50 protein-coding genes and 1 pseudogene (2 of these 51 cut by a window edge) are annotated in these 57,671 nt (G+C 39.7%); 15 read left to right on the plus strand and 36 right to left on the minus strand.

Features of this window, described 5'->3' with window-relative positions:
- The 5 genes from ACLKML_RS11330 to ACLKML_RS11350 form a co-directional block, all read right to left on the minus strand.
- Window positions 1-1,443, minus strand: the 5' portion of a protein-coding gene (locus tag ACLKML_RS11330; RefSeq protein WP_413285411.1) for a heparinase II/III family protein. 792 nt of this gene lie to the left of the window's left edge; the window shows 1,443 of its 2,235 coding nt (coding positions 1-1,443); the start codon lies at window positions 1,441-1,443; the stop codon falls past the left edge of the window.
- Between the two features lie 3 nt (window positions 1,444-1,446).
- Window positions 1,447-1,995 (minus strand): acyltransferase, encoded by a 549-nt coding sequence (locus ACLKML_RS11335; RefSeq protein ID WP_413285412.1) that lies wholly within the window; start codon window positions 1,993-1,995, stop codon window positions 1,447-1,449.
- Window positions 1,996-2,152: 157 nt separating this feature from the next.
- A complete protein-coding gene (gene uxuA, locus ACLKML_RS11340; protein ID WP_413285413.1) occupies window positions 2,153-3,337 on the minus strand; it encodes a mannonate dehydratase in 1,185 nt (394 codons plus the stop codon).
- A gap of 91 nt (window positions 3,338-3,428) precedes the next feature.
- Window positions 3,429-5,201 carry a sodium:solute symporter family transporter gene (locus ACLKML_RS11345; protein WP_413285414.1) on the minus strand — a complete coding sequence of 591 codons (1,773 nt, stop codon included), beginning with the start codon at window positions 5,199-5,201 and terminating at the stop codon, window positions 3,429-3,431.
- A 585-nt stretch (window positions 5,202-5,786) separates the two neighbouring features.
- The gene (locus ACLKML_RS11350) at window positions 5,787-6,560 is read right to left on the minus strand and encodes an FCD domain-containing protein (RefSeq protein ID WP_413285415.1); all 774 of its coding nucleotides are present in this window, start codon (window positions 6,558-6,560) and stop codon (window positions 5,787-5,789) included.
- A gap of 281 nt (window positions 6,561-6,841) precedes the next feature.
- Here ACLKML_RS11350 and gmk point away from each other — a divergent pair, with 281 nt between their 5' ends.
- From gmk to trmH, 4 genes are all read left to right on the plus strand, one after another.
- On the plus strand, window positions 6,842-7,465 hold the full coding sequence (gene gmk, locus ACLKML_RS11355; RefSeq protein ID WP_413285416.1) for a guanylate kinase: 624 nt from the start codon (window positions 6,842-6,844) through the stop codon (window positions 7,463-7,465).
- Window positions 7,466-7,525: 60 nt separating this feature from the next.
- The gene (gene rpoZ / locus ACLKML_RS11360) at window positions 7,526-7,798 is read left to right on the plus strand and encodes a DNA-directed RNA polymerase subunit omega (RefSeq protein WP_317716520.1); all 273 of its coding nucleotides are present in this window, start codon (window positions 7,526-7,528) and stop codon (window positions 7,796-7,798) included.
- A gap of 40 nt (window positions 7,799-7,838) precedes the next feature.
- On the plus strand, window positions 7,839-9,959 hold the full coding sequence (spoT, locus tag ACLKML_RS11365; protein WP_413285417.1) for a bifunctional GTP diphosphokinase/guanosine-3',5'-bis pyrophosphate 3'-pyrophosphohydrolase: 2,121 nt from the start codon (window positions 7,839-7,841) through the stop codon (window positions 9,957-9,959).
- A 103-nt stretch (window positions 9,960-10,062) separates the two neighbouring features.
- A complete protein-coding gene (trmH, locus tag ACLKML_RS11370; protein WP_413285418.1) occupies window positions 10,063-10,749 on the plus strand; it encodes a tRNA (guanosine(18)-2'-O)-methyltransferase TrmH in 687 nt (228 codons plus the stop codon).
- Between the two features lie 14 nt (window positions 10,750-10,763).
- Here trmH and ACLKML_RS11375 read toward each other — a convergent pair whose 3' ends face one another.
- From ACLKML_RS11375 to ACLKML_RS11390, 4 genes are all read right to left on the minus strand, one after another.
- Window positions 10,764-11,000: a thioredoxin family protein gene (locus ACLKML_RS11375; protein ID WP_413285419.1), complete on the minus strand. Its 237-nt coding sequence runs from the start codon at window positions 10,998-11,000 to the stop codon at window positions 10,764-10,766.
- 72 nt (window positions 11,001-11,072) lie between these two features.
- Window positions 11,073-12,068, minus strand: a complete 996-nt coding sequence (locus ACLKML_RS11380) for a permease (protein WP_413285420.1) — start codon at window positions 12,066-12,068, stop codon at window positions 11,073-11,075.
- 78 nt (window positions 12,069-12,146) lie between these two features.
- Window positions 12,147-12,797: a sigma-70 family RNA polymerase sigma factor gene (locus ACLKML_RS11385; protein WP_413285421.1), complete on the minus strand. Its 651-nt coding sequence runs from the start codon at window positions 12,795-12,797 to the stop codon at window positions 12,147-12,149.
- 17 nt (window positions 12,798-12,814) lie between these two features.
- Entirely contained in the window at window positions 12,815-14,680 is a 1,866-nt protein-coding gene (locus tag ACLKML_RS11390) for an ATP-dependent zinc protease (protein WP_413285422.1), read from the minus strand.
- A 271-nt stretch (window positions 14,681-14,951) separates the two neighbouring features.
- Here ACLKML_RS11390 and ACLKML_RS11395 point away from each other — a divergent pair.
- A pseudogene (locus ACLKML_RS11395) lies at window positions 14,952-17,139 on the plus strand (Tex family protein); the annotation flags it as partial.
- A gap of 224 nt (window positions 17,140-17,363) precedes the next feature.
- On the opposite strand, the gene ACLKML_RS11400 reads toward ACLKML_RS11395, so the two are convergent.
- The gene (locus ACLKML_RS11400) at window positions 17,364-17,834 is read right to left on the minus strand and encodes an ATP-dependent Lon protease (protein WP_413285423.1); all 471 of its coding nucleotides are present in this window, start codon (window positions 17,832-17,834) and stop codon (window positions 17,364-17,366) included.
- A 278-nt stretch (window positions 17,835-18,112) separates the two neighbouring features.
- Window positions 18,113-18,910, minus strand: a complete 798-nt coding sequence (gene bioH / locus ACLKML_RS11405) for a pimeloyl-ACP methyl ester esterase BioH (RefSeq protein WP_413285424.1) — start codon at window positions 18,908-18,910, stop codon at window positions 18,113-18,115.
- Window positions 18,911-18,973: 63 nt separating this feature from the next.
- Between bioH and ACLKML_RS11410 the strand changes: the two genes are divergently transcribed.
- Together ACLKML_RS11410 and nfuA are read left to right on the plus strand one after the other, a co-directional pair.
- A complete protein-coding gene (locus ACLKML_RS11410) occupies window positions 18,974-19,735 on the plus strand; it encodes a ComF family protein (RefSeq protein ID WP_413285425.1) in 762 nt (253 codons plus the stop codon).
- Window positions 19,736-19,852: 117 nt separating this feature from the next.
- Window positions 19,853-20,440 (plus strand): Fe-S biogenesis protein NfuA, encoded by a 588-nt coding sequence (nfuA, locus tag ACLKML_RS11415; RefSeq protein WP_413285426.1) that lies wholly within the window; start codon window positions 19,853-19,855, stop codon window positions 20,438-20,440.
- A gap of 149 nt (window positions 20,441-20,589) precedes the next feature.
- On the opposite strand, the gene cysQ is transcribed toward nfuA, so the two are convergent.
- The 14 genes from cysQ to gspC form a co-directional block, all read right to left on the minus strand.
- The gene (cysQ, locus tag ACLKML_RS11420) at window positions 20,590-21,420 is read right to left on the minus strand and encodes a 3'(2'),5'-bisphosphate nucleotidase CysQ (RefSeq protein WP_413285427.1); all 831 of its coding nucleotides are present in this window, start codon (window positions 21,418-21,420) and stop codon (window positions 20,590-20,592) included.
- 8 nt (window positions 21,421-21,428) lie between these two features.
- Window positions 21,429-21,986 carry an ADP compounds hydrolase NudE gene (gene nudE, locus ACLKML_RS11425; RefSeq protein ID WP_413285428.1) on the minus strand — a complete coding sequence of 186 codons (558 nt, stop codon included), beginning with the start codon at window positions 21,984-21,986 and terminating at the stop codon, window positions 21,429-21,431.
- 124 nt (window positions 21,987-22,110) lie between these two features.
- Window positions 22,111-22,872, minus strand: a complete 762-nt coding sequence (locus tag ACLKML_RS11430; protein ID WP_413285429.1) for a type II secretion system protein N — start codon at window positions 22,870-22,872, stop codon at window positions 22,111-22,113.
- Between the two features lies 1 nt (window position 22,873).
- Window positions 22,874-23,368, minus strand: a complete 495-nt coding sequence (locus tag ACLKML_RS11435; protein ID WP_413285430.1) for a type II secretion system protein M — start codon at window positions 23,366-23,368, stop codon at window positions 22,874-22,876.
- The gene (gene gspL / locus ACLKML_RS11440; RefSeq protein ID WP_413285431.1) at window positions 23,365-24,579 is read right to left on the minus strand and encodes a type II secretion system protein GspL; all 1,215 of its coding nucleotides are present in this window, start codon (window positions 24,577-24,579) and stop codon (window positions 23,365-23,367) included. The genes ACLKML_RS11435 and gspL overlap by 4 nt, the downstream gene beginning before the upstream one ends.
- Window positions 24,548-25,582 (minus strand): type II secretion system minor pseudopilin GspK, encoded by a 1,035-nt coding sequence (gspK, locus tag ACLKML_RS11445; protein WP_413285432.1) that lies wholly within the window; start codon window positions 25,580-25,582, stop codon window positions 24,548-24,550. Before gspK ends, gspL begins: the two co-directional genes overlap by 32 nt.
- A complete protein-coding gene (gene gspJ, locus ACLKML_RS11450; RefSeq protein WP_413285433.1) occupies window positions 25,575-26,267 on the minus strand; it encodes a type II secretion system minor pseudopilin GspJ in 693 nt (230 codons plus the stop codon). Before gspJ ends, gspK begins: the two co-directional genes overlap by 8 nt.
- Window positions 26,254-26,613 (minus strand): type II secretion system minor pseudopilin GspI, encoded by a 360-nt coding sequence (gene gspI / locus ACLKML_RS11455; protein ID WP_413285434.1) that lies wholly within the window; start codon window positions 26,611-26,613, stop codon window positions 26,254-26,256. The genes gspJ and gspI overlap by 14 nt, the downstream gene beginning before the upstream one ends.
- Window positions 26,610-27,194 (minus strand): type II secretion system minor pseudopilin GspH, encoded by a 585-nt coding sequence (gene gspH / locus ACLKML_RS11460; protein ID WP_413285435.1) that lies wholly within the window; start codon window positions 27,192-27,194, stop codon window positions 26,610-26,612. Before gspH ends, gspI begins: the two co-directional genes overlap by 4 nt.
- Before the next feature lie 61 nt (window positions 27,195-27,255).
- A complete protein-coding gene (gene gspG, locus ACLKML_RS11465; protein ID WP_413285436.1) occupies window positions 27,256-27,693 on the minus strand; it encodes a type II secretion system major pseudopilin GspG in 438 nt (145 codons plus the stop codon).
- A gap of 55 nt (window positions 27,694-27,748) precedes the next feature.
- Window positions 27,749-28,966, minus strand: a complete 1,218-nt coding sequence (gene gspF / locus ACLKML_RS11470) for a type II secretion system inner membrane protein GspF (protein ID WP_413285437.1) — start codon at window positions 28,964-28,966, stop codon at window positions 27,749-27,751.
- Window positions 28,966-30,462 carry a type II secretion system ATPase GspE gene (gene gspE, locus ACLKML_RS11475; RefSeq protein ID WP_413285438.1) on the minus strand — a complete coding sequence of 499 codons (1,497 nt, stop codon included), beginning with the start codon at window positions 30,460-30,462 and terminating at the stop codon, window positions 28,966-28,968. Before gspE ends, gspF begins: the two co-directional genes overlap by 1 nt.
- Window positions 30,462-32,489 (minus strand): type II secretion system secretin GspD, encoded by a 2,028-nt coding sequence (gspD, locus tag ACLKML_RS11480; RefSeq protein WP_413285439.1) that lies wholly within the window; start codon window positions 32,487-32,489, stop codon window positions 30,462-30,464. The genes gspE and gspD overlap by 1 nt, the downstream gene beginning before the upstream one ends.
- Before the next feature lie 39 nt (window positions 32,490-32,528).
- Window positions 32,529-33,464 carry a type II secretion system protein GspC gene (gspC, locus tag ACLKML_RS11485; RefSeq protein ID WP_413285440.1) on the minus strand — a complete coding sequence of 312 codons (936 nt, stop codon included), beginning with the start codon at window positions 33,462-33,464 and terminating at the stop codon, window positions 32,529-32,531.
- Window positions 33,465-33,634: 170 nt separating this feature from the next.
- Here gspC and hslR point away from each other — a divergent pair, with 170 nt between their 5' ends.
- From hslR to ACLKML_RS11505, 4 genes are all read left to right on the plus strand, one after another.
- Window positions 33,635-34,042, plus strand: a complete 408-nt coding sequence (gene hslR, locus ACLKML_RS11490) for a ribosome-associated heat shock protein Hsp15 (RefSeq protein ID WP_413285441.1) — start codon at window positions 33,635-33,637, stop codon at window positions 34,040-34,042.
- Between the two features lie 15 nt (window positions 34,043-34,057).
- The gene (gene hslO / locus ACLKML_RS11495; protein WP_413285442.1) at window positions 34,058-34,933 is read left to right on the plus strand and encodes an Hsp33 family molecular chaperone HslO; all 876 of its coding nucleotides are present in this window, start codon (window positions 34,058-34,060) and stop codon (window positions 34,931-34,933) included.
- A gap of 332 nt (window positions 34,934-35,265) precedes the next feature.
- On the plus strand, window positions 35,266-36,894 hold the full coding sequence (gene pckA / locus ACLKML_RS11500; RefSeq protein WP_413285443.1) for a phosphoenolpyruvate carboxykinase (ATP): 1,629 nt from the start codon (window positions 35,266-35,268) through the stop codon (window positions 36,892-36,894).
- Window positions 36,895-37,011: 117 nt separating this feature from the next.
- Window positions 37,012-39,015: an AsmA family protein gene (locus ACLKML_RS11505; RefSeq protein WP_413285444.1), complete on the plus strand. Its 2,004-nt coding sequence runs from the start codon at window positions 37,012-37,014 to the stop codon at window positions 39,013-39,015.
- A gap of 80 nt (window positions 39,016-39,095) precedes the next feature.
- Here the strand turns inward: ACLKML_RS11505 and ACLKML_RS11510 are convergent, their stop codons facing one another.
- From ACLKML_RS11510 to typA, 5 genes are all read right to left on the minus strand, one after another.
- The gene (locus ACLKML_RS11510; protein WP_413285445.1) at window positions 39,096-39,998 is read right to left on the minus strand and encodes a YiiD C-terminal domain-containing protein; all 903 of its coding nucleotides are present in this window, start codon (window positions 39,996-39,998) and stop codon (window positions 39,096-39,098) included.
- Window positions 39,999-40,044: 46 nt separating this feature from the next.
- Complete coding sequence (gene dtd / locus ACLKML_RS11515) at window positions 40,045-40,479, minus strand: D-aminoacyl-tRNA deacylase (protein ID WP_413285446.1); 435 nt, start codon at window positions 40,477-40,479, stop codon at window positions 40,045-40,047.
- Window positions 40,451-41,353: a virulence factor BrkB family protein gene (locus ACLKML_RS11520; protein ID WP_413285447.1), complete on the minus strand. Its 903-nt coding sequence runs from the start codon at window positions 41,351-41,353 to the stop codon at window positions 40,451-40,453. Before ACLKML_RS11520 ends, dtd begins: the two co-directional genes overlap by 29 nt.
- 9 nt (window positions 41,354-41,362) lie before the next feature.
- Window positions 41,363-41,887 (minus strand): AAA family ATPase, encoded by a 525-nt coding sequence (locus ACLKML_RS11525; protein ID WP_413285448.1) that lies wholly within the window; start codon window positions 41,885-41,887, stop codon window positions 41,363-41,365.
- Window positions 41,888-41,989: 102 nt separating this feature from the next.
- The gene (gene typA, locus ACLKML_RS11530; RefSeq protein WP_413285449.1) at window positions 41,990-43,822 is read right to left on the minus strand and encodes a translational GTPase TypA; all 1,833 of its coding nucleotides are present in this window, start codon (window positions 43,820-43,822) and stop codon (window positions 41,990-41,992) included.
- A gap of 558 nt (window positions 43,823-44,380) precedes the next feature.
- On the opposite strand from typA, the gene glnA reads away from it, so the two are divergent.
- The 3 genes from glnA to glnG all read left to right on the plus strand — a co-directional run bounded on the left by glnA (window position 44,381) and on the right by glnG (window position 48,651).
- A complete protein-coding gene (gene glnA / locus ACLKML_RS11535; protein WP_413285450.1) occupies window positions 44,381-45,790 on the plus strand; it encodes a glutamate--ammonia ligase in 1,410 nt (469 codons plus the stop codon).
- Between the two features lie 369 nt (window positions 45,791-46,159).
- Entirely contained in the window at window positions 46,160-47,206 is a 1,047-nt protein-coding gene (gene glnL / locus ACLKML_RS11540; RefSeq protein WP_413285451.1) for a nitrogen regulation protein NR(II), read from the plus strand.
- A gap of 35 nt (window positions 47,207-47,241) precedes the next feature.
- On the plus strand, window positions 47,242-48,651 hold the full coding sequence (glnG, locus tag ACLKML_RS11545) for a nitrogen regulation protein NR(I) (RefSeq protein ID WP_413285452.1): 1,410 nt from the start codon (window positions 47,242-47,244) through the stop codon (window positions 48,649-48,651).
- Between the two features lie 111 nt (window positions 48,652-48,762).
- Here the strand turns inward: glnG and hemN are convergent, their stop codons facing one another.
- The 5 genes from hemN to ACLKML_RS11570 form a co-directional block, all read right to left on the minus strand.
- On the minus strand, window positions 48,763-50,136 hold the full coding sequence (gene hemN, locus ACLKML_RS11550) for an oxygen-independent coproporphyrinogen III oxidase (RefSeq protein WP_413285453.1): 1,374 nt from the start codon (window positions 50,134-50,136) through the stop codon (window positions 48,763-48,765).
- Between the two features lie 166 nt (window positions 50,137-50,302).
- Entirely contained in the window at window positions 50,303-50,800 is a 498-nt protein-coding gene (locus ACLKML_RS11555) for a DUF2489 domain-containing protein (RefSeq protein WP_413285454.1), read from the minus strand.
- 6 nt (window positions 50,801-50,806) lie between these two features.
- Window positions 50,807-51,385, minus strand: coding sequence for a Der GTPase-activating protein YihI (gene yihI, locus ACLKML_RS11560; RefSeq protein ID WP_413285455.1), 579 nt, complete (start codon window positions 51,383-51,385; stop codon window positions 50,807-50,809).
- A complete protein-coding gene (locus ACLKML_RS11565) occupies window positions 51,385-52,023 on the minus strand; it encodes a class I SAM-dependent methyltransferase (RefSeq protein WP_413285456.1) in 639 nt (212 codons plus the stop codon). Before ACLKML_RS11565 ends, yihI begins: the two co-directional genes overlap by 1 nt.
- Before the next feature lie 705 nt (window positions 52,024-52,728).
- Entirely contained in the window at window positions 52,729-53,346 is a 618-nt protein-coding gene (locus ACLKML_RS11570) for a c-type cytochrome (protein WP_317716479.1), read from the minus strand.
- A 201-nt stretch (window positions 53,347-53,547) separates the two neighbouring features.
- On the opposite strand from ACLKML_RS11570, the gene yihA reads away from it, so the two are divergent.
- The gene (gene yihA, locus ACLKML_RS11575; RefSeq protein WP_413285457.1) at window positions 53,548-54,237 is read left to right on the plus strand and encodes a ribosome biogenesis GTP-binding protein YihA/YsxC; all 690 of its coding nucleotides are present in this window, start codon (window positions 53,548-53,550) and stop codon (window positions 54,235-54,237) included.
- Between the two features lie 691 nt (window positions 54,238-54,928).
- Here the strand turns inward: yihA and polA are convergent.
- Window positions 54,929-57,671: the 3' portion of a DNA polymerase I gene (gene polA, locus ACLKML_RS11580; protein WP_413285458.1), read on the minus strand. 59 nt of this gene lie beyond the right edge of the window; 2,743 of the gene's 2,802 nt are visible here — the last part of the coding sequence; the start codon falls outside the window, past its right edge — the gene reads right to left on this strand; it ends in the stop codon at window positions 54,929-54,931.

Consider the following 57,671-nt stretch of genomic DNA (forward strand, 5'->3'; position numbering starts at 1 on the left):
TTTTCCCAGACCAGCATAGGAATAATAAATATTCTCTGGCCTACCTATTTTGTTTTGCTTAATATCATTTTGACGCTGTCTTTTTGCTACAAACTCTAATTGTGGGATAGTAGGAATAACATCGAGAAGATGTAACTTATAGCTCTCAATCTCCTCTTCAAGGGCTTTATCTAGTTCAATTGCTTGAGCATCACCGTAACGTTGTGCATAAATTCTTAATGGGTTTTGAGCAAAGAATCCCGGCCATTCTGTCCCTTCTCTTTGACACCAATAACCATCACCAAATGGATGAATACGTTCTTTTGTGGCAACAAAGTCCATCGCGAAGTTCACGTAATTTTTATAGAACGGATGTTCATAAAAAGAAAAACGACTGATCCTCTCAACGGAAAGGAAAAATGGATGATGCCATTTGCTATATGACGATGAGTAAAATGGTCCTTCAACCCAGCTGCCATCTTTCCCACCATAAAATGGTAGTACGCCACGATAAATCATTAGTGCGTAGTTCAACCAGCGTTCACATATATCACGGTCAAACTCTTTATGTAGTGCTAACGCAGCAATCCCTAAGTAAGCAGGTAGCCTTGATGTATGCGAATGTCCGGGAAATTGTTTGAACTGATCTTGCTCTAAACGTTGTTCCATTTGATAAGCGACGCGAATCAACATAGGTCGAACAAAAGATTGCTCTTCTTCAGTTAGAATAGGTCTTAACCAATGGTAGGCGAGATAAAGATTTCGAGCGATAGATAATCCGACTTCATCACCCCATGTACATGGACGCAACAATGAAGCTGGCCCTTCTGGGCTCCATTCACAGATGCGTAATAATATATCTCGAGCTCGATTACCGGCATCTACATCGCTCCAAATTTTATAAAGTAACGTCAATGCTATCAAATCACGATCTATCCAGTTTCGAACATTAGCAATAGCGGTACGCTTGCCTTCTTCTTGGCCTCGACGGTAATGAGTAGGATATTGAATAGAACCAATATCAATATTCGATACACTATTGATAAGCTTCTGCTTCGCTTGCTGGCTATTATCTTGAATATGTTGAATATCTTCATCAAAATACATCAAAAATTGATCTCTATTGGCACATTGGGCAAAGAGCGCTTGCGCTGTTGGTGCTAAATAGGAATCCGTATCTGATGTTATATCGAATTCAACCCATTCTGATACTTGCTGACTTTCTAGAGAGGTTACCCTCCAGCGATATTGACTTGGTTCTAACTCAAAATCGAGTAGAAGAGGCGACTGAACTGAATGCCAATCCCATTTTTTATCGGTGCCAACTTGTGTGAGTTCAACATTGTAGCAATGGGTATAGTCATCTTGAGGCCAATTGAAACAAGGTGGATTAACAATAGTGCTACCATTTTTAGGAGAGGTAAACACTTGAAAGTCATGTTCTCTTTGTAGTATCGATGTCAATTGTTAGTCCTCTTTATGCCAATGGTATTGACCCGTTTTCTCATCAATGTACCCAACCACTTTAGCTGGCGTCCCTGCAACAATACTAAAAGGCGCAACATCATGAGTTACGACAGTATTTGCACAAACTAAAGAACAACGTCCAATAGTGACTCCAGGTGTAACAACCACACCGGTTGTTAACCACACACCATTTTCGATGATGACTTTACCTTTATCTAAACTACTTCGACCACTGAAAGATTGCGTGATTGGGTCATAAACATGATTAGAAGCCACCATGGAAACATGCGGCCCAATCAAAACATCTTCTCCAATGCTTACATCACCGTTTATATAACTATATAAACCAACATAACTTCCACGACCGATTTGTTGATCACCAATTCGAATGATTACTCCAGGCGCGACTCTCACATTATCATTGGTGAAGCCTAATATTTTGGCTCGTGATTCATCGTCCTGTTTATTGTTGCTTTGATTGAGATATAAGGTGAATTTTCGAAACTCTTCGTCAGACAATTCACCGCCAAACTTTTTTTGCACCGACATACATTTACCTAAATCAATTTTAAAAGAGTGTTAACGCTCTTTGCTATATGAACTATTTCTGCATCTAAGCAATTTCTGCATCTAAACTTTTTCTGAATATAACTCATTACTACAGACAATCTATTGTTAGTATTGAAATAATTGCCACATGTCGAAATTATTGACTAAAAAACTGCTTCTTTAACGCATATTCAACACCACGGATTTCAGCTAAACCTTTCAATCGACCAATACAGGAATACCCCGGATTAGTGGTTTTATTTAGGTCGCTGACAATTTGATGACCATGATCAGGTCTCATTGGTATCAAATCTGGGGAGCCTTCAAGTTGCCGTTTATTTTCTTCTTGCAGAAGGGATAAAATAACTCCATACATATCAACATCACCGTCAAGATGAGCGGCTTCATGAAAACTGTTTTGCTCTTGCTCTCTTTTTGTAGAGCGTAAATGGGTGAAATAGACTCTATCTCCAAATGTGTTAATCATCTGAATTAAATCATTATCACCACGGACACCATAAGAACCTGTGCACATGGTAATCCCGTTCATTTTACTCGGGACTTGTTCAGTTAAATAGGTGATATCATCAATAGTTGATACGATTCTTGGCAATCCTAAAATAGCGCGCGGTGGATCATCGGGATGAATAGCAAGCTTAACGCCATACTGCTCACATATTGGCGTGATCTGTTTAAGGAAAAACACCAAATGTTCACGCAGCTTAGCTTTATCAATCTGGGCATATTTAGCCAGTTGACGACGAAATTCTTCTAAAGTGTACCCTTCTTCGGAGCCCGGTAGACCGGCAATAATATTGGCTGTCAATTGGTCAATATCGGACTGACACATAGATTCGAATCGAACCTTAGCTAGTTCAATATCCTGTTGAGAATATTCGTTTATTGCCTCTTCACGCTTTAATATACAAAGGTCAAAAGTAGCAAAATCAATATAGTCAAAACGCAATGCTTTTGACCCATCAGGTAATTCATACGCTAAATCAGTTCGAGTCCAATCTAAAACGGGCATAAAATTGTAGCAAACGGTATGTATTCCACACTTAGATAAATTAATGATGGATTGTTTATAGTTCTCAATCCATTGCATAAAGTTACCCGTTTGCGTTTTTATTTCTTCATGAACAGGTATGCTCTCGACAACGTCCCACGTTAAATCCTTACTTTCTATTAATCTTTTTCTCTCTAGAATGTCCGCTTCATTCCACACATCACCATTCTCTATTTGATGTAATGCGGTAACAATTCCAGTCGCACCTGCTTGGCGGATATCATTTAAAGTTACCGGATCGTTGGGACCATACCAGCGCCATGTTTGTTTCATGTTTTCTTCCCCAATAAAATAAATCAGTAATAAAATGACTAACCAATAGTCCCTATCAACTAAAGGTGAGCCACCGGCTCACCTTTAAAATTTAAAGGCTATAAGCTTTTAGTTCGGCATCTTTTAACTTACCTGCTCGCAATAGCAACCACGCAATAAAGCCGACCATCCCTGACATCAATACAAACAACATTCGACCCCACATAGGATTCGGTATGAATGTTAAAATAAGTAGTGCAGCACTAGTCGCCAATAACACACGTCCTAGCAGAACGTATTGTTGTCTATCGGCTTTGAAGCTATCTGGTGTTTCTTCAACAACAATAGGTGTAGATACATTGTTGAAGAACTCATTGATTTCTTTCGCTCGTTGACCTGTTGGCTCTTTATAGAACAGTTGAGTCAACAAGAAGAAACCACCAGTAATAATGATATGACCAGTAACACCCATGGTTATGGATTTCATCTCAGCAAATTCACGTTTTGATAGAGGCTCCGCTAAGTTGAACAAACTCTCGATCATAGGTGCATTGGTTGACGCGATAATCGCGGAAACACAAGCTCCAACGGCAATAGTGGCCCAACATGCCCAATCTGGTGTCTTTTTAATAAAGAAACAAAGTAGTGAAGGAATAAGCACTGGAAAGGCAACTAATGTACTTACCATCATCAATGCATCGAATAAACCAAAGTCTTTAAGCTTACTCATGAATAAGCCAGCAACAATGATTAGAAGACCAAACACAATTGTGGCAACTTTACTGGCAAACAAGATTGATTTATCTGATTTATCTTTTGCAAAATAAGGTTCGTAAACGTTCTTAATAAAAATACCCGCATTTCTATTAAGAGCCGAGTCCATTGATGACATTGTTGCTGCGAACATAGCTGACATCATAAGACCAACCATACCAACAGGCATTTCATTACGAACGAACACAAAATAAGTCGCATTAGAAATATCTTTGCCAAGAACATCCAGACCCCAAGTCGACATATCTGGGTAATAAGCCCCCACATACCAAGCAGGTAAGAACCAGATAAATGGACCAATTGCCATTAAGCAACAAGCAAGAATGGCGGCTTTACGTGCATTATTGGTATCTTTAGCCGCAATATATCGATAGGAATCAATCATATTGTTGGTACTAAAAAACTGTTTAACGAAAATACAGATAAACCAACCAACAAATAGGTAACCATAGCTATAACCGTCACCAACAAAACCTCGATCTGGTAAACCAGCTTCTAGAATTGGAGTAACCCCACCCGCTTTGGTAATTGCTACAATCGTTGCAATAAAGGTAACTACGGTAATAATGATCATTTGGATAAAATCTGAGGCAACAACTGCCCAGCTACCTCCAACTAACGACATAAATAACACTACGCCGCCCGCAGCAATAATGGTTGTTTCGATAGGGATATTGAAAACCGCACTGGCAAAAATAGCTAATGCGTTTAACCATAAAGAAGCTTGCAGTACGCTAGAAGGCACGGTTGCCCACGTAACCACTTGTTCACTCACACGTCCAAAACGTAAGCGAATCCCTTGGATTGGGCTAATTACTCGCATTTGTCGAGCTTTTGCCGCAAAGAATAGATAGTTACAGAAATAACCTAGAGCGTTAGCAAAAAAGATAACCACAATAGAAAGGCCAACATCGAGCGCTTTACCCATAACACCGGTAAATGTCATTGCACTCAACGCTTGTAGAAAAGCGGTTGAACCAACCATCCACCAGAGCATTTTACCGCCCCCACGAAAGTAATCACTGGTCGAAGAGGTCGCAGATCGAAACATCCACCCCACCACCATGAGGAACATGAAGTACCCCAACACTATATATATATCTATATTCATTATTTATCCCTTGTTTACGTAATTGTGCAAAAAGCAAACAGTTTGTACTCTGATATTTATATAGTGTCAAAATTGGCGAACCAATTGGTTGACCAGAATCACATAAATCAAACTATTGAGCATAAAATAGTTAAATAATACAAATTATAATTATTATTAATCCATAGTTAACAAATATTAAAAATCAATCACACATAGAATTAACATTATTAAAATCAATAAATAAGTGGCTTATTTAACGTTATAAGTCATTAGGTTAACTCGATTTAAAATAGTAATTTATACGACATATAAGCGACCATAAAATCAAACTTATTAAGGAGGGAATCTCAATTGGCGGGTTTAAATGTAGAAGGTATCGTGAATATTTTAAACAAGAAATACAGAGATGATAAAATTGGTCGGCCACCTATAAAAGTGTGACCGAATGAAAAAGTATAATACATTAAGACTATGGCCGATGATTCACCTAATCAAGCAAGTGAACATGCCAAGCACCGTAAATTGATACAGACATTGAAAATGACAACACTAAAACAAGCGCTGCTTTTTTAAAGACATAGAACGACTTGATCTTAAGTGGGCTTACCTTATTTTCTCTTTAGGTAGCAGTACGGCAGGCACAGAATCAAACAAATAGCCGTCAAAATGCGGATCGTTAAAATCAGATAACTCTAAAAGCGTCACTTTCACATTTTCTAAATGCTGCCACATAGCAAGTTTAGCCGCAGCGGGATCTTTACGTTTCAGAGCTAACAATATTTGTGCATGATCATTAAACCACTCTTTACGATAATCGCCATTATCAATGTGGCCATGTAGTTTATTCCACATTGGGCTCGACTCTCTTTTTTCCCACAACTGATTAAACATATCAACCAGAATTAAGTTTTGAGTCGCCTCTGCGATGCACAAATGAAAAGACCGATCTCCACTAGGATTAACACTGCCGCTTTTAACTTCACGCTTTTCAATATCAAGCGCTTCTTGCATTTTCGAAATATCAGAAGGGGTAACTTGTATTGCGGCAAATTCTGCAATGCTGCTTTCTAATAACTGTCTCGCTTGCAGCATTTCAAATGGGCCGACATCTCGATCGAAGTTTAAAGAGTGCGATTCATTAATCTCTTTAGGTAAATTAATAACATACACACCCGAGCCTTTTTTTACTTCAACCAGATTTTCGAGCTCAAGCATAATAATAGCTTCGCGTACAACAGTTCTTCCAACATTTAAACGTTCGGCAATATCGCGTTCTGGAGGTAAACGGCTACCTATTGGGTATAACCCATCAGAGAGCTCTTTTCTTAATATTAAGCCTAAAGTTTGATATGAACGTTTTGGTTCGAAGTTTATCATCTGCGCTACATTCAACTATTGATAGTAATTAGAGAACTAGCGGATGATTGTATGCTGCAACTGAAACCTATTCAACTCGAATACCCATCTAAGATAAAAACTCGATAACTTAGTTGAGAAATCTCTAGTAATTATGATACTCTTCGCGTCCATTTTTTCGGCTACTGGTTTAAGTTATCATAAGCCGTTATTATCTTGTTTTGCTTTGCAGATTCAGTGATTCACACACTGGTAAAATTGCATATCAGCACAACAATTTCAAATAAGTGTGGGATAAATAGATGGCTCAAGGAACGCTTTATATTGTGTCTGCTCCAAGCGGCGCAGGTAAATCAAGTTTAATTTCAGCATTATTGGAAACCAATCCAACCTATGCAATGAAAGTGTCAGTATCACACACGACTCGTGGCATGCGTCCAGGAGAAGAAGATGGGGTGCATTACCATTTTATCCAAAAAGACAAGTTTGAAGAGCTAATCGAGAAAGATGAATTTCTTGAGTATGCTGAAGTGTTTGGCAACTACTATGGAACTTCTCGTGTCTGGATTGAAGATAACCTAAAAAAAGGTATCGACGTTTTCCTAGACATAGATTGGCAAGGTGCTCGCCAAATTCGTCAACGTATGCCTCAAGCAAAAAGCATTTTCATCATTCCACCTTCAAATGGAGAGTTGGAGCGTCGTCTGAATGCTCGAGGACAAGATAGCGAAGCAGTAATAGCAAAACGCATGAGTGAAGCAAAAGCAGAAATGTCACACTTTAATGAATATGATTATTTAATCGTTAATGATGATTTTGATGCTTCTTTAATGGATTTTAAAGCCATTATTCGTGCGGAGCGCTTAAAAGAAGATAAACAAGCGACGAAATATAACGGTATGCTCACAGCACTATTGGCAGAATAAGCCTTTAAGTTGTATACTTTCTCGTCATTCAGAAAAATTAGTTAACATATTGGAGTCCACATGGCACGCGTAACTGTTCAAGATGCAGTTGAAAAAGTTGGTAACCGCTTCGACCTAGTTCTAATCGCGGCACGCCGCGCTCGTCAAATGCAAAATGGCGGCAAAGATTCACTAGTGCCTGAAGAAAACGATAAGCCTACTGTTATTGCACTTCGTGAAATCGAAGAAGGCTTGATCACAAAAGATGTTCTTGACGCACGTGAGCGCCAAGAACAACAAGAACAAGAGGCTGCAGAGCTAGCGGCAGTAAGTAGCATTACTCACGCTCGCTAACTCTAGTAGATAACGTTAAGTAACATTGTGGGCCTTTAATTTGTATTTATTCGATAGCCTAAAAAATGTTGCCCAAGAATACCTAACAGAGCCTCAACTAGAGGCTCTGCGTCAATCTTATGTGGTAGCAAAAGACGCCCACGAAGGGCAAACTCGCTCAAGCGGGGAACCTTATATTATCCATCCTGTTGCTGTAGCTCGGATCTTGGCAGAAATGCGCTTGGATCATGAAACGTTAATGGCCGCACTATTACATGATGTAATTGAGGATACGGAAACATCTAAAGAAGATTTAGCTGCACAATTTGGTGAAACCGTTGCTGAACTGGTTGACGGGGTATCGAAATTAGACAAACTTAAATTTCGGGACCGTAAAGAAGCGCAAGCAGAAAATTTTCGTAAAATGGTTCTTGCTATGGTGCAAGATATCCGCGTTATTCTTATCAAACTTTCGGACCGCACGCATAACATGCGAACTTTGGGCGCACTTCGTCCAGATAAACGTCGTCGAATCGCCCGCGAAACGTTAGAAATATACGCCCCACTAGCACACCGATTAGGTATTCATAATATTAAAACTGAGCTAGAAGAACTCGGTTTTGAAGCTCTTTATCCCAATCGCTATAAAGTTCTCAAACAAGTAGTCAAAACCGCTCGCGGCAATCGAAAAGAGATGATTCAACGTATTCACTCTGAAATTGAAGGTCGATTGGAAGAAGTTGGACTACAAGCTCGTGTGTTTGGTCGAGAAAAAAACCTATTTTCTATCTATAATAAAATGAAGACCAAAGAGCAAAGATTTCATACGATTATGGATATCTACGCTTTTCGCATTATTGTCGATAGCCCAGACACTTGTTACCGGGCATTAGGACAAGTACACAACCTTTATAAGCCTCGTCCTGCAAGAATGAAAGACTATATTGCCGTCCCTAAAGCGAATGGTTACCAGTCTTTGCATACTTCTATGGTTGGCCCTCACGGCGTACCAGTTGAAGTACAAATTCGAACAGAAGACATGGACCAAATGGCTGATAAAGGGGTGGCGGCTCACTGGTCATATAAAGCAGGTGGCGATCGTAAAGGCACTACCGCGCAAGTTAAGGCTCAGCGTTGGATGCAAAGTTTGCTTGAGCTTCAGCAAAGTGCTGGTAACTCATTTGAATTTATTGAGAACGTAAAATCTGATCTTTTCCCTGATGAAATATTCGTGTTCACACCAAAAGGTCGAATTGTCGAACTGCCCGCTGGTGCAACCGCGGTTGATTTTGCTTATGCAGTGCACACTGATGTCGGTAATACCTGTGTTGGCGCCAGAGTGGATCGCCAGCCATACCCACTAAGTAAAGCGCTTAAAAATGGTCAGGCAATTGAAATTATTGGTGCGCCAGGCGCTCGTCCAAACGCGGCATGGCTTAACTATGTGGTGACTTCTCGAGCCAGAACAAAAATACGCCAAGTATTAAAAACTATGCGTCGTGAAGAGTCCGTCGCGTTAGGTCGTCGGTTACTTAACCATGCTTTGGGTCGACACAATATTGACACCGTTTATCCAGAGAATATCGAGCACGTTTTATCTGAGCTTAAAATTAAATCTTTAGATGATATGCTTGCCGCAATTGGTTTAGGTGAACTTATGAGCATTGTTATTGCTCGTCGCCTACTTGGTGATGCCGATGCACTCACTGAAACCAGTTCAGTCACATCAACATCGAGTAAAAAATTGTCGATTAAAGGCGCTGACGGTATATTGCTAACCTATGCAAAATGTTGTCATCCGATTCCTGGCGATCACATTATTGCTCACGTATCTCCGGGTAGAGGTTTAGTTGTTCACCTTGAATCTTGTTCAAATATACGTGGATACCAGAAAGAGCCGGATAAATATATGTCGGTTGAATGGTCCGATGAACATGAGCAAGAATTTATTTCTGAATTGCAAATTGATATGTTAAATAGTCAAGGTGCTCTGGCTGAATTAACCAATGTTATTTCTAGGACTGGCTCCAATATTCACGGAATTTCGACCGAAGAAAAAGATGGCCGTTTATATGCTATCACTCTTGCACTAACAACGAAAAATCGTGTTCATTTGGCAGAAATAATCAAAAAAATCAAAGTAATACCTAATGCATTGCGAGTCAGACGCAGAAAAACCTAGCTAGCTATTACTAAACCGATAATCAAGAATTTGTAGGTAATTTTACCTACAAATTCTTGAGCGGTTAAAAATAAACGTGATACTCCGGACCTGTTGAACGACTATGAACTTAGAACGCTACAACCGTATTCAAACCGTACTTAAAGCTCGTCAACCTGATTTAACACTTTGTCTTGAAGAAGTACACAAACCCAATAATGTATCAGCAATAATTAGAACCGCAGACGCAGCAGGTGTGCATAAAATTCATGCGGTTTGGCCAAACGAAAATATGCGTACATTAGGCCACACTTCTGCTGGCGCACGTAACTGGGTAGAAGTAGACACCCACTCTACTATTGAAAGCGCTATTGACGTATTCAAAACGCAGAATATGCAGATAGTCGCAACCAACCTTTCCGACAATGCGGTTGATTTTAGACAAATAGATTACACTAAACCTACCGCCATTATTTTGGGAGGAGAAAAACACGGTATCTCTGGTAAAGCGTTAACGTTTGCCGATCAAGATATCGTCATTCCTATGGTAGGAATGGTTCAATCACTCAATGTCTCTGTCGCCAGTGCGCTTATATTATTTGAAGCACAAAGACAACGTCAGTTGGCTGGGTTTTACAACCGAGAAACGTCAGCACTTGAAGACGCTACCATTCATAAAATACTATTTGAACGTGGGCACCCAATCCTGGCTAGAGTCGCTAAACGCAAAGGCCTTGCTTACCCACCACTAGACAATCAAGGACAAATTGTTGCCGATCAAGATTGGTGGGAAAAAATGCAAAGCCGCTAGTAATGAAACTAAAATCAATCGCTAAACCATGCCGCTACTTGTTCTGCTTTTGGCACACTGCCTTTGTGCACTACTTTTTCATCAATCACTACCGCAGGCGTCTTCATCACGTTATAAGCCATAATCTCTTGTAAATCTTGCACTTTAACAAGCTGAATGGGTACATTATGAGAGTGTGCTGCATGTTCAATTAACGATGCGGTTACTTGGCAATTTTTGCAACCTGAACCTAATATTTTAATCACTTTCATCTAATTTTCCTTCTATAAAAAATATCATTTCTTCACTTAAATTTGCCCTTTTCCTACTCAGCTCTACCTACATTAAACCAGCGGAATAACATTGAATAACCAACCGACCAGAGTAAACGAGACCAATAACACAGCAAATAAAGCCGCCAGTAGTTTCCATTTCATCACTTGTTTAAGAAGAATAAATTCAGGAAAACTGGCTGCCACAGTACTCATACAAAAGGCCAATGTTGTTCCTATAGGCAAACCATTTATAATTAAGCTTTCCATAACAGGGATCACTCCTGTCGCATTAGAATAAAGCGGAATACCAAGCAATACAGCAATGGGCACAGACCACCATTGCCTGTCACCTAAATGCGCTTCTATCCAACCATCCGGTACATAACCATGCAACGCAGCACCTAATCCAACGCCGATAAATACCCACTTCCACACTCTTGCAAGAATTTCTAGAGTTTCATCTTTGGCAAATTGATGCCTTTGTTCCAAGGTTAATACTCTGCTTTGTTGTGCTTCTGTTGGATTCAATTTTTGCGCATCGGCTCCTTTCTTCAATGCCTCGGCTGCGAAAGAAACTAACCAACGATCAGCCTTTATTGCATCTAAAAAGAACCCACCTAGCATGCCAACACTAATACCAATCAAGATATACAGAATGGTAAATTTCCAGCCAAGCAGACTAATCAAGAGCAAAACCGCCACCTCGTTAATCAGTGGAGAGGTAATAAGAAAAGCCATAGTGATGCCCAACGGAATACCCGCCGAAGTAAAACCAAGGAAAACAGGAATACTCGAACAAGAACAAAAGGGGGTGATCGAACCGAACGTTGCTCCTAATAAATAACCAGTAAAACGATGTTTTCCAGCTAAATAGTCTCTAACTCGTTCAACGTCTAACGAGGCACGAATAACCGCAATGGCATATATCATGACAATAAGAAGTACGAATATCTTGGTAGTATCTTCTACAAAAAAATGCAGAGCATCACCAAGCTTGCTTTCTGCTGACAAACTCAGTAGGTCGAATACCAACCATGATGCTATATCTGTAAATACCTGAAACATAGAATCCCTATAAATTTAAAACTGCTTTACCTTAAAGACGAAGTAGTTTTAAAAAGGATTCATAAAAATATAATTAATTTATTTATCTCTAGCGGTAAAGCAGCAAATTTTTTGATTTTCATCTAGTTTTACTTGGCATTCAGTTTGTATCTTGTCCTTAAGTTTCTCTCTAGCTCGACGTATTCTAGATTTGGTCGCAGCTAACGTCAGGTCATGCGTGTCCGCAAATTCTTGTTGGCTCATGTCACCAAGGTCGCAAGCGATAAGAATGTCACGATCACGGCTTTCCAACTCAGAAATAACTCTGGGTAAACAGCTTAATGCTAAAAGATCGACCGGAGATAATAGGTTTTCTTGTTGGGCAATATCGGAGGAGACAAGGTCAAGATCCAGTAATTGAAACCGAGTATGCCGTATATGATCGATCAGCGCATTTTTCGCTACTCGAAACAACCAAGCTTTAGGGTTTTGTACAGTACAAAATTTCTCTTGTTGAACAATGACTTTAATAAAGACATCTTGTGAAATATCTTCAACCAATGCTTTATCGTGTGTTTGATTAAATAGCCATTGCAAGAGTACATGTTCATACTCTTGCCAAGCTCGCAATGCACAAGGCTGTATATTGCTATTTATTGACGTCAAGGTATCTGTTGACGTCGAGGTATCTGTCGACGTCAAAGTACCTGCTAACGTCAAGGTATCCGCTAAAGCCGAAGTATCCGCCATAGTTATTTCTCTACTTATCACTTATCGTTAAGCAAGAATCTCTTATCACTAGTTACGACCACACCATGACGCAAGAAGTTCTTACCAATAATCATGCTGTACTTAAAACGAGAACGATCTTGTAAATTGACCTTCACCTGCTCTTTGATATCACCTATTTGAACATCCATTTTTACTACAGGTCTAAAATTGGCTTTTTCGCCATCTTTGGCTTTTATCGTCATCATTCTTACAACTTTTCGAGTAAAAGACTGTTTATCACCTTGTTCATTTTCATACACAAAATCGACCATATCGACACCGTCTTTTTTATATAATTTAATATTTTGTGCATGCATAGAACTAACATCTGCACCAGTATCTAATTTAACAGGAAAACTCAATCCTTCTACTGTCGCATTTTCTATATAACCCGCTTTTATTAAGTCGTGAGATTCTAATAATAATGTAGTGCGAGTATTAATAATAACGCCACCTTTAGCTGTTTTTTGGCCAATCAAAAAAATCGGCTTTTCATTTTTATCCAATGTTTCTAAGGCAATGTTATATTCCGTATATTTACCGTTCGCTTCTAACCGAGCTTGCACCACAGGGCGAATCGAATCGCCAACTTTTATCTTTTTCAAAACTGGCTTAATAAATTTCTTCATTCCTTGATCATCTTCCAGAAAATAGGTCACTTGCGACCCTTGATCAGCACTCGACATTTCAAAACTGGCCACTTTCAGTAGCGGTGTTTTTACTCTTAAATCTGGAACCGCACTGATCTCTACTCCATCAATCATGATCTGTTCTTCTGGTGATATCACTAAGGGATTTTTATCTTTTACTCGCTGTGAAAACGACTCTTTTGGTTTATCTAATAGCTGTTTTTCACTCGCACTTATCACAAAATTTTTACTCAAAACCTCTGTACCCAAACGCAATTGGCTAGAGTAATTAGACCGATCTTTAAGGTAAACGTGTAGCATGATATCAAAATGCCCATCGACCTTGACCGGAACATAAACTTCCGGACGCTCTATATCGGCAAACTTAATCATTCCAACCAATGGTAATGTATAAGAATTGCTATTATCGGCATTATCTTGGGTATCAAAACTCACTTGTCTGTTGTCTTTATCAACTTTAATATTGGTCGCGTGTAATACCGATGATTTACTGGTTAGCGAAACACTGACATTCATAGGAATACCAGCAACATTCATGACCTCTTCTCGACCAATTAATGAGGCATTTGGTTGTTGTTGTAAAAAATCATAACCAGCGAAAACCCACGCATTATCCTTTAAAAAACTTTTTCCAATCAGTATTGGAGTGCTAAAATTGCTTCTATCGGTCAAACTCGCTTCTGTACTAACTTCCACATCACCAATTTTCATCTTCAATTCAATAACTGGTCGATACAGTGGTTCTTTACTGGTTCGACTACGAACAACACTTACTCTGGCTAATGGTTTCTCAAATTGTAAAACATCTCCGGTATAAGGGTTGGTAACATTAAATGTGACGATAAGTTTTAGATCGCGTTCTGATGTGTCAAATTCTTTCAACAGCCAATCACTTTTTGCACCACCAAATTCATCAACAATATGCTTAAGTAATTCATTATCAGTAAAATTCTTGTACTTTGGGTGAGTACTTTGAATATGGATATTCTCAGCATGTATTGACGTGGTATCTGCACCAGTATCTATTTTTCCATCGAAAGGAATATTCATATACTGTTGTTTTTCAGTAAAGTAGACATTCTCTACTCGACCAAAAACCGATTTACCCTCTAACATATAGGCAGGATTTTGTGTTGTATAGCTCACTTCACTAGCGAAGATAGTAAAACTAAACAGTGTGGTAACTAAAAACCATAATGTGCATTTTTTCATTTTTTGGAAATCCATAACATGCCGATATTGCGCTAATCTATTTATTTTAGTCAATGTAACCAATAACAACCATAATTGCTGTCAAAGTTACGCAAAAGGTAAGTAATCTCACTGCTTCATACTTGAGCCTAGTAATCTTACGTTTTGCCCCCATTTAGTAATAAATACACATGGTAGTACAACGAAATTAAAGAATGTAATAAACAACGATAGTAACGATTAATCACCGTAAACAAGTAATACATACAAATTTAATCAATGAGATCCACTAATGACCCAACAACTAAGCCAACAGATTGCAAATGAACTCAATATTCGACCGGAACAAGTCAGCGCAACCATTGCGTTAATAGATGAAGGAAGTACCATTCCTTTTATTGCTCGATACCGAAAAGAAGTCACTGGTGGCTTAGATGATACCCAACTTAGAAACTTAGATTCTCGCCTAAGCTATCTTCGTGAATTAGATGATCGCCGTAAAACCGTACTTAAATCCATTGATGATCAAGGTAAATTGACCTCACAACTGGAAACAGACATTCGTCAAGCTGACAGTAAAACTCGCCTTGAAGATCTATATTTACCGTATAAACCGAAAAGAAGAACCAAAGGACAAATAGCGAAAGAAGCCGGCTTAGAACCTTTGGCTAACGCGCTTTGGCAGCAAGCGTCATCTGATCCAGAAACCGAAGCTAAAAAGTATATTCACCCTGAAAAAGGCATTACTGATAGTAAAGCTGCTTTAGATGGTGCTCGCAGTATCGTAATGGAACAAATCGCTGAAAATGCCAACCTTATCAGCCAGCTAAGGCACTATTTAACCACACATGCAGAGATAGTATCTCGAGTAATTAAAGGCAAAGAACAGCAAGGACAGAAGTTCAAAGATTATTTCGAACACAGTGAAAAACTGAGTAAAACGCCTTCTCACCGAGCGCTAGCCATGCTCAGAGGACGCAATGAAGGTTTTTTACAACTATCTATGAATGCCGATCCAAATCAAGACGAAGGCGTTCGTCACTCTTATTGTGAGGAAATCATTACGAATCATTATGGGTTAAATCTCTCCGATTCACCGGCTAGTCAATGGCGAAAACAAACGATTAGTTGGGCATGGAAAGTCAAAATATCGACTCACATGGAAACAGAATTAATGGCGGCAATGAAAGAGCGCAGCGAAATGGATGCAATTGAAGTATTCGCATCCAATTTAAAAGATCTACTCATGGCTGCCCCTGCTGGACCTAAAGCCACACTTGGACTTGATCCAGGGTTAAGAACGGGCTCAAAAATAGCCGTAGTTGATTCAACCGGAAAAGTACTTGAGACCGAAACTATTTATCCACATCAACCGCATAACCAAATAGAAAAATCCGCGCATATTATTGAAAAACTGATACGAAAACATAATGTGGATTTAATCGCTATCGGTAACGGAACTGCATCTCGTGAAACCGATGAATTTGTAACGGACACATTAAAAAGAGCCAATCTATCAACGCAAAAAATCATTGTCAGTGAAGCAGGTGCATCGGTTTATTCTGCGTCTGAATTGGCAGCAAATGAATTTCCAGCTATGGACGTATCGTTAAGAGGCGCGGTCTCTATTGCTCGACGATTACAAGATCCATTAGCAGAGTTGGTTAAAATTGATCCTAAATCAATTGGTGTGGGTCAATATCAACATGATGTCAGCCAGAATGCATTAGCAAAACGACTGAATGCAGTAGTTGAGGATTGTGTGAACGCGGTTGGTGTGGATGTAAATACTGCCTCACCCGCGCTACTCACCAGAGTGGCAGGGCTTTCTAATACCATTGCGGAAAACATTGTAAAATATCGAGATGACAACGGTCGTTTTTTTGCAAGAACAGAGCTTAAAAAAGTTGCTCGTTTAGGCCCTAAAGCCTTTGAGCAGTGTGCTGGATTCTTACGTATTATGGATGGAAAAAATCCTTTAGATGCTTCTTCTGTTCACCCAGAAGCGTACCCAGTCGTCAAAGCGGTAGCGGATAAAAACAATAAGAAAATACAAGAACTTATTGGAAATACTGCTTTTTTACGTGCACTAAATGCGATTGATTATACTAACGATAACTTTGGTGTCCCTACCGTAACCGATATCATTAAAGAATTAGATAAACCGGGCCGCGATCCGAGACCTGAATTCAAAACCGCAACGTTTGCAGCAGGCATCAATACCATTTCGGATCTAGAACCAGGAATGGTTTTAGAAGGGGTCGTATCTAACGTAGCTAATTTTGGCGCTTTCGTTGATGTTGGTGTCCATCAAGATGGATTGGTGCATATATCTGCCTTGACCGACCGATATGTATCTGACCCAAGAGAAGTGGTAAAAGCCGGTGAGATTGTCAAAGTTAAAGTGATGGAAGTTGACGTACAACGCAAGCGTATCGCTCTGTCGATGCGACTCAGCGACGAACCGGGAGAGCAAAATCAATCTCAACCAAAGCATCGAGTGACTAGCGGAAATAAAAATGCAGCAAACAAGCGAGTCCCTCAAGATAGAGGAGCAAGTAATAGAGGCTCAAAAGCGTCACCAATAGCCAATAGCGCTTTTGCCGATGCCTTTAAGAAAGCGAAACGATAATCGACTGACGCTAAACCAATAAAAACAAGTTATAGATTCTGGATAAACCAGAATCTATAACTGTATCAGAGTTTATAACACTGCAATGACCTCTGAAGGGCAATTAGGTGCTATGGCATGACCGTAGTGATATTTGATCACTGTACGTCTACGCTCCATTTTTCCCGTAGTAATGGCTGCCTCAATAAGATGTTTAGGCAATCGAAAACGAATCGTATAACCCGTCCCTTGTTTTTCTGAATAGCTTTGAAGAGCAAGCAACTCAAATAAACGACTCAAGGTATCTTGTGGTTGTTCCGTTTCACTTGACTGTGTATTTATCTCATTGTCCAGATCATAATCCGGGTGGTCTGACGCATCCCATGCAGGACGTTTACGACGCTTGTCATCAGACTTTATACGCCTTTCCGCATTGGATTTTGCCAATTCTACTGGTGGCGTAACAGGTTCACGAACCTTATTATCTTTCGCCGCTTGTTCAGTTTGAATATTGACCGAAGGAGCTATCAGTGGCACGTTCACATTGGTCGGTGACACAATCATAACCCATCTCCTTTTACTGCGATCAGCAAGTAAATAGTGCTACTCGTCCTCAAAATATCACGAGAAAAAGTACCACGTAAAAAAGTACCACGCGACTTTTCTTATTGATCAAATAGTGTATCGGCCAGTTTGTCTTATTGTTTACTACCAACCTAATATTAACTATTAATCTATTATTTTAATAACTAGTTTATTACTGATAGATTGCTTGCTGATAAATCGCCTGCTGCGACATTTTTACAACTAAGCTGGTTAATACTCATGTATTCAATACCGACTTATTCATTGCCACTAAATTGGATAATTTGGTGGCAGAATGCATCCAACTCAGTCATAAATGGAGCGTGAGAAGATTGAGTGAAAATGTAAGATTTAGAATTGACTAATAATGTTTCTAAATCATGTGCTACCTTAATTGGTACAAGCCCATCTAACCGGCCATATAAGCGTAAAAAAGGTTTATCTATTGCGATCAAATCAGAGCGTAGATCAACACTAGCCAACATATTCAAGCCCACTAAAAGCGCATCAGGACTAGGCAAGGGCCTGGAAAAGATCGCCTTTTTAAGCGCTTTTACATCCTTCCTTGCGGTTGGGCTTCCCATTGCTTGCAACCCCATAAATCTTTCAACTGTTAATTGAAAATCTTCGACTAATTGTTCGGTAAAGGCGTTCAATACGCTCGGCTTTATGCCTCTCCAACGACTTTCTGCTGAGAATTTAGGTGAGCTAGCAACCGTGACTAATTTATTCACTCGTTCAGGAAAATCTAACGCAATTTGAGTCGCAATCAACCCACCTAATGACCAGCCAACCCATATGGCATTGTCTGGTGCAGTTTCGACTACCATTTCCGCCATCATTTTTATATCCTGAGCATGAAAACCTCGACTGTAACCATAACCCGGCAAATCCACTACATGGACAGTAAAATAAGCAGATAAACGCTCAACGGTTTGTTGCCACACTGCACCATTCATTCCCCAACCATGGAGAAGCACTAGATCTTCCCCCTGTCCTTCGGTTTGCCAAAATAAAGATGCGGTCGATGTGGCGTTCTCTTCTACTTGAATCATGCTCACTCTCTTTAATCAAATTCTATCATTTACAACTACTATCACTCTATTGAGGATAAAGCGATGTGGTATAAAAACACACGTTTATTCATTGCTCGCCATTCTACCCCAGTTTGTCATTTGTGTGGCCTACACATCGAGAAACCGATTAGCGACACTATTTGGTGCTTGAATTGCATGGCATTTTTTAGCCCAAAACCGCGTTGCCAACGGTGCGGATTAACCACCTTAATCTCCGTACCTGAATGTGGTTCTTGCTTATCCAACCCTCCTTTGTGGAATAAACTGTATTGTGTCGGTGATTATCAATTGCCACTTTCTAGCTACATTCATAAATTAAAATACGCTGGCCATCTACAGAATGCTTATGACCTTACTTATTTATTATCACAACGAATTATCAATCCCGCTCCTCTTATCGTCAGTATGCCTCTACATTGGAGTCGGTTTATACGACGAGGTTATAATCAAAGTGATGTTCTGGGCTATTATCTCACTTCTCACCTCAATGCTTATCATGTGTTAAATAATGACCTATTTGATGAAAAAGCATTGAATAACAAGGTATTTGATGACACGGTATTTGATGGAAAAATGTTTAAACGCATCAAGGTAACACCTAGCCAACAAGGACTTGATAAACAACAAAGAGTCAAAAATTTAAGGCATGCTTTTGCTCTTAATTATCGGCCGGAACAATCACATGTCGCTATTATCGATGATGTTGTAACGACTGGTAGCTCGGTACGACAATTATGTAAATTGTTGCTTGATATCGGCGTAGAAAAAATTGATATTTACTGTATTTGTCGAACGGGTATATAGATCGATCTATGTCACCTTGCCAAATTGAGCAATAAAGTATCAATTTTCATTTGGCATCTCTAAAACGCAGTAGTAGAATAGAATCAAATAACCTACAAAAATAGTCAGGTATTAATTGTGTCAATTATCATTACCATCACTGAAAGTGCCCAAGCACACTTTGCAAAATTATTAGAGCAACAACCAGAAAATACTAATATTCGTGTGTTTGTTGTTAATCCAGGAACCCCGAATGCTGAGTGCGGCGTATCTTATTGCCCACCAGAAGCGGTTGAAGCAAGCGATACAGAAATCAAATTTGAACCGTTTTCTGCCTATGTTGATGAGCTAAGCTTGCCTTTTCTTGACGATGCTGAAATCGACTATGTGACCGATAAAATGGGCTCTCAGCTTACTTTAAAAGCACCAAACGCTAAAATGCGTAAAGTGTCTGACGATGCACCGTTGATGGAGCGTCTTGAATATGCCATTCAGACACAGGTTAACCCTCAATTAGCGGGCCATGGTGGCCATGTAAGCCTAGTTGATATTACTGACGATGGCATTGCATTAGTTCAATTTGGTGGTGGCTGCAATGGTTGCTCTATGGTTGATGTAACGCTTAAAGAAGGTATCGAAAAAGAATTAGTACAGCAGTTTGAAGGTGAATTAATTGCCGTTCGTGACGCCACAGAACATGCTCGTGGCGAGCATTCGTACTATTAGTAAATCATCAAGTTATTAGTAATTTAATACTATTGAGTAGTACATAGACTAAAAAATTCCCGTTAAGACGGGAATTTTTTTAACCTGCGATCACTGCGATAACCTATTTAATCTTTAATCTTTAATCTTTAATCTTTAATCTTTAATCTTTAATCTTTAATCTTTAAAAGCTTATCCCATGGTAACGCTTCATCGCCTAATACAATAAAGTTAGGATTTTCTAAGGTTTCTCTTTCATTGTATGACAGTGGTTCTAATTGAGTACTGAGTATTCTGCCTCCCGCTTCTTGAACAATACATTGTGTCGCAGCGGTATCCCATTCACCTGTTGGTCCAAGCCTTAAATAACAATCTACCGCACCTTCAGCCACTAGACAGGCTTTTAACGCCGCAGAGCCTAAAGGAACAAGATCATAGTTCCATGCTGGTGACATTCGGTCGGTAATGTTATTGATATTCTGTCGACGGCTTATAGCAATAGAAATAGTTTGATGCTCGACCTCATGCGTGAGGGTTTTTATTCGAACACTTTCTGTCATTTCTGGTATCTTCCAAGCACCTTTGCCTCGGTAAGCATAATAGGTCACACCAGAAACTGGCGCATACACAACCCCCATCACTGGGACGTTGTTTTCAATAAGTGCAATGATTGTGGCAAAATCACCGCTACGGGCAATAAATTCTTGAGTGCCATCTAAAGGGTCAACAAGCCAATAACGATTCCATTGGCTGCGCTGTTCTAATGAAATGTCAGCAGCTTCTTCAGATAAAACCGGAATATCTGGTGTTAAATCAGACAGTTTTTCAGTTATGAATTTATGTGCGGCTAAATCGGCACTGGTTACCGGTGTGGAATCCTGCTTGGTAAATTCTTCATACTCTTTTTTTTCATAAATATCTAAAATGAGTTGTCCTGCTGCTCGCGCAATATCGATAACCGCAGGGAGTAGATGGGATAAATCTTTGCTCAATGTTGGCATAATTTCTCCTAATTAGATCGATTCGATAAATGACGCAAGGTTAACATAAGAGCAGAAATACATCTGGCTTCGCTAAAATCCATATGAGATAACAACTCATCAGCTTGAACAAGTGGCCAACGAATCACTTCTAATGGCTCTGGTTCATCTCCTTCTAACTTTTCTTTATAAAGCCCTTCTGCTAAATAAAGCGTCATTTCACTAGAAAAGTAAGAAGGAGCTAATACCACTTTTTTTAATACGGTGAAATCCGAGGCCCCAAAGCCTATTTCTTCTTTTAATTCTCTATTTGCAGCCTCTTGAGGTTGCTCACCTAGATCGACCAACCCTTTCGGAAAACCGAGTTCATATTCACCAGTGCCCGCGGCGTATTCGCGCACCAATAATAAATCGCCACTATCGGTAATAGGCACCATCATTACCGCTTCTCGGCCGCTTGGACGCATTCTTTCATAAGTCCGTTTTGCGCCATTAGAAAATTCCAGATCGAGAGATTCGATAGTAAACAACTGAGATTTTGCAGCTGTCGTTACAGCTAAAATTTTTGGCTTTTGTGCTTTGGCCATCCGTGGATCCCTCGCTCCTAGTTTATTTCTATAACTTAATCTTAACGGTAATCTTAAATCTCGCAATCATAACCTAAGTTATCAAGTACATTTCTTTATTAAACTGATCGGTAAAATAGCCGAATTAGTTCACTCTACCTGCATAGGTAAAAGTATATTGCCCTTTATTATTCGGATCACCCAGCCACTTTAATTGCGATTTCATTTTTTCTGGAAAATAAGCATTAGGCTTAAACCATGCATTCGCCTTATAGCGCAAGTTATTTTCTAACACCATATCGACTGCTGCAGAGATTTGCTGGTTATCATGTTCACCGGTAAGCATGATCTTGCTATCTTCACAGGTTAAATCGGTGATTAAGCTGCCAAGATCTAATTCACCGACTGGCGAGGCTATTTTACTGCTGTTCCATACCAATGTACCCGATGCGGACTGACACCATGGTTGTGCGTAGTGGTAATCGGAAATAGATAACTCAACCAGGCCTTCAACGTTCATTGGTAATGGCAAATTCAGTTGTTGCAGTACATTTTCTGCTGGCATAGAAAGCACGATATTATCAGCAAATAATCCCGAAAGACCATAACCTACATTGCCTTTACCCATCGCTTTGAAATCACTTCCTTTGCCAAAGCGAACATGATAATTAGCTTTCCCTTCCAACAGTTTTTTAGGCGAAAACTGCCATCTAACCTGCCCTATATTATTCCCTTTCCAACGCACATTTTTCGCTTCACCGTGCCAAATAGTACCACTTGGTGATTCAATCATTAGCCCTCTAATAACAGGCATATATTTCAATGCAAAGGACGCTGGAGCATGTGCAATAACACTTATCGTCATCACCAATATAAACAACAAAATGAACAGTATGAGTCGTTTCAAACTACGCCCCTCTTTTTAATTGCAGACGCTTCACTTCGATAATACCTGACGAACCACTGTTTGAAATTTCCATAAATTCGACTTGTATTCCTTGCTGTTGGCGTAAATAAGCAAGCCAATGAATAAACTGATCAAATGCTACTGGTTTAAGCCAGACTTGAAGCATGTCATCACGAGGCTGGATACGGATCAGTTCAATTTTATAGGTTTTTGCCGATGTTGAAATAACTTGATTAAATGGTTGGCTAGACGCGCGAATACCGTTGGAGCCTCTGAGTTCGACGATTCGATCTGCAGATTCAGAAACCCAGTTCAATAATTGTCGTTCGGTGCTAATTCTAACTTGCGCCGCTTCGGCCCGTTCTGATATTGGTTGAATAACTCCCCAATAGATCGCCCCTAACACGACTAAGATTGAGCAAAGAATAAGCATGCGCTGCTCTCTTTGAGAAATATTTCGCCACCAAGAAGTAAGCAATACGGTCATTGCATTCATGATTTACTCCTTAACACAAAACTACCAAAGACTTTATTGTCTTTTTTATCCAGTGGCCCTTGAGTAACTTGAAAATTTTCAGACAGTTTTGTTCTTACTAATTCAAACGTTTGAAAATCTTGCATCGAAACATCAAGGCGAATTTCACCACGATTGGCATCATAGCGAATATTACTGATCTGAACAGAAGGCTGATCTTGTAAAGCGTCAGGCAAAAGTGCTAACCAATCTAAAATCGAGCGGCCACTTGTGCCACCAGACAGTCGATGTTCCTCATCGCTCATCAGCCGTTTTAAGTAGCTCACCGTTGGAATACGTTGTTTGTCGGGAAATATCTCTCTAAAAATACGTTCGCTTTCAGCGTGATAGCTTTTAGCTTGGGTTTCATAACGGTTAACCTCAACACCTCGTTGTACGGTTAACACCACTAAAAACAAGCAAGCAGCAATAACGACTTTTCTCCATACCGTTATATTTTTTAAGATAGAGGATTGTGGTTTCAATGAACCCGTTAATAGATTAACCGATGAGCTGAGCGCACCTTTAGTTAAAAGCGCCATAACCAGTTCCGGCTCTGCTGAGCGCCAACGTTGATTATGTACTTGCGATGCTGGTGTGGGAGTATAACTCACAATATTATATTGATGCGCTTCAGAGCGACACCAATCCGACTCCACGAAAAAATCTAGCCATTGTTCTTCGATAGTCACGGATTGATACAGTGACTTTCTGAACAACCATTGAGAATCAATTTTTAAAGTAGCAATGCCATCGTCCAATAAAGGCAACGCTTGTGTATCTGGCATGGCTTGTTTGAATATAATGCCAACACTAGCAAAGGCATCAAGCCAACCTATTAAATACTTTTTATCGACTGCAGCAACTTGAATATTTTTTGCACTTTTCGCCAAAATAGAAAAATGCAGTTCTTCTACATCTTGAGCAATATCATCTTCAAGCAGATAAGGAAGCATGGCTTCTATTCTACGCCCTGCTCCTGTAGGCAGCTCGGTGTCAACTAAAAGAACATCGCGGCTATCTAACAATAAGATTGCTGTTCGTTGATAGGCATAAGTTGCTAGCTCTGGTAGCTGTTCTCTACTGCTAAGCTCTCCACTTGCTATAATTTCGTTTTGACTGGTAGACCATACTAACCATTGAATCGGGGTTTGTTGATTTCTACTCAGTCGAACGGTCAGAAACTCGCTCAATGACGCCTCCAAAACGTCGTCGTATTACCGAGACATTCTTTCTATCTTTACTAAAGAGCAAGCTTCTAATTCTTACTCTCGATTCATTTACCATTACTTGAGCATCAAGCTCGAAGTATCGACTATCGGTGGTGAGATAACCTTTTGCGTTATCTTTAATACTATCTTCAATGGATGCTAATTGCGCTTCTGCAACAAAATCATCTACTGTTGCCCATCCATCATAAGGCCTATCTTCTATCAGTGTTAAGGCATTATTTAAGTCTAGATATGGAGAGAACATGGCAACCAGTATTACCGCCCCTTCACTACTCACCGTATTAACATTTAAACGCCAATCATCCCATGGAAGTGCACACACTACCGGCCTGATTTTTTCCATTACGGAACTGTCCATTTGATATACGGCTCTAAGCTCGGAATTGTCCGCTAGCACTACATTTGGAGAGAGGTACGCTGGGCTTAGCCCTTCATAGGTACTGTCTTCAACGCCGTAATTAGTGGTCGTTCTGGTGTCTGGATCTAAAAATTCCCACGTCGAATCACTGATCACTTCAGCTTGATAATTATCCACCTCAAGCGCCTCAAGTATTCGTTGCCAAACACTCACTAAATAAGGCTTAACGGTTGCCGTACTGTTCTGCCTTTCTTTACCCAATACATTGATATTAAAGCATGCCTGCATATCGATAATTTTTCCCGACGCAGAACCATAATCAAGAGGATAAACCTGTTCTTCTAATGCCCAATACTGACTGGTATTAATACTATCAGCATCTTCATAACTCTGTTGTATCGCATATTTAGCTAACGCTTCGACACCGATACTATACCAATAAGCTTGTTGATGATTTAAGCGATTTTCTGCTCGAGTAAAATTCACAAATAATCTTTCTGTCATCGTTGCAGCAATAGACACCATTATAGATAAAATAAGTAGCACCACTATAAGCGCAGCGCCTGAGTTTTTTTTTCTTTGCTTACTGCTTAATGTGCTACTCATTGGTATTGCTACCATTTTCATTGGTATCTGTTGCGATGTATAAACGATCACCTGCGGTTAAATACACACGTTCTATGCGACCATAATCTTGCAATGTGAATGTAATTGACACGGCTTCGGGCAGTGTCAAAGGCTCATCCCAATCATTACTCCAACTTCCTTGGTTATAAAAACGCAGGGTAAAATCATCTACATCATTAAGAAGAGGGGTTACTAATGGATCTTGGCCTACTGGTGTATCTGGGTAACGCCACCATATTCGCTCTAATTGATGCTCAACAATTCGGTATCCTACTTTAGCTACCTCACCACGGGGAAACATTTGCTGCGGGTTTTGCCAACCTAAGCGAGTAAAAAGAACCGCATTGTTGTCTGATTGCAGTAAACCATTTCCCCAAACAATTAGCTTATCTGAAGCCTCTTCGCCATCGGTGCGAAATTGCCTTAAAGCAATTTGTCTAAAATCATTATCAATAATGATCATTGCTCTTTGCAGTTGTTTCAGTCTGTCCGTTTTTATAAGCGATAATTGATTACTGCGTTGGATTTGATTCAATACCATATAAGCTGAGAGACTTAATGACGCAAATATAGCGATGGCAACTAATACCTCAATCAGCGTAAAACCTCCTTGCGCAGAAGAAGTCGATTGGCGTACTCGGCTCAGAGGTCTATTTATCAACATAACTTCTTACCGTGACGAGTGGTTTTTTAACCCCTTTATCTAATGCGACACTGACGTCGAAGGCGGTGATAAAGCCAACCGACGTATCAACAGGATCTACCTTCCAATACCATTCTCGCCCAGCCATTTCCACCTTGCCAATTTTAGCACTGGTGGGTGCGCCTGCTAACATAATCAAGCTCATTTGATTATCAGCGATAAGCGAAGCAAATGTCTTTTGTTCTAAATAAGAGAGTGTATTAATGTGCTGAGTAACCGATCTCATAACACTGATCGCTGCGGTAGCAAATATCGCTAAGGCAACTAAAACCTCTAATAATGTCATTCCTCTATTACGTTGAATCATTGAATATCTATCTCATTTTCAAGTTCAGAGGTATGAACTAATGCTATCAAACCGGATTCTTTTACATCCACTAACCAGCCAGTATCTCTATCTTCATTGGCAGAAATTAAAAGTTGAAATGGGGTGACCTCTCCACTTGATAGTACAAATAGTTGTGGTGGTTCGATCTTTTGCTTCTCTTCTGCTTCAGAGAACATTTCTTCAAATAAGCTTTGTTGCTTAAATAAATTTTCATTATTGGTCCAAGCATCAGTGCCTATTTTTAGCGACAGAGAAATGCCATCAGGCATTACCGTTTGTGCATAAGTTTTGTTTTCTAGTACTTGCCAACCGGCCTCTTCTAGTTGTAAATAAGAGTAGCTCGCTTTATTTTCTTCTACTCTTATGCCTAAATCTCTGCCATTTAAAATTGCATATTCATTTAAAAGTTGTAGTCGATAGTAAAAACGTTCAGCCTGTTGTTTCGTTATATCTTGTTTGCTGTCAGGCAAATTAATAATAACCGCAACTGCACTTATCGATAACAACACCATGACTAACATGATTTCGATAAGCGTAAATCCTGCTTGTTTTTTATTCATTTCGACCACAGATCACTACGTTCACATTGCTAGATTCACATTGGTAAAGCGAGTGAAATAACTAAAAATCTTGCAGATTCCAGTTACCAATATCAGCTGCACTGTCTTCTCCACCTTCTTGGCCATCCGATCCAAGACTGAAAATATCTATCGTGCCATTATCACCTGGACTTAAATATTGATAATCGTATCCCCAAGGGTCTTGAGGCAAACGACGAATATATCCGCCGTCTAGGTAATTTCTAGGTTCAGGAGAGCCACTTGGCTTATTCACTAGAGCTTCTAGCCCTTGGTCAGTGGTTGGGTAAACACTGTTATCCAATTTGTACATATCCAATGCTTGCTCTAAAGCAGTAATATCTGATACGGCTTTTTGCTGATCTGCCTTCTCTTTATTACCGAGTAAATTAGGCACAACAAAACTGGCTAAAATTCCCAAAATTACAATCACAACCATTACTTCAAGTAAGGTAAAGCCATTCTGTTTTCTTTTGTTCACAACTTTCTCCTAGCAAATTGATTTTTATTTTCATCGATAAATTCTTACGCATTTATCACGCTGAAATTAAATTATTCATCTCTAAAATTGGCATTAATGTTGCCATTACAATAAATAACACCACACCAGCCATCACCGCGATAAGTGCAGGGGTAAACAAACCTAATGCAATATTAACCGTAGATTCAAAATCTCGATCTTGGTTATCGGCAGCTCTAGTCAGCATTTGTTCTAATTCACCACTTTGTTCACCACTGGCTATCATATGCAGCATCATTGGTGGAAAAAGCTTTGTCTGGTCTAACGCGAGTCTTAAACTACCACCTTCACGTACTTTTTCTGACGCGATCAGCACATGTTGTTTGATATAACGGTTTGTCATCACATCGGTGGCGACTTTCATTCCATCTAGTAAGGGAATAGCACTAGAGGTACAGATAGATAATGTACGGGCAAATCTGGACGTATTAATGCCTCGAATAATTTTGCCTATTAATGGAGCACTAAGTAACTTTTTATCCCATTTCAAGCGGGTTTGCGGTTTCTTTAACGCCATTTTACTGACAATGTACAAACACAAAAACGCCAAAACAAGTTGCAGTCCCCAGCTTTGCACAAAATGACTTGCATCCAATAAAAATTGTGTGGATGCAGGTAATTCTTGTCTCATTTGCACAAATTGATCAACTATTTTAGGTACAACACTGGCAAGCAGAAATGAAATTACCCCGAGTGCGAATACAGTTAACACAATAGGATAAATCATAGCTTGTTGTAACTTTGAGCGCATTTGTTGCCGATTTTCTGCGTAATCTGCTAGACGATTAAGCACATTATCTAATTGGCCAGAACGTTCTCCTGCCGAAACCATAGAACAAAATAGATCATCAAATACATGTGGGTAATCGGCTAAACTGTCTGCTAAGGTATAGCCCTCAACCACTCTTGAGCGAACCCCCATCAGCATATTGGTAATACGGGGTTTTTCTGATTGCTCGGCGACAGCCTGTAAACACTCTTCCAAAGGCATACCCGCTTGTACCAAAGTTGATAATTGGCGCGTTAATAAAGCGAGTTCATTAGTACTAATACTACGCTGGAAAGACAGAGATGCATTACTGGTGCGATTTTTTAACTTTGTTTCAATAACTTCAATAGGCACAAGGTCTTGTTCTTTCAATCGCTGGCGTACTTGTCTCGCATTATCACCTTCGATAACACCGCTCTTTTTCTTCCCTTTGTTATTCAGTGCTTTGTATTCAAATGCCGCCATTATATTTCCTTGGTCACGCGCATAACTTCTTCAAGAGTTGTAATGCCTTGACGGACTTTTTTCAAACCATCATCTCTTATACTTGGCGTGTAAGAACGGATCTGCTTTTCTATCACCTGCTCTCCGACTTCGGAGTGGATCAATTCTTGAACACTGTCATCGATTAACAACAATTCATGAATACCAGTACGACCCCGATAGCCTTTATAATTACACGCTTCACATCCTTTGGCTTTATAAAGCTCAAGGGGTTGGTCAGCTTCTAAGTGAAATAGTTTTTTCTGTTCCTGATCAGCTTGATAAGTCTCTTTGCAATCTGGGCACAATGTTCTAACTAAACGTTGAGCTAATACGCCGAGCAATGATGACGAAATGAGAAAGGGTTCTATTCCCATATCTCGCAATCTTGTTATTGCACCAATTGCTGTGTTGGTATGCAAAGTAGAAAGAACCAAGTGACCCGTTAACGAAGCTTGAACGGCAATTTGTGCCGTTTCCAGATCTCGTATTTCTCCGACCATCACAACATCAGGATCTTGCCGCAAAATGGCACGTAAACCACGTGCAAAGGTCATATCAACTTTAGGATTAACTTGAGTTTGTCCAATACCATCAATATCAAATTCAATCGGGTCTTCAACGGTGAGTATGTTAGTTTCGCTACTGTTTAGCTCTTGTATTCCTGCATATAAGGTAGTGGATTTACCTGAGCCAGTTGGTCCGGTAACCAAAATAATACCGTGTGGCCTAGCTATCAGTTTCCTGAAACTTGCATGGTTCTCAGCCGTCATTCCCAAACTATGTAAATCAAGACGAGTGGCGTTTTTATCTAACAAACGCATTACCACTCGTTCGCCATGAGAAGAGGGCATAGTAGACACTCGGACGTCAACCGCTCGACCGCCTATTTTTAATGAAATACGCCCATCTTGAGGCACTCTCTTCTCCGCAATATCCAGTTTTGCCATCACCTTTACACGAGAAACAAGCAGTGGAGCAAGTTTACGGCTCGGCGACAGAACTTCTCTCAACACTCCGTCAACACGAAAACGAATCGACAAACTTTGTTCAAATGTTTCGATATGAATATCCGATGCACCTTCTTTAATCGCTTCACCCAACATGGCATTGATCAATTTGATGATGGGTGCATCGTCTTCTGTCTCTAGTAAATCTTCATTACTTGGCAGTTCTTCCGCTAATAGAAAAAAATCATCACTATCGGCACCAATATCTTCCATTAATTGTCGAGCTTCTGATGTTCCACGTTGGTATATTTCAGTCAGTTTTCGTTCAAATTCATCTTGAGTGGTTGGCAACAAATTGAATAACGTTCGCGTGACTCGCTGAACTTCCATCAGAGTATTGATGGCCAATGGCTCGACATAGTAAAGATTGGGTTGTTCAGATGATTGGCTATTATTCTCTAACACCACGTGGTGTCGCTTGGCAAAACCAAAAGGTAACCTTTCAATCGTACTCACCAACCCCTTCATTAATTTAACTCCAACTGATCAATAAAGGCCTGAACTTCTGCAGGATAGCGTGAAGGATTATTACCGTATTCTGGAATAACGGGGATCTCACCATCATCAACCAACTTCAAGCCTTCTTGAGCGTTAAACAGTTGTTCTGCGCGAATATAGTTGTATTTTCTTTGCGTAATACCATCTGCAGTAACGCCATCTCGGATAATAGTTGGTTTGATAAATACCATTAAATTTTTCTTTTCCACCGAGGAGCTGGTCGATTTGAATAAATAGCCAATAAGCGGTAAGTCGCCAAAGAAGGGGACTTTTGATTCACTTTCCATCACTCGTTCATCAATCAGTCCACCTAATACCAGCATCTCACCATCTTGAATCATCACCGAAGTATTAAGCTGACGTTTAGCAAAACGAACATCAACAGCACCGCTGGCCCCTAAAACATTCGACACTTCTTGCTCAATACGCAGTTGAACTGAGTCCCCTTCATTGATTTGTGGAACCACTTTTAATTTAATGCCCACCTCTTTTCGTTCCACTGTTTGAAATGGATTACTATTATTTGAACCGGCGGTTGAACCGGTTAATACAGGCACTTCTTCACCGACAATAAAAGAGGCTTCTCCATTGTCCATTACCGTGATGCTCGGCGACGATAGAATGTTTGAATTAGAGTCATTAGACACAGCACTGATCAAAGCGGTCCAATCGCCCATCACTAAACTTAATGCGGCGCCATTAACACTGCTTAGCGCAGAAGCTAACGATGAATAGTCGCCTGATTCGGTGGTTTCGGTTGTAACCCATTCATTATCATCTGAATCCCAGTAACTGGACGAGGTAGTGGTATCTTTCGCTTCTTCTAGTCCAACCATAACACTGCCTATTGACGTGCCAGTATTACTGTATTGTACAACTGCACCGGTATCTAAATTGCCCCATTGGACCCCTAAACTGGTGCCGTCGCCTTCGGCCATTTCAACAATTAATGCTTCAATCAGTACTTGAGCGCGACGTATATCCAATTGCGCAATCACATCCAATAATCGATTCAAAATATCCGGTGGCGCAGCCAATACCAACGCATTGGTGTCTTTATGTGCAGCAATCATCACCTGAGATTTATTCGACGAGGGTCGTCCATTGGTTGATGCTTGATTCTCGGATTCAATGTTATCCGAAACACTTTTTAGTACATCAACAATCTCTTCAGCTTGTGCATACTTTAGATAAACAACTTGATTATTGCCTTTGGTTGCCATTTCGACATCTAACTGTTCAATGATCTTACGCAGGCGTTTACGTACTGTCGGATCCCCCGAAATAAGCACCGAATTGGTCCGCTCATCAGCAACCAATTTTGGCTGTAAAAAAGCAGGGGTGTTTTTGTTGTCAGTGGTTTTATTGAGCGCATCTACAATTCGTACCATCTCAGAAGCGGAAGCATTTTTTAGCTCAACAACTTCTATCGATTTATCGCCGGCTTGATCAACCCGCTCAATGATTTCAGCAAGACGGTTCACGACCGCCGCGCGACCAGTAATCAGAATAATATTGGCTGGATCATAATGAACGACGTTACCCGCTCCAGCATTATCATTCAGTTGACGTAATAAAGGGGACAATTCTCGGACAGAAACATTCTTCACTGCGACAACTCGAGTTATTACCGCGTCGCCAAGTATTTTCTCACTGCCACCAACAACGGGAATAGCAGAGGTTTTAGCATCTTTAGCTTTGATGATTTTAAGAACACCAGTGTCCATTTCTACAACGGCAAAACCATAAACTTCAAGAACATTAAGGAAAAATTGATAATACTGCTCTTCATCCAAAACATCATAGCTGCGGACATCAATTTTGCCTCGCACCGACGGGTCAACAATAATTGTTTTCTCTAAGTTGCGTCCAACGATATTGATGAACTCTTGAATATCTGTTCCTTTAAAGCTGGCGCTGAATTCATCTGCAGACGCCGAGAAACACAATAGGCTGCCTGCAAGAAACAATGCACTTCTGCTTAACCACTTTTTCACCAAAATCTCTCCATAATTACCAACAAAGTACAGCCAGTATTATAATGCTATATAAATGTCATAAGGCTGACCGTTTCTCTCAACCGTCAAGCTTAGTTCTGTTAATTGTGACATAGATTGCCAAATCATACCCATTGCAGAAGGGTCTGTAAGATCCTGCCCATTTAAAGAGGTGGCTATGTCACCATTTTTCAAACCTACAGAGTCAAAAAGTAATTTTTCTTTACCTGGCCTCACTCGATAACCAATTAAATTACCATCCTTTTTAACTTGAGATAAACGTATATACTGTAGGATTTTTTGTGGGTCATTAACTATTTCTGATCTAATCGATGCCATCAGTTCTTCATCTAGCTTTGGCCGCAACGTATTTTGTACTGGTTTACTTGATGCTCTATTCGGCGTTCTGTTCAGTTGATTATTTTGTTTAGAAAACTCAATACCTTCAAGCATCAAGGTTTCATCTCGCCCCGCATTATCAATAATCACTCGGTCAATGAAAACACGTTTGAGTTTCGCTTGCGTTCCATCAATTTTTTCGCCAACACCATAAGTTGATTGGCTTCCTCTATTAGCTATAACCGCTAAACTTTTATCAGTCGTAGAGCTTGAGACAGCCCCGACTAAAATTAAGTTCAACCGAGTTTTAGGTGCATCTTGAATAACTGGTGCCACTGGCGTGACTTCAACGTGGGCAGTTAATTTTCCAAATAGCGCGGCATCTAATAATTCCGACAAATCACGATGAGTAGAACTTGGGGTGAGTTGAGTTGATTCCGCTTTAGGAACCCACTTGGTTACCGTAGCTTGTTCGCCATCAAAGTACCAAAGTAACTGACCCGTTATCCAAGCGGACAGGCAAACAAATAATAGTGCAATTAACATGCTGATTTTTGCCTGTGAAACGGAAAACTTAGCCAATAGCATTGCGGTATATTCAGAGAATATCTGAGCTCTGCTCGCAAGAGAAGACATTACCCACCCTTTATATATTTAAGTCTTTATAAATCGTAATGTCAGAGGATATCATAATGAGATAAAATAATAGGCAACTGAATGGCGACAATTTCAAAAAAGCTCTTGAAAATTGGCAGTCATGCCACCACTTCTACACAAAATAGTTCTCACATGGTGTTATCTATAATATGGCAGCTGGTACAAAAGCAGTAAGCGATAAAGAAGCCGTCAGGCTCGATAAGTGGCTATGGGCCGCCCGCTTTTATAAAACACGTTCTATTGCTCGAAACATGATTGACGGCGGCAAAGTCCACTACAATGGTCAGCGCTCTAAACCAAGTAAAATTGTCGATGTTGGCGCAACAATAACATTACGACAGGGACAAGATGAGAAAACCGTTATTATAGAAAAAATTTCTGGGCAAAGAAGGGGGGCACCAGAGGCTCAACTTCTATACACAGAGACAGCAGAAAGCATCGCAAAAAGCGAAGAAAATGCACAAAAACGCAAACTCAACACGCTCTATAATCCTAGCCCCGAACGTAGGCCTGATAAAAAGCAGCGTCGAGATATTATTAAATTTAAAAATCAATAGCCGGAGTATTCTGACATGGCACATGACGTGTTAAACCGTTATCTATTCAACGATCTATCTGTTCGAGGTGAGCTTGTACAGCTAGATAAAGCCTATCAAGAGATCATTTCCAGTAAAGAATACCCTGCACCTATTCAACATTTATTGGGTGAGCTTTTAGTAGCAACAACACTACTCACTGCAACACTTAAATTTGAAGGATCGATTACGCTACAGTTACAAGGTGATGGCCCTGTTTCGTTAGCCGTAATTAACGGTGATCATGAACAAAAAGTCCGTGGAGTATCTCGTTGGCAAGGCGATATTCCTACTGACGCAACTCTCCATCAATTAATTGGCAAAGGTCACCTCGTTATTACTATTTCTCCACACCAAGGAGAACGATACCAAGGTATTGTTGGTTTGGAAGGTGATGACCTTGCAGCGGTTCTAGAAAACTACTTTATTCGCTCTGAACAGCTAAAAACCCGTTTATGGTTCCGTCTGGGTGAAAAAGATGGCCAACCACACGCTGCCGGTATGTTATTACAAGTAATGCCTGATGGAACTGGCTCAGAAGAAGATTTTGAACATTTAGAACAACTGACTGATACTGTAAAAAACGAAGAATTATTTTCGTTACAGGCCAATGAACTACTCTATCGTTTGTATAATCAGGAAACGGTTAATCTGTTTGAACCACAGCCAGTTGAATTTCATTGTGGTTGCTCTAGAGAAAAAAGCGCCAGTGCAATTGTAACAATTGCGAAAGAAGAAATTTACCAAACATTAACCACTGAAGGTACAATTACTTTACATTGTGATTACTGCGGCACGAATTATTCGTTCAACGAAGATCAAGTCGCAGAGCTTTATTCTCAAGCAGATCAAGATAATGTGACCATTCACTAATTTCTCAAGTATGTAAATATTCTAAATATAATCAATAAGCCGGTATAATCCGGCTTTTTTATGCCTGTCACTTCTATATAACGCGCTTTTTTCTTCATTTAACCTAATATTTCACTATTAAAAACAAACATAAAATTGATCTAGCGCAAAACAGCTAAGTGGCCATAAAACAACCATTCCAAAATGTGACCAATGATTCAAAAGCCTGCATAAATCATGAACAATTTATGACTTATCTCCCTGTTTTATCCCTTTCACGTTGCTAGCATGGTGAACAGATGAAAAACAAATTATAACGATTACCCTACAAAAATCTTAATTAAGGAGCACCTATGACCGTTATGGAACATACCAAGGCTGCAACACTAGACCTAACTCAATACGGACTAAATGACGTACAGGAAATTATTCGTAACCCTAGTTATGACCTGTTGTTTGAAGAAGAAACTCGTCCAGATTTAGAAGGTTATGAAAAAGGCGTAGTAACTGAGTTAGGCGCTGTTGCCGTTGATACTGGAATATTTACAGGACGTTCACCGAAAGATAAGTTTATCGTATTAGACGACACGACCAAAGAAAATATGTGGTGGACTTCTGATCAAGTGAAAAACGATAACAAACCTATTACTCAAGAGGTTTGGAACGAACTGAAACAGTTAACCACCAAACAGTTATCAGGTAAGCGCCTTTTTGTTCTCGATTGCTATTGTGGTACCAATGAAGATACTCGTCTAGCTATTCGTTTTGTCACAGAAGTGGCTTGGCAGTGTCATTTTGTTAAAAATATGTTTATCCGTCCAACAGAAGAAGAGTTAGCGACATTTGAACCTGATTTTGTGGTTATGAACGGAGCAAAAACGACCAACCCAGACTGGGAAAAACAAGGCCTTAATTCAGAAAACTACACGGTATTTAATTTAACAGAAAAAATGCAACTCATCGGCGGTACTTGGTATGGCGGTGAAATGAAAAAAGGTATGTTCGCCATGATGAACTACTTCCTACCGTTAAGAGGCATTGCAGCTATGCACTGTTCTGCTAACGTGGGTCAAGATGGTGATACCGCTATATTCTTTGGTTTATCGGGTACTGGTAAAACTACCTTATCTACCGATCCAAAACGTGCACTAATTGGTGATGATGAACACGGGTGGGATGATGACGGAGTATTTAATTTCGAGGGAGGTTGTTACGCAAAAACCATTAAGCTTTCCAAAGAAGCGGAACCTGATATCTACAACGCAATCCGTAGAGATGCACTACTAGAAAATGTAACGGTTCGTCATGATGGTTCCATCGACTTTGATGATGGTTCAAAAACTGAAAACACTCGTGTTTCATACCCTATTTATCACATTGATAATATCGTTAAACCTGTTTCTAAAGCAGGCCATGCGAGCAAAGTTATTTTCTTAACTGCCGATGCATTTGGTGTACTTCCTCCGGTTTCTAAATTAACCGCAGAACAAACTAAGTACCACTTCTTGTCTGGTTTTACCGCTAAACTTGCTGGTACTGAACGTGGAATTACTGAACCAACACCAACTTTCTCTGCTTGTTTTGGAGCTGCGTTCTTAACTCTACACCCAACCAAATATGCAGAAGTACTAGTTAAGCGTATGGAAGCTTCAGGCGCAGAAGCTTATTTAGTCAATACAGGCTGGAATGGCACCGGTAAACGCATCTCTATCCAAGATACTCGTGGTATTATTGATGCAATTTTAGACGGATCTATTGAGCAAGCGGAAACCACTCAGATTCCAGTCTTTAATTTAGAAGTGCCGACAGCATTACCAGGCGTAGATCCTGCGATTTTGGACCCTAGAGACACCTATACTGATCCTCTACAGTGGGAAAGTAAAGCCGAAGACTTAGCTCAACGCTTTATCAAAAACTTCGCAAAATATACCGATAATGCTGAAGGTGCGGCATTGGTAAGCGCAGGACCTCAACTAGACTAAGTCCTAGTTCTAATACACAATCAATGGTTAAGCCCTTCTATCGAAGGGCTTTTTTTGTTGAATCTGTTAACTAATTGAGTCAATCTGTAAAAAACAAGCAAACGAGGTAGCGTTTAAATGATAAAGAAAGCACTGGTCATCTTCATAACCACACTAATGTTGATCCTACTTTGTGCTCTCATTGCTTTGTACTTTGCGCTACAAGGGCCTTACACAACAAAGTTTGTTAATCATTTACTCAAGCAATATTCCAGTGTGTCGATGTCGGTTTACCAAGCTGATTTTGAATGGCCAAATCATCTATCCTTGCAAGGCGTCGACCTACCCGACCTCCAAGATGAACCTATCAATATCGAACAAGTGGACATTTGGATCAATGCTGATTCAATAGCGCGACAAGCCCTCGTATTTGATAGCATTAAAGTAAACGGGGTTCGGTTACAACATGGCTTACCAGCCATGGCTGATCTCAAATCACTTAGTGTCCATCAAATAGCAATCACAAACCTTGATTACTCAGATGAGAATTTAATTTCTCGAGACACAAATATTCAAATTACCAACCCTAGTTTTCAAGACAACACACACAATATTCCATACGGACAAATACAATTCTCGGCCGACCAAATCTATTGGCAAAATGAAGCGTTTGACGATGTCCTTATTAATGCCAACTATCAAGCTGACAGCAGTACTATCTACGGCGCTTCGTTAGTCTGGAGAGGAAGCGATATATCGACTCAAGCCGAGCAATATAAGCAAGGCTGGTCTCTGGTCAATGCAACCGTTGATAAGCTAAGGCTGACCAATAAACAGTGGGATAATATCAATGCTGTCGATTGGTCCATTTTTTTAAACAACATATACCATATTAATAGCTTAGACATATTGAATAGCTCAATAGAAACAGACATGTTTAAAGTGACTAATGGCGATCTTTCTCTCGAAAACATTACTCTGCACAAAACCAATGGCTATTCAAAATTAGAAAACATAGCGACAAAAGAAGTTAACTCAACAGGAGAAAGTATTTCAAAACACAATAGTAGATGGAAAATAGAACAAGTTTGGCAGCAAGAAGATGCGTATGTCTCCTTCGGCGCCGAAAGTATCTATTTGTTCAATCATTTATTGCTAGAACCAATATTTGAAAGCTATTTTGACAAAGACCTTATTTCTATAAGCTCGCTCAGCGTAGAATTTGAACAAGGTATTGTACGAGCAGTAGGTGAATTAACCCCTAACAATGCCTATTTTAAAGACTTAGAAATTGACGGCATAAAGTGGATTTATGAGTTACCTGAGAACCTGCCTGTCATACAGCAGTACTTATCATCTTTAAATAACCTTGCAATTGACCGCCTAAAAGTAAGCCGAACTCAATTTATACAACTGGCTCAAAAACCCAATTGGCAGTTTTCAGGCCTTTCCATTGACGGCAATAATCTCATCTTAGTCAAAGATAATAAAACAGCACTTTGGCAAGGAGATATTAGACTCTCGGCCAACAACGTCAGCTTTCAACAACTATTAACTAGCCACCCGCTTATTACGATGCAGAGTAATAATGGTATTTGGGTACTCGATGAAGCGGTGATCCCACTAGAACATGGGCTTATTAACGCTACTGCCAGCTATAATTTAACTCAACCAAGCCAACCGTGGAGAATGGAAATATTTGCCGATGGCCTGCCTATTGACCTAATCACGCAATGGATACCTCTACCAATTGGCCTACAAGGGCTCGCAGAATTTCAAGTAGGTTTAAGCGGGCTCGGTGGCGATGAGTTGATGCTAAGGCATAGTTTAAGTGGTCAGTTAGTCGGTTCATTAAGAGAATCACTATTAGTCGACCAACAAAAAGGTGAGCCCTACCCACATTATTTTGAAAGCTCGGATATTTCCATTAATGCAGATAGAGGAAGAATAAAACTCGACCCCGTTATCATTACTGGTGACAAAATTTCAGGGCAGTTTATAGCCGATGTGGACTTAGTCGAAAAAGACCATAATACGGTACAGCTGGAGCTTACAACACCATGTTCAGTTCTGAATTATGATCTTCTTAACTATGACAAAGACGAACAGCCTATCTGTATTGATAAACCAAAAACAAAATAAATGCGATACGCTAACCAAATTAACATTATGAGTGTTTCACTAGCACTCACTAATAACATCGCATGTTAGCTCTATTCATGTTAGCTCTGTTTAGGAAGAAGCATATAAGTCCCTGTAAATTCAACGGCAGCAGTATCACCACTAAAAATGGTAACATTAATAACAATTCGTACTTTTCTACCGGTTTCTAAACGATCTAAGTCACCGCTGATACCATCTAAAGACGTTGTCGCTATCGGTGTTTGCTCAACTGGATGCCTATAGCGAACCTTACTTTCCGCCAGAACAATATCGGCTTGTAACCCTCGCTCCTTCATGAGTAACCAGGTCATTCCCCAACCTGTTAGGGTCGCCAACGTAAAAGCGGAGCCGGCAAACATAGAGTTTCTAGGGTTCAAATTGGGGTTAAGTTGCGCGCTGCATTCAAATTGATAGCCGGTATATTGAGTAATCTTAATACCCATTTTATCACTAATTGGAATTTGCTGTTCCCAACGCTCCTGAAGTTCAGCACACCATTCTGGCCTACGAAGAATATTCTCCATCGGATCCAGTTGTTTCACTAACTGTTGGTGTCGATTGGCACCATATTGGCCACTGAGCTCTCCTTGGCTTTCGAAGCCATTTTTAACATAGAAAGCCACGGCATCTTGTTTGGCGTTACAAACTAATCTTTTTACCCCTTCTTGACGAGCAAAAGACTCCAGTGCAACCAGTATTAACGAACCGACGCCTTTATTACGACGATTCGGTTTTACTGCCATAAAGCGTATTTGCCCTTCATGGTCAGGCGTAATATACAAACGACCAATCGCCATTGGGCGTCCACGCCCATCAACAATCATTCTATGGTGACTCATTTCATCAAACTCATCACGTTCAGATCCAACCGGTAAACGGAGTGGTTCTCGTAACATTTGCCAACGAAAATAATAATATTTGGCAATCTGGTTATCCGTTTTTGGGGTGATTAACTTAAACATTAAAATCCTTTTTAAGCGTAAAGCGGTAAAGCCAGTAACATGGTAATCATACCTGTAACCAAAATGTTACTGGCCCATCATTGACTAATGATACTTTCATATCTGCTGCAAAACGGCCTGTTTCTGTTGGTAGAACCTCAGCACAGCACTCCGAAAAATAGTGATACAATTTCTCAGCCTCTATTGGGTTAGCACCGCGTGAAAAGCCTGCTCTTGTTCCTTTTTTGGTATCCGCTGGTAAGGTAAACTGTGAAACCACTAAAAGGCTACCTTCAACTTGTTTCACGTTGAGATTCATTTTGTCATTCTCATCAGAAAAAACTCGGTATTGAGTAACTCTTTCCATTAGACGTTTAGCTTTGGCTTCATCATCGCCTTTTTCTACACCTAAAAGAACAAGTAATCCCTTATCAATCTGACCGACAATTTGCCCATCTACTTTAACAGAAGCTTCACTCACTCTTTGTATCAGAGCTATCACTGGTTTTTCTCCTAATCATACGTTCAATTAGTATTGGTAAATTTATTTGTCTGGAGCGGTTCCACTTATCACGTTCACCCAAACTCGCGGTCAGTTCAGCACCAATCAATACAATAAGCCAACACAGATAAATCCAGACGAATAAAATAGGTACAGCCGCTAATGCACCGTAAATAACATGATAAGTCGGGAACGCTGAAATGTAATAAGCAAATATATTCTTACTTACTTCAAACAAAATTGTACTAATCAGTGCACCAAATAAGGCATGAGACACTTTAACTTGAACATTGGGGACCAATAAATATAAACCAAAAAAAGCCAGATAGGAAAAAAACAGTGGTAAAACACCGTATAAAAAATTGACCGTATCATTACTTAGAAACTTAAGAGATGCCACATGAGAACTGACTGCAATACTCGCCCCTACAAGCAGAGGCCCTAAGGTCAATACCATCCAATAAATAGATAATGAATAAATCAGACGACGCTTTTGCTTAACTCGCCAAATATAATTTAAATTGTTATCAATACTAGAAATCAACAAAATAGCGGTAACGAACAGAAAAGCCGCTCCAACAGTAGTCATTTGCGCGGTATTAGCTACAAAAGCTTCCAACGCATCTTTAATTGCATCGCCTGCCGCTGGAACAAAGTTATGAATAACAAACTGCTGCACAGTCAAACCAACCCCTTCAAAAGCAGGGAATTGTGCTAACGCAGAAAGAATAACCGTAGTTAAAGGAACCAAAGATAACAAGGTAATATAAGCCATATAGCCTGCATTTACCGTTAACCTATCGTTCTTTGTTCTTTGTCTCAGATAATCAAGATAATGAATAGTCGTATTTAAAAAACACGTTAATTTAGACATAAAGAACCTTCAATTTAAATGCTTTAAAATAAAATCAACACGCTCTTCTACTGTACCCCACGGCACTTCAATGGGTTGATAACCAAAGCCATGATAACAATCTAACAGCAGCTGATGGACTTCGAGCGCTTCTGAAAAAGGGTGAGGACGCACCTCATCTTGACTATAAATAGTGCTATTAGGGGCACAGAAGAAGACTTTTTCATAATACCCCACACTCGCTTCAACAAACGATGGCGCAATCTCTAATTTTCCTAACTGCAAATAAGCACAAATATCAGGAATCGCCCTATCAAAAAAACAAATATCCGATCTTGCTTCCGATAATTTTTTTTGTTGTAACATCATATCTAAACAAAGTTCAGCAAATTTTTCTAAGTTAGTCCATGGTAAAATACCATCAATACGTTGCGATTGTTGTTCAATTAAATGACGGGAACTTTCTTCAAAAGTGCAATAACCTCGCTGGGACAGTGATTCAATAATACTGGTTTTTCCTGCACCGGGTCCTCCGGTTATTACCACTAATTTCATCTTAATTCCTATGCTAATTGAAGCTTACCTTACCAAAAAACAATACCCCTTCATGACGAATCATGAAGGGGTATTTTTATGCAGTTATCGATTTAAAGCAAATTATGCTTTAGCTGGACGGCTTGCACGCTTACGTTCGTTTTCAGTAAGAAGTTTCTTACGAATACGAATGCTTTCTGGCGTTACTTCAACCAACTCATCTTCATCAATAAACTCTAATGCTTGCTCTAACGTATACTTAATCGGTGGTGACAGTACCTGTGCTTCATCAGTACCCGATGCACGAACGTTAGTCAGTTGCTTACCTTTAAGGCAGTTCACTGTTAAGTCATTCGAACGGTTATGAATACCGATGATTTGACCTTCATACACTTCATCAGCATGCTCGGTGAATAAGCGTCCACGCTCTTGAAGATTAAACAATGCATAAGTCAGGGCTTTACCTGTCGCATTTGAAACAAGCACACCATTACTACGCTGACCAATAACACCACCTTTATGTGGGCCATAATGATCAAATGTATGGTAAAGCAATCCAGAGCCAGACGTCATCGTCATAAATTCGGTTTGGAAACCAATCAAACCGCGAGAAGGCATCATAAAGTCCATACGAACTCGGCCTTTTCCATCGGGAGACATATCAGTCAACTCACCCTTACGGATACCGATATTTTCCATTACGCTGCCTTGATTTGCTTCAACAACATCAATAGTCACGGTTTCATAAGGTTCTAACAATTTGCCATCTTCTTCTTTCAGAATAACTTCTGGACGCGATACCGCAAGCTCGAAGCCTTCACGACGCATATTTTCAATAAGAATAGAAAGATGGAGCTCACCACGACCTGAAACACGGAATTTATCAGGATCGCTAGTTTGTTCTACGCGCAATGCTACATTGTGAACCAATTCTTTTTCTAGACGCTCAAGGATATTTCGAGAAGTAACGAATTTACCTTCTTTACCCGCAAATGGTGAGGTATTCACTTGGAAAGTCATGGTTACTGTTGGTTCATCTACCGACAATGGCGTCATTGCTTCAACTGCATTTTGGTCACAAATGGTGTCTGAAATTTTCAGTTCACCCAAACCTGTAATAGCGATGATATCGCCAGCGTTAGCTTGTTCAACTTCGTGACGCTCAAGGCCTAAGTAACCAAGCACGGTTCCAACTTTGCCGTTACGTTTTTTGCCATCAGCACTCACAATAGTTACTTGTTGGTTCGGTACCACTTTACCACGTGTTACACGTGCAACACCGATAACACCAACATATGAGCTATAATCAAGCTGAGATATTTGCATTTGAAGAGCACCATCAAGGTCTACTTTTGGCGCTTCCACGTTATCAACAATAGATTGGAACAAAGGTTCCATATCTTCGCCTTCAACGCCTTCTTCTGCTGACGCCCAACCATTTAAAGCAGAGGCATAAACAACTTGGAAATCTAACTGTTCATCAGTTGCACCTAAGTTATCGAACAAATCAAACACTTGATCCATAACCCAATCAGGACGAGCGCCCGGACGGTCAACTTTATTTATAACAACAATAGGCTTTAAACCATGACCAAATGCTTTTTGAGTAACAAAACGCGTTTGTGGCATTGGTCCATCTACTGCATCAACAATCAATAATACTGAATCAACCATAGACATAATACGTTCAACTTCACCACCGAAATCGGCGTGTCCTGGAGTATCTACGATATTAATTCGGAAATCATTCCAGTTAATTGCGGTATTTTTTGCAAGAATAGTAATGCCACGCTCTTTCTCGATATCATTCGAGTCCATAACGCGTTCTTCTGCTTCTCCACGAGATTCTAAAGTACCTGACTGCTGAAGCAGTTTATCTACAAGAGTGGTTTTACCGTGGTCAACGTGCGCGATGATCGCGATATTTCTTAATTTATTAATCTGTGGAGTAGTCATGAATTTTGATTCACTCAATAATATGAAGCCGCGAAATTGCGCCGCTTTGCTGTTAGCTGGTATAAGGTAGTAAAAAACCGTTCTAAAAATAAACAGTTTTAAAAATCGGCGCTAATGTATCAGATTTTTACTCAAAAAACTAAAGAATGTGATCTTTATCGACAATTGTTTTACTTTTTGTCGATGAATCAAGCAATAAATGCTCATTTTTACAGTATCTACACTCTCATAAATGAACAATTACTTGATTTAACCTCAGCACTTGAAAATCCGTTTGACTTTTTTCTGTCAGAAGTGCTGAATAGAGTTTATTCGATTCTGCATATATCAAAACCTTGGTCGCACCAAAACAGAGCGTTGTCAGGATCATAATGGTGCAAAAGCTGCACCAAAAAAACACTTACTCGATTAAACCTTTGAAAATAAAGGATTAAATTATATGGCACGGTTTTAGCTTTAGATTTATTGTTGACTAATTCAATCTAGACCAAGAAATTAATCAACAATAATTGTAGACTCGAGACTGTAGCAAATTAATAACACTGGAGGTTATCCAAGATGTCAGTAGAAAATGTTCTATCACTGATCCAAGAAAACGAAGTTAAGTTTGTAGACCTGCGCTTTACCGATACTAAAGGTAAAGAACAGCATATTTCTATTCCATCTCATCAAGTAGATGCTGACTTCTTTGAAGACGGCAAAATGTTTGATGGTTCTTCTGTAGCTGGTTGGAAAGGAATTAACGAATCAGATATGGTAATGATGCCTGATGCATCAAGTGCCGTTTTAGACCCATTCACAGAAGATGCTACTTTAAATATTCGTTGTGACATTTTAGAACCTGCAACAATGCAAGGTTATGATCGCGATCCACGTTCTATTGCAAAACGTGCTGAAGACTTCATGCGCGCTACTGGCGTTGCTGATACTGTCCTTATTGGCCCAGAACCAGAATTCTTCCTATTCGATGATGTGAAATTTAATAGTGATATGTCTGGCTCTTTCTACAAAATCGATGATGTAGAAGCATGCTGGAATACAGGCGCTGATTTTGAAGATGGCAACAAAGGTCACCGTCCTGGCGTTAAAGGTGGTTACTTCCCAGTAGCACCTGTAGATTCATCTCAAGATATTCGTTCTGCTATGTGTTTAGTTATGGAAGAAATGGGGCTAGTCGTTGAAGCTCATCACCATGAAGTAGCCACTGCGGGTCAAAACGAAATCGCCACTCGTTTCAATACGCTAACAACTAAAGCAGATGAAATCCAAATCTATAAGTATGTTGTTCATAATGTTGCTCACGCTTACGGCAAAACAGCAACCTTTATGCCTAAGCCACTAGTCGGTGATAACGGTTCTGGTATGCACGTGCATCAATCTCTAGCAAAAGACGGTGTCAACCTATTTGCTGGCGACAAGTACGGCGGCCTATCTGAAATGGCGATTTACTACATTGGTGGTATCATCAAACATGCTCGTGCAATTAACGCATTTGCTAACGCGTCAACTAACTCATACAAACGTCTAGTTCCAGGGTTTGAAGCACCAGTTATGCTAGCTTATTCAGCACGTAACCGTTCTGCTTCTATCCGTATCCCAGTAGTACCAAGCCCGAAAGCTCGTCGTATCGAACTACGTTTTGGTGATCCAACAGCGAACCCATACTTAGCTTTTGCTGCAATGCTAATGGCTGGTCTTGACGGAATTAAGAACAAGATCCACCCAGGTGAAGCAATGGATAAAGATCTTTACGATCTTCCAGCAGAAGAAGCAGCAGAAATCCCAACAGTTGCAGAATCACTACAGCAAGCACTTGAAGCGCTAGATGCTGACCGTGAATTCTTAACCGCTGGTGGTGTGTTCTCAGATGACTTTATCGATTCTTATATCGCTCTTAAATCTGAAGATGTTGTTAAAGTAAACATGGCAACTCACCCACTTGAGTTTGAACTTTACTACTCTGTATAAGAACACTTTTTATACAAAAATAGTAAAATTGTAATTGTAAAAACTCGCCTTATGGCGAGTTTTTTTATTTCTGCTATTAACATCATTCACCGGCTCAATATCTAACAACAACAGCACTCTTTGTTAAACGCACGTTTATCGTTTTCTCTCGCCCTACAAAGCGGCAAGATAATTGCATTATTTAAACCATAACGGTGCATCTACATTTTGAACCACAAAATATCGACAAAGTTATGGATATACTGACCATTTTTTAGGCTTTTTTACTTCACTAGCCTTGGTATCTTGCATTTCATGGTTCATACTGAAATCAATGTCGCACCAATACAGTGCAACATTCAAATATAGAGCAAAGTAAGGATAAAAATTGTGACCACCGAGCTTCCAACAGCCATACTGGATAATATTGTTACCGCAACATTAATGCTGGATGAAAACCTTGTTGTACGCTATGCCAATCCGGCAACGGAACAACTCTTTTCACAAAGTACCAAGCGGATCATTAATAAACCTTTGTCACAACTTATTCAACATGCATCAATGGATATTGCGTTGCTTACCCAACCCTTACAAAGTGGTCAAAGTATGACGGATAGTGATGTCACTTTTATCGTTGAAGGTAAACCATTAATACTAGAGGTCACTGCTAGTCCACTATCCTGGAACAAGCAATTGATGCTACTTATAGAGATGCGCAAAATTGGTCAACAGCGTCGTCTTAGCCAAGAATTGAATCAGCATGCACAACAGCAAGCAGCAAAACTTCTTGTTAGAGGTCTTGCTCACGAAATAAAAAATCCGCTAGGTGGGTTAAGAGGCGCAGCACAGTTATTGGGCAAAATGCTCCCAGATCCGTCACTAACGGAATATACCCAAATCATCATAGAGCAAGCCGATCGCTTAAGAGCACTTGTTGATCGCTTACTTGGCCCGCAAAAGCCTGGGAAAAAAGAACAAGAAAACCTCCATGTTGTACTAGAAAAAGTACGACAGTTAGTCGAATTAGAAAGTGAATCTAATATCATTATTGAACGCGATTATGACCCAAGTTTACCTGATCTATTAATGGATAAAGACCAAGTAGAACAAGCATTATTAAATATCGTTAGTAACGCGGCACAGATGATGAAAAATCAAGATGACGGAAAAATTATATTAAAAACCAGAACTCTACATCAGGCTAATATTCATGGACATCGTCATAAACTGGCCGCCAGAATTGAAGTCATCGATAATGGACCAGGAATTCCATCAAAATTACAAGATACTTTATTCTACCCGATGGTAAGCGGTAGAGATGGTGGTACTGGTTTAGGGTTGTCTATTTCACAAAATTTGATCGACCAACACAACGGAAAAATTGATGTTGAAAGTTGGCCTGGTCGTACAACATTTACAATTTACCTGCCTATTTAAAGCTAAAGGTAAATAATGGCAAAGGAAGTCTAGATATGAGTAAAGGATATGTGTGGGTTGTTGATGACGATAGTTCCATTCGTTGGGTGATGGAAAAAACGCTCTCTTCAGCAAACATCAAATGTGAAACATTTGCAGATGCAGAAAGTGTATTAATGGCTCTGGAAAGAGAAGCACCCGATGTATTAGTTTCAGATATTCGCATGCCTGGGATGGATGGACTCGATCTTCTCAATCAAGTCCATTCTCGTTATCCTGATTTGCCGGTAATTATAATGACGGCACATTCTGACTTAGATGCAGCTGTTAATGCCTATCAAAAAGGCGCATTTGAATACTTGCCTAAACCCTTCGATATAGATGAAACGCTTACTCTGGTAGAGCGGGCCATTGTTCATAGCCATGAACAAAAAAAGGAAGCCTCTCCAGACGATGCTTTTGCCAGTGAAACTCCAGAGATAATTGGTGAGGCTCCGGCAATGCAAGAGGTGTTTAGAGCCATTGGTAGGCTTTCTCGCTCTTCTATCTCTGTACTTATTAATGGCGAATCAGGAACCGGTAAAGAATTGGTCGCTCATGCATTACACCGTCATAGCCCTAGAGCACAACGACCCTTTATTGCGTTAAATATGGCCGCTATACCTAAAGATTTAATTGAGTCGGAATTGTTTGGCCATGAAAAAGGGGCGTTTACTGGTGCGAATAATGTTCGCCAAGGTCGATTTGAGCAAGCGAATGGTGGGACCTTATTTTTAGATGAAATCGGCGATATGCCGCTTGATATACAAACGCGCTTATTACGAGTTTTAGCCGACGGTCAATTTTATCGAGTCGGAGGACATCAAGCAATCAAAGTTGATGTGCGTATTGTTGCAGCAACCCACCAGAATTTAGAACAATTGGTGCATGAAGGTGGCTTTCGAGAAGATCTATTTCACCGATTGAATGTCATTCGTGTTCAAATTCCAGCGTTAAGAGACCGGAAGCAAGATATAGAAAAACTGACTCTACACTTTTTAGTTCGCGCCGCAGAAGAGTTAGGCGTAGAGATAAAATCGCTACATTCTAGTACCGTAGAAGCATTAAAACGCCTTGCTTGGCCAGGCAATGTTCGGCAGTTAGAAAATATATGTCGCTGGCTTACTGTTATGGCGAGTGGGAGTGAAGTGCTTCCTTCCGACTTACCAACTGAGCTACTTGAAGAGAAGACCATTACCAGTACATCCGGAAGTGGAAGTTGGCAGGCTCAACTAGAAACATGGGCGCAAAATGCTTTGAACTCAGGAGAAACAGAGTTGCTATCGTATGCATTACCAGAGTTTGAACGTATCTTATTAAAAGCTGCTCTACAGCATACTAATGGCCACAAACAAGAAGCGGCTAAAGTACTAGGTTGGGGTAGAAACACCTTAACTCGTAAACTCAAAGAGCTTGATATTAGCTAATCATATATACTGTATATGCACATTAGTTTATTGCATTTTTTAGAAGTAAACTAATGTGCTAAGAGCTCGCTTAATAGCCTAACCGTTCGATGCATCTCTGGTCAAACGAGTTTATATCACTCGAGAAAACTGTTGTTGTCTTGCTCTATCGCGCAAATATTTATCAAAACACATGCAAATATTGCGGATCAGCAACCTACCTCTCGCCGTCACTTTAATTTCATGCTCAGACACCGAGACCAATTCATCATCAATAAAGGTTTGTAGTAACGTTAAATCCTCGGCAAAGTAATGATTAAATTCAAGATTAAACATTGTCTCAATCTGTTGTTTGTCTAATTTAAAGTTACAAATTAGCGCTTTAATCACTTCACGACGAATTAAATCATCATTGTCTAGCGAGACTCCCTTCCATAAGGCATGACGCATTTCATCAACTTGAGCATAATATTTTTTAAGTTCTTTTTGGTTTTGAGCATACGTATCACCAATCATCGAGATAGCCGATACTCCAAAACCAACTAAGTCACATTCACCTTGTGTTGTATAACCTTGGAAATTGCGATGAAGAACACCTTCTCGTTGTGCTGTCGCCAATTCATCTTCAGGAAGGGCAAAATGATCCATACCGATAAATTGATAACCAGCCCCAGTCAAGGTAGTAATAGTATCTTGCAAAATACTCATCTTTACATCAGCTTGTGGCAATAATTCATCTTTAATCTTACGTTGAGCTGCAAATAAATTCGGCATGTGCGCATAATTAAATACTGACAATCTACCAGGCTTCATTTTTAACACTTGAGCCAAAGTTAATGCAAAAGATTCTTTTGTTTGTAAAGGCAAACCGTAAATTAAGTCTAAGTTTGTGGATCGAAATCCTAAGTTTTTTGCTCGTTCCACCATAGCAAAAATAAACGCTTCATCTTGCTCACGATTAACGACTTTCTGCACGTCTTTATTAAAATCTTGAACGCCAATGCTTAAACGATTAAACCCTTCACCGCGTAGATGATCGAGCATATCCAATTCAATCTCGCGTGGATCGACTTCGATACTTATTTCTGAATCAGGTTCGAAATTAAATTCACTGCGTACAATCGCCATTAAACGGCTCATTTGCTCTTTACTTAAAAATGTCGGCGTACCGCCGCCGAAATGAAGTTGAGTCACTCGACGTTCATTCAATAAAAAAGCACGTTGGCGAATTTCATGTTCAATTGCATCTAAATACTCATCAGCTTTGTGCAAATGACGAGTAATTACTTTATTGCAACCACAGTAATAACAAAGCTTATGACAAAAAGGAATATGAATATACAGTGATAATGGACGTTCTGGATACTGACGACAAGCCATATCCAACTCTGCAATAGTGAAGGCTTCATGGAATTCTAAAGCCGTTGGATAAGAAGTATATCTTGGTCCCGAATAGTTATACTTATCTAATACTGCTTGATCCCAAACTATTTGTTCACTAGACATAATATTGCGTTCCATTATTTTTTATTTTCACACGTAAGAGTTTGTATTCTGCCATACCACTATTACAGACAGAGATAGACAACCGTTAATTTGCAGAAGAAATGTTCAGAACTGATAACAGGATCACTTACTCTTTTTAGTTAGAAAGAAGAGAAACAAATAAAACCTACGCATTAGCAGTATCAGAGCTTGTCGATGATACACTTAAAGGCTTAATTTGATCTTGTAGTTTTTGTAGGTTTTTGACTACTTCATCATTCAAACGCGCTTCTGCTTTCTGACGTTCAAGCGTTTGTCGCATGCGATCTTGTTTAGCAAGTTTCTGTCTCGCCTCACCACGTGCCATATCTTTGACAATATCATACAACTCAAACAGAGCAGGATACTCTTTTTGCACGTCTATTCTTTGTTCTCCCTGTACATAATCTAGAATACAGAACACTCGAATACTAATTTCTGATAAATCACATTGGCCTTGAATGCCAGCTAAACAAAGCGTATTTACGCTATCGAAAATATTGCCATTTCTTTTTGAAATAGCCTTATTTTTTGCGTTGCTTTGCTGCTGTTTTTGCTTGCTTACTTGTAACCACAAGTAAGCCGCATAGGATATTAACCCAAGAATAATTAGCCCACCAATAATGACCATTATTGTTACGCTCATATTCTTTTATCCTTTAAAGTCATCTAAATTTAAATCTTCAAACTGAGACAGTAACTCTTCATCACTACTCGGTGCTTTTTTCACTTTGCGTACAACTGGCTCGGCAATAGTCTCTTCTTGCTCCTGTGGCTCTTCCGGAACGTCTTCAGGTGTCATCAAACCAAGTTGATTCATCAATCTTTCAATACGATCTAATTTTTCATCCACATAACTTTGTAAACCTGCACCTAGCTTCTCACCTGCTTCAATGCGATCCAATAACACATTCAATTGCGCATCATTTTCAAGCATTTCAAGCTCATTTTCAGCTGATATACGGCGTTCTTGTTTGGTTGATTTTTTCTTCGCTTCCACAATTAACGGTATTTTTTTCTTACTACCTAAACGTGGATCTTTCTTCTGTGCTGCTGTTCTTTGTTTTGTTTCTGAAGATTCAGCATTACGGTTGCCGGTTTTTAAACCCTTACGCTTTTTCAATCGCTTACGTAAACGACCTTCTACATCTGCTTCACTACGATTTCTCGTTACGATGACATCGACTTCACCAGAAGAACCAGGTTTTCTTGATTTTTTATTTCTACTCATTACTGGAGTTTCCTCAGTAAAATTACATCATTCCCAACAAATTCAAGTTGGAGCTTATCCCGTTCGGCCAAGTACTGAAAAGTTGCTCGACTATAAAAACAGACGTGGGTGAGGTCGTTTTTATAATGCCATTTTGAAAACGCTTCTACGTCTACAACTAGCTTGGTCATAATACCAATCCAGCCACTTGGCTTAACTAAATTTAACCAATCCTGCCACACAATATTTGGATAATAGAGGTGTTCTATCACTTCGGTCGCCGTTAAAAAATCATAGGTTTTTTTGAGGGCCTCTCTATCAGGATAATAATAGATATCGTATAGGCTCATATTGTACCCAGATTCTTGTAAAATCATAGACAAAGCCGGTCCGGGACCACAGCCAAAATCTAATCCACTAGATTTTGGACTTAATCGTTCGCTCAAAGGTACTGAAAACCGTGAAAGAAATCGTCTATACCCTTCATCTGAAGGACTGTTCTCATGTAAATCATAGATCAGTTTCTCTGCATCACTATCCAAACGCTGATCCATTGGTACAAAAACAAGCTTACAACGATCACACTGAAAGTAATCTCGCTTTGTATCTTTATGGTAATGCTTAGAATTTGCGTCTTCACACAAAGGACACGGCTGCATAAAGTCATCCTCATATTGGGATGCGAAACATACCAGAATTAGGTCAAATAGTGGAGCTTATTTCTACAGAGATATAAAAAAAGCGACAGAATAATCTGTCGCTCAGAAAAGGTGGCCAATTAATGGCAAAAAGGTGTGTAGCCAATACTAACAAACACAATAATCCATCTGTTATTAAAGCTTTCCTTGCTAATTTTAGTTAGTGATAATCCTAATCATTTTTTCACGTCCTTTATCGCATCCTACTACTGGGCTCATCCTAAGCCTGATCCGTTACCTACTAATTCCTTTTAGTCAAAGACCATCCTTATCACACAAACTTCTTGTTTATGTTACTTCCTTTATCTCACCTTGAGAATCCTTGCTCCAAGAGCAACATCCATGCTAGCCATCAATGGCCAATCCGATCCGTTTTCGCCTCTTGCTTGACAAATAATTTACGCCAAAAGAATTTTCGAACAAGCACTGATAATAAAAAACCGGGTTAATTACGCCACTTCATTTAAACCAGAAACTAATTCAATAACTTAACAAATGAGCAATTAATAAAACGGGTCAATCTCTCACAAAGAGATAAGAAAAATGCGCTAACTGGCTGTTGATACTTAGTTGATATAGATCTCATAAATGACTTAGCGACATAAACTTGAATAAGTTATGTCGCTAAGGAAACATCGAGTATAAGAAGAGAGGGACGACAGAGTGTTAGTGTAAACCACCAACATATTTAGATAATGTATCAATTTCAGCATCTGTTAGCTTCATTGCTACATCACGCATCATCTCATTGAGATCGTTTTGACGCTCGCCCGCTTTAAATTTGGTTAATTGGATTTTAATATAATCCGCATGTTGTCCAGAGATTTTAGGGAAACCAGATAACTCGGTTCCATTACCTCTCGGTCCATGACACGCAACACAAGCCGTTAAGCCACGTTCAGCATCACCTGCAAGATAGAGTACTTTACCTTCGTCTACAACGTCTTCTGGTGTTGAATTATCAGAAATAGGTAAAGATGAGTAATACGCAGCTAGATCCATCATATCTTGCTCAGAAAGAGACATCGCCATTGGACTCATTACTGGATCATAACGACCTTTTTCACCAGATGTTTCAATACCAAGCTTAAGTTCAGCAAGCTGTTTTTCTATATACTTTGCATGCTGACCTGCAATTTTTGGATACTGAGTAATGAGACTATTCCCGTCGGTAGAGTGACAAGCAACACAAGTTGCTGATTTAGCTTTACCAGCTTCAACATTACCTTGGGCCCAAACAGTGAAGCTGGCAAACAGCCCCAAAATTAGTGCTAATTTATTCATGACATTCCATTATAATTATGAGGCTCTGTTTCTTTTTCATGCTTGAGTAACCGAATAAAAAAACAAACCTAGGCTTCCAGTACCACGTTTTTTTATATATGACGTGTTACAATATACGACTTTATTATACTCTTACGGTTATTTTACACAATTTAACAAAAAAGCAATCAACTGACCACATAAAGTCAGATGGAGTTAACATTGAGCGCAAAAATTCACTATCAAAACACGCATTTTATCACCAGTGCCCCCGATATTCGCCACTTACCAGAAGACGAAGGTATCGAAATTGCTTTTGCAGGGCGATCTAATGCCGGTAAATCTAGCGCACTTAACCGCTTGACGAACCAACGTAACTTGGCAAAAACCAGTAAAACACCCGGCCGTACGCAGCTCATTAACTTATTTCAAGTTCAAGAGAACTGCCATATTGTCGATCTTCCTGGTTATGGCTTTGCGCAAGTTCCTCTAGAGTTAAAGAAGAAATGGCAAAAATCTCTTGGTGAGTATCTACAAAAACGAGAGTCCTTGAAAGGTCTCGTGGTTCTTATGGATATTCGTCACCCGATGAAAGATCTTGACCAACAGCTTATCTATTGGGCAGTAGAGTGCAATATTCCCGTTCAAGTTTTGCTAACTAAAGCGGATAAATTAAAAAGTGGCGCTCGAAAAGCACAACTTCTAAAAATACAAAGAGATACTGTCTCTTTTGCCGGAGATGTTTCCGTTGATCTATTTTCTTCTTTAAAAGGTATTGGTGTAGAGCAGTTACGTAGAAAGCTCGACACCTGGTTTAGCCCAGCAATATTAAACGCTGACGAATTAGAGCACAACACGCAAGAGCAAACTATAGATAATATATCAAACATATCCCCTGAAAATAAAGCGTAACCGTCACTTAACCCCACGTTACTCAGTGGGGCTTTTTAATAGCATTAATAGAAGCAGGAAGAATATAGGTAAGAAATAGATAAGTAATAGGTAAGTAAGAAACTTAGCTAAAATTGATAGTGATAAAGCACCTAGAATAGCCTTCTAATCCAACAGCATATTTGAAAAATATGTTACTAGTTAACAATTATGTAACTTTATTTCTAAGAATAATTATTGCACCCCAGCGACTTAATATAGAAAACCGTACGCTTTAAAACATACCTGATTCAGATTTAGAAGCTATTAGAGTCCATCCAGTCTTCTTATTCTTTACTCTCAAATAAAATCACCATTAAAAAACAAATAAAAACAATGAGTTAAACTAAAAGTATTTCGTTGATTTTTCTTTAGGGCAATAAAAAACGCCCCAGTCAAATACTGACTGGGGCGGCTGAATTAGCCTAATCCAATAACGTGAAACAAAAGGTCTGAAAGATAGAACATCTTACCTCTGTACCCTACAAGAGATACTGTACAACAAATGATCATATTTGGAAATAGTTTTTGTAATTTTTTTTCATATTTTTTTCTTTAAAGTACACAAATAATATAATGAAGATTTCTATACTTGTTACATAATCCCATCACATAAAAAAGCCAGCAACTGCGTACTGGCTCTAAAATATAATCCGTTTAAGGCTTAAAATATCTAATGCGCTTGATCCCAGTTATCTCCATGACCAGTATCAGCAACTAAAGGAACATTAATTTCTGCAGCCGACTCCATCAATTTCTGTATTTTTATTTCAATTTCGGTTAAAACTGATTCTTCAACTTCCAATACTAGTTCATCGTGTACTTGCATCAGTAAACGGACTTTACCGTCACCTTTGGTTTGAATCCACTCGTCGACCAATAACATGGCTTTTTTGATTATATCGGCAGCGGTACCTTGCATTGGCGCGTTGATCGCTGCCCGTTCAGCGGCTTTTCGACGGATACCATTTCTAGACTTAATTTCAGGCAGGTAGAGTTTGCGACCAAATATAGTTTCTACATAACCCAATTCAGAAGCTTTAGAACGCGTATCTTCCATATACTGCAAAACACCAGGGTAGCGTTCAAAGTAGGTGTCCATATAACTTTGCGCTTCATGGCGAGGAATACCAAGCTGTTTAGCCAGGCCAAATGCACTCATTCCGTATATTAAACCAAAGTTTATCGCTTTTGCTCTACGACGCTGTTCTGTCGTGACCTCTTCGATACTAATCCCCATCAATTCAGCCGCCGTTGCAGCGTGAATGTCTTTACCATTGTTAAAAGCATTGATTAGCGCTTGATCACCAGAAAGATGCGCCATTATACGAAGCTCAATTTGAGAATAATCGACTGCGAGAATTTTCCAGTTATGTGGCGCAACGAATGCTTGACGAATACGGCGACCTGCTTCATTTCTAATTGGAATATTCTGTAAATTAGGATCGGTAGACGACAAACGCCCTGTGGTTGTTACAGCTTGATGATAAGAAGTATGGACACGCCCAGATTCTGCGTTAATCATTCGTGGAAGCTTGTCGGTATAAGTCGATTTTAGCTTAGCTAAACCTCTATACTCTAAAATACGTTTTGGTAACGGGTAATCTAAAGCTAACTCTTGTAACACCTCTTCGTTAGTCGAAGGGGCCCCAGAAGGCGTTTTCTTTATAACTGGTAATCCCATTTTTTCAAATAAAATAACTTGAAGTTGCTTGGGCGAGCTTAGATTAAATTCTTGATCAGCAATTTCATAAGTCTCTTTTTCTAATTCATCTAACCGAAGTGCAATTTCTTGAGATTGTGCAGCAAGAAGCATGTCGTCGATAAACACACCTGTTCTTTCGATACGAGAAAGTATCGGTACTAACGGCATCTCAATTTGTTGATAAACGTATTTTAGCTGTTCATCTTTTTCTATTTCGATATTTAAACGATGGTGCAAACGCAAGGTAACGTCTGCATCTTCGGCTGCATATGGTGCTGCCTGCTCTAAATCAATTTGATTGAAAGTAAGTTGTTTTTTACCTTTACCAGCAATAGCTTCAAACGAGATACAGCTATGCTGTAAAAAACGCAGTGCCAAACTATCCATATCATGTCTACCACCTACGCTGTTATAAACGTATGACGCTAACATGGTATCGTGTTTTATGCCTTTCAGTTCAATATCATATCGAGCTAATACACTAGCATCGTATTTTAAATTTTGACCTACTTTTGCTTGATTTTCATCTTGTAAAATCGGTTTTAGTTTTTCTAGCACCCAATCTCGGTTTAACTGCTCAGGTGCACCAATGTAATCGTGAGCAACCGGAACATAAGCAGCAACACCTTCTTCAACAGCAAAAGAGACACCAACAAGATTAGCTACCATATAATCTAAACTGTCAGTTTCAGTATCAAAAGCAAATAAATCACACTCAGTTAATTTTGTTAACCAACGTTCAAAATGTTCTTCATCTAAAATCGTTTCATATTTATCACGATCGATTTTCACAGCGCAGCTATCAATAACGGTAGTATCAGCAGCAGTAATAGAAGATGAGCTAACGACACGGCCAGATTTATCATCAGCCTCTATTGCACCGGTTCCGCCTTCCAATAATTCATTGAGCCAGGATTTAAAAACAAGCTTTCCATACAACTCTATTAAGGCATCTTTGTCAGGTTGCTGCTTGATTAATGCATCTGGGGTTTGTTCGAGTTCTACGTCCAATTTAATGGTTGCCAACTCATAGGACATATATGCATTAGATTTATTATCAATCAATTTCTTTGCCATGGTTTTTGAACCACGGAACCCTAACGCAGCAATATCATCTAAATTATTGTATATTTTTTCTATGCTACCAATGCCCTGTAGCAAGGCTGTTGCTGTTTTATCACCTACCCCTGGAACACCTGGAATGTTATCCACTTTATCACCCATAAGTGCCAAATAGTCGATAATTAACTCTGGAGGAATGCCAAATTTTTCAATAACCCCTTCCCTGTCCATTACCACATTGGTCATGGTATTAATCAAAGTGACATTATCATCCACAAGCTGTGCCATATCTTTATCCCCGGTACTAATCAGAACCGGCATACCAGCTTTAGAAGCTTGTGAGGATAACGTACCAATGACATCATCCGCTTCAACACCTGGAATAGAAATTAATGGTAACCCCATCGCTCTTATCACATCATATAAGGGTTCAATTTGGCAGCGTAATTCATCGGGCATAGACGGTCGATTTGCTTTGTATTCTGGATACAAATCATCACGGAACGTTTTTCCTTTCGCATCAAATATAACTGCCATTTTGTCGGAAGAAAATTGACGCATCATGCTACGCAACATATTTACCACGCCATAAACAGCGTTAGTTGGTATATCACCATTACTCATAGAATCAGGGTAGGCGTGAAACGCA

Origin of the sequence: Vibrio sp. MA40-2, from assembly GCF_047302445.1 — a bacterium.
GTDB lineage: Bacteria > Pseudomonadota > Gammaproteobacteria > Enterobacterales > Vibrionaceae > Vibrio.

Coding starts and splice junctions, on each gene's coding strand:
- cysQ (WP_413285427.1), bottom strand. CDS start 21,420: ATGCCAACATTGAGCAAAGATTTATCCCATCTACTCCCTGCGGTTATC.
- ACLKML_RS11520 (WP_413285447.1), bottom strand. CDS start 41,353: ATGTCTAAATTAACGTGTTTTTTAAATACGACTATTCATTATCTTGAT.
- gspH (WP_413285435.1), bottom strand. CDS start 27,194: ATGAATAAAAAACAAGCAGGATTTACGCTTATCGAAATCATGTTAGTC.
- pckA (WP_413285443.1), top strand. CDS start 35,266: ATGACCGTTATGGAACATACCAAGGCTGCAACACTAGACCTAACTCAA.
- ACLKML_RS11525 (WP_413285448.1), bottom strand. CDS start 41,887: ATGAAATTAGTGGTAATAACCGGAGGACCCGGTGCAGGAAAAACCAGT.
- ACLKML_RS11565 (WP_413285456.1), bottom strand. CDS start 52,023: ATGCAGCCGTGTCCTTTGTGTGAAGACGCAAATTCTAAGCATTACCAT.
- bioH (WP_413285424.1), bottom strand. CDS start 18,910: ATGATTCAAGTAGAAGAGAACGCCACATCGACCGCATCTTTATTTTGG.
- ACLKML_RS11570 (WP_317716479.1), bottom strand. CDS start 53,346: ATGAATAAATTAGCACTAATTTTGGGGCTGTTTGCCAGCTTCACTGTT.
- hemN (WP_413285453.1), bottom strand. CDS start 50,136: ATGTCTAGTGAACAAATAGTTTGGGATCAAGCAGTATTAGATAAGTAT.
- typA (WP_413285449.1), bottom strand. CDS start 43,822: ATGACTACTCCACAGATTAATAAATTAAGAAATATCGCGATCATCGCG.
- ACLKML_RS11400 (WP_413285423.1), bottom strand. CDS start 17,834: ATGATTGTGTCACCGACCAATGTGAACGTGCCACTGATAGCTCCTTCG.
- ACLKML_RS11505 (WP_413285444.1), top strand. CDS start 37,012: ATGATAAAGAAAGCACTGGTCATCTTCATAACCACACTAATGTTGATC.
- trmH (WP_413285418.1), top strand. CDS start 10,063: ATGAACTTAGAACGCTACAACCGTATTCAAACCGTACTTAAAGCTCGT.
- ACLKML_RS11410 (WP_413285425.1), top strand. CDS start 18,974: ATGTGGTATAAAAACACACGTTTATTCATTGCTCGCCATTCTACCCCA.
- gspI (WP_413285434.1), bottom strand. CDS start 26,613: ATGATTCAACGTAATAGAGGAATGACATTATTAGAGGTTTTAGTTGCC.
- gmk (WP_413285416.1), top strand. CDS start 6,842: ATGGCTCAAGGAACGCTTTATATTGTGTCTGCTCCAAGCGGCGCAGGT.
- glnG (WP_413285452.1), top strand. CDS start 47,242: ATGAGTAAAGGATATGTGTGGGTTGTTGATGACGATAGTTCCATTCGT.
- rpoZ (WP_317716520.1), top strand. CDS start 7,526: ATGGCACGCGTAACTGTTCAAGATGCAGTTGAAAAAGTTGGTAACCGC.
- gspK (WP_413285432.1), bottom strand. CDS start 25,582: ATGAGTAGCACATTAAGCAGTAAGCAAAGAAAAAAAAACTCAGGCGCT.
- ACLKML_RS11555 (WP_413285454.1), bottom strand. CDS start 50,800: ATGAGCGTAACAATAATGGTCATTATTGGTGGGCTAATTATTCTTGGG.
- gspF (WP_413285437.1), bottom strand. CDS start 28,966: ATGGCGGCATTTGAATACAAAGCACTGAATAACAAAGGGAAGAAAAAG.
- ACLKML_RS11335 (WP_413285412.1), bottom strand. CDS start 1,995: ATGTCGGTGCAAAAAAAGTTTGGCGGTGAATTGTCTGACGAAGAGTTT.
- hslR (WP_413285441.1), top strand. CDS start 33,635: ATGGCAGCTGGTACAAAAGCAGTAAGCGATAAAGAAGCCGTCAGGCTC.
- nudE (WP_413285428.1), bottom strand. CDS start 21,986: ATGGCCAAAGCACAAAAGCCAAAAATTTTAGCTGTAACGACAGCTGCA.
- ACLKML_RS11510 (WP_413285445.1), bottom strand. CDS start 39,998: ATGTTTAAGTTAATCACCCCAAAAACGGATAACCAGATTGCCAAATAT.
- ACLKML_RS11435 (WP_413285430.1), bottom strand. CDS start 23,368: ATGAATGCAATGACCGTATTGCTTACTTCTTGGTGGCGAAATATTTCT.
- ACLKML_RS11385 (WP_413285421.1), bottom strand. CDS start 12,797: ATGGCGGATACTTCGGCTTTAGCGGATACCTTGACGTTAGCAGGTACT.
- ACLKML_RS11375 (WP_413285419.1), bottom strand. CDS start 11,000: ATGAAAGTGATTAAAATATTAGGTTCAGGTTGCAAAAATTGCCAAGTA.
- hslO (WP_413285442.1), top strand. CDS start 34,058: ATGGCACATGACGTGTTAAACCGTTATCTATTCAACGATCTATCTGTT.
- ACLKML_RS11390 (WP_413285422.1), bottom strand. CDS start 14,680: ATGAAAAAATGCACATTATGGTTTTTAGTTACCACACTGTTTAGTTTT.
- glnA (WP_413285450.1), top strand. CDS start 44,381: ATGTCAGTAGAAAATGTTCTATCACTGATCCAAGAAAACGAAGTTAAG.
- ACLKML_RS11350 (WP_413285415.1), bottom strand. CDS start 6,560: ATGATAAACTTCGAACCAAAACGTTCATATCAAACTTTAGGCTTAATA.
- uxuA (WP_413285413.1), bottom strand. CDS start 3,337: ATGAAACAAACATGGCGCTGGTATGGTCCCAACGATCCGGTAACTTTA.
- gspJ (WP_413285433.1), bottom strand. CDS start 26,267: ATGTTGATAAATAGACCTCTGAGCCGAGTACGCCAATCGACTTCTTCT.
- yihI (WP_413285455.1), bottom strand. CDS start 51,385: ATGAGTAGAAATAAAAAATCAAGAAAACCTGGTTCTTCTGGTGAAGTC.
- gspE (WP_413285438.1), bottom strand. CDS start 30,462: ATGAAGGGGTTGGTGAGTACGATTGAAAGGTTACCTTTTGGTTTTGCC.
- ACLKML_RS11345 (WP_413285414.1), bottom strand. CDS start 5,201: ATGAATATAGATATATATATAGTGTTGGGGTACTTCATGTTCCTCATG.
- ACLKML_RS11380 (WP_413285420.1), bottom strand. CDS start 12,068: ATGTTTCAGGTATTTACAGATATAGCATCATGGTTGGTATTCGACCTA.
- gspC (WP_413285440.1), bottom strand. CDS start 33,464: ATGTCTTCTCTTGCGAGCAGAGCTCAGATATTCTCTGAATATACCGCA.